The following is a 56,270-nucleotide window of genomic DNA, read 5'->3' as shown; positions in this document are numbered from 1 at the left end:
TTGGCGATATTCGCCTGACACCAGGCAATCATTGGCTGATTGATCGCCAGGCCGCCCGCAACGCCGTCAAACGACAGGAGAAGTTTGGCTGTATCCTTGCTGTTCCCCAGCCAGCGATGGTAAAACGCCATGCGCCTGACCACATCGGCAGGCTCGCCGTCAAATGGCATTGAGCGGCTCCATTCCAGTAACGGTCGGCGACTGTCCGCCGTTGTATAGGCAGCGGTATAGCATTGGATATCCTGCTCGGAAAGCGGGGAAAGCACCGTTGCTCGCAGCGTTTTCTCAATAAACTCATTGCCATCCAGCACAATTTTTTCGCCAAGCCCCGGCGTCTTCAACGCCTTAAAACGTGCCGCAACCTCAGTGGGCAGGCTGTCCCAACTCATCGGCCGAATAACGGCTTCCATAAAGGCAATACCGCGGACGCGTTCAGGGTGATGGGCGGCCCAGTCAAAGGCCAATGCCGCGCCCCAATCGTGGCCGACCAGGATCATGTCTTGCAACCCCATGACGTCGAACCAGGCATTCAGATAACGCGCATGATCTGAAAAATCGTAATTGAGCGGTGGCTTACCCGACTGTCCCATACCAATCAGGTCCGGTGCCAAACAGCGAAACGGCCCCTCGATTGCCGGCAGGATATTACGCCACAAATAGGAGGAGGTCGGATTCCCATGCAGAAACACCAAGGGTGTACCGACACCGTTCTGTTCATAATGTATGATTGAATCCAAAACTGAAATTGCAGGCATGGCAATGTCCTCTTGTGCTAAATAGTCAGTTGCCTGTCCAATATAGACATAGACAGTCACCTGTCAATCAAAAGATGACATGCAGGTGCCGCGTGGAACAAAGGATAAGTCGGAATGCATGACACCCCCGAAACGCCGGCGCTGGGTTTTCTTCTTCGCCAGGCGTACCAGCATTGGACTCAGCAGGTAGATTCAGCCCTTGATAAGGCCGGTTATACCGATATTCGCCCTTCTCACTCCAACGTTTTTGCCTTTACCCCATCAGAGGGGATCACCGTTAGCGCCCTGACGAAATTTGCCAAAGTGCGCAAACAGTCGATAACCCAAGCCGTGGAAGAGTTAGAAAAGCTCGGTTACGTTGAGCGACGCCCCGACCCAACGGACAGGCGCGCACGACTGATCTTTCTTACCGAGCGAGGGCAAGGCGTGCGGCCTATTGCCATCGCAACCGGGCAGCAGGTGCAAGCTCAATGGGCGAAAGCGATGGGCGAACAGGATATCGACGCGCTGACGCTGTTACTGCAGAAACTGGTATCGACGTTGCAAAACTAACGGCGGCTGGGTCTCATCGGTTGCCCAATCGTTGCAACTGGCAATCTATCAATATGCGGCCGGTACGCCGTTGCCGCCCTCACCCTGAGATGCGCAGGCCACCGCCAGCCCGATGGCTGGCGGCCGGCAGGCCTGCAACGCCGAATACTGGCCTGTCAGTTAAGGTATACGCTGTTGACATGATGGTTGACGATATTTTCCCGCAGCAGAAACAGCCCCGAATCATTTTTTACTCCCAGCTTACGCATCGCATTACATTTATGCGCGCTGATGGTTTTGATGCTGCGCTGACGCAGGCGGGCAATTTGCGAAATGGACAAGCCGTTGAACAGGCACATCAGTACGTCATTTTCACGCTGGGTCAACGCTTCCAGCCTGGCCGGCCCATGTCCGTCGGTTTGCTCGAACATCTGGGCAAATTGTGGACTGTAGACCGTTTCGCCGGCCAGCGCGCGTCGAAACAGCGTGGCGGCCTGCGGCAGCGGCTCGTCGCGAGAAATCAGGCTCACCTGCGGGTACTGCCGCAGCGCCTGCATCACTTCACGCGGATGTTGCCGCGCATAGACGATAATCGGCATTGCCGGAAAGTGCTGACAGAGCATTTTTAGCGTATTGACGCCGTGCGTCACGCTCTCCCCCATGCCGCAAATATCGGTGATTAGCACATCCAACGGCTGTAGCTTCAACGAAATAAACACGTCATGCAGTTTGTTACTTTGCAGTTGTATCTCCACTTGTTCGTCAAGCTGTTGGCAAAAATGCGCCAAACCGTACAAATTCAGCGGGTAGGGATCCATTAAAGCGATGGTTTTTCTGGTGGTGTTATTTGCATTCATTATATCTCTCCTGGTCAGGATGCCGTGCTCTCACAGGTATTACGGCGTAACGCCGATCGCTTGTCGCCCTATGTCGAATAACGGCAAGGACAGCCATGCCTGTATTCCCCTGCTGCGATGTTGCCTACAGTGGGGAATGCTAGCTTCTGAAACTAATGATTCTTTTTTTACGCATTAATAAAAAATGTTGAAAAAAAGAAAATAATGACAGCGACAGCAAGCCAAAAATAACGGAAAATGACGTTAACATAGATAGCCCATTGCAATAATCGCAGCACAAACAAAACATTACCCCGTTTGCTGATTACCCATTACTATTAGGCGAAATGCGCGAATAAAAAATAACCGGTTAGTTTTTCTGTCGCTATGAATACCCTGGTAATGCTTGTGCCAAGGCTAATAGCTTCATTACCTCAGCGTGACACGCAGCAACTGCGGCAAGCCACCGACGCCGCTACCTGCAGCGAAAACCTCGCTAACCCATCTCAGAACGTCGCGAGATTGCCTCACGTTTAGCAGGCAACCCAGCAATTTTAATGGGGCAATACCTGCCGACGGAAAATTCTCGGCTCTTTATTATTTTTCAGCCATACCCTCAGGTACAGTGATTTAAATGATGAATAAAATAAATTCAAAAACAGATTTTATATCGTTAGTCACTTCACTCTGAATTATCTATTTTTACTTCTAATTCAGTCTAACGTAATCTAATCACCGCCAGAGGCTGGCAAATACCATCAATCGGTTTTCTGCCATGTGGGCTACTGATTGCCAGAACGGCCGATCGTGCCAACGCCGCTACCGCCGGTGCTTTGACATTATTTACCGGTCTAACCGTTACCCGCGGAGGGCGATTACTGTCAATAATGTGACGTACAGACGGCTGCAGCTGGCCAGTGCGCACAGCGTGCCGAACGCCGTAGCTGGCAATCAGGCGCAATAAATACCAGGCAATGGTTGCCATGCCGGTTAATAACAGCGGTGCCAATAAAGCCAACAGTAATACCTCTGGCGATAGATAGTCGTCTAACTTGCCCAAGATGCGTAATAGAATGGTGCCCATATTTATCAACCATCAGGCGTATGGCCAGTTGTTTACTGATACGTCATGCTCATCAGCACCATGCTGCTGAACTTCCCTGCGCCGACGTTGCCATTGAGGTTATAGAGACGGCCAGCCAGCGGGAAAATAGCGACCCGCTGCGCATTCACTGCCGCAGTCATACTGCTGCCCGGCCCCTGCACTTTGCTGGTATCAGCCTGCTGCGCCACCTGCAATGCAATACCGGTAGCGCCCGTCGCTAACTGGTTGGCGTACAGCGACGCATCAGTTGCAGATCGGCTACCGTCAAAGGTGACGGTCACCTGGCTGGTAGTTGCCGGGCAGCTCACCAGCTTGACGTTAACGTTTTTCCATTCGCTGGCGGCACCGGCGGTTTTTAGCTCCGAGGCACGCAGCTGATCGAACTCCACCGTCTGGCTGACCGAGCCGCTATTAATCTGGCACGGGCTGGCAAATACCCTGCCGGTAATATTGATTTCGCTCGCGATGCTGGCGCAGCTCAGCAGGCTACCGATCACCAGACAGGTCACTGTGGTTAGGTGAGACATAGGGGTTTTCCTTCCCGTCGGAATCTAGTGATAAACGAAGTTGACAAGCGCAACCGCCTTGACGCTACCGGGCGTGGCATTGCCTGTTGTTGCCACCATGCGTGCGCGCATGCCCCAGCTAGCCTGCTGATTTGTGATGCCGCCATTGTCAAAAGAAATGCCGGAGGGTGGAAAAACACGACCACTGCCGTTCGTTAGCTCCACGGCCACTCCGGTGGCTGTACCATTATTGATGTACAAACGAGGTGAGTCCGGATCGGCAGTACCTTTGAACCGAGCGAACACGCTGCGCCCATTAAAACTGACCGGGCAATTGATTACCTTAAGCGCGAACTCTTTTAACGGCCCCGCAGCACCGGCTGACTGCAGAGCGGCGAGCGGAACGTCACCGAGATCGACGTCCAGGCTGGCGGCGTCCACCATGCAGGTATTGGCAACCACCACGCCGCTAATGTTGATTTCGGCAGCCATCGCCGTGCCATAAAGCAGACAGGCATACCCCAGTAACGCCACAATAATTAGGTGAAACATAGCTATCCCTCCCCGATTTATTGGTAGGTGAAGTCAACCTGGATAACGGCTGAAATAGTGCCGGGCCCAACGTTGCCTTTGACGCTATTGGCTTGCACTGCTAATGGGAATTGTGCGGCATGCGTTGTCGCATTGACATTTACCTGCCAAGAGTCGCCATTAGACAACCAGAGCCCCCCTTCCTTCGCCAATTCGATCGCCACGTTGGTGCCCGCGGTTCCCGCATTAGCATATAACTTGGCGTTGGTGGCATCAGGACTCCCTTTAAAACCTGCGGTGACTTTTGTGGTAGAAGCCGGGCAGTCTTTTAAATTCAATTTAAAGGGCTTCCAGCCGCTGCCTGAACCGACCGTAGCCAGTGCCGGGGCAGGGATTTCCCCAAGATCCACCGGAACGCTGCTGGCGCCGTCCACCACGCAAGGCGCGGCTTTAACATTACCGGTAATATTGATAGTGACCGGATCGGCGCCATTGGCAATGCCTATGGCGCCGATACCGGTAATTAAGCAGAGCAAAGAAAAACGCAAACGTCTATTCATGGTTATTTCCTCTATAAAATATCGGCGGATATTAACGCCGCCCCATTCATCCCTGTTCAGGAGAATATTTAACGGTCTCGACCTATTGATACGTCAGGTTCAAGGTTGCCGTAGCATTGGCCTTGCCCGGTTTTACTGCGCTTTTTGTTTGGAAATAGTGAGCATCATTAGGTAACCAATCGTTATATATCCAAATTTTTATTGATAGGTTAGTGTGACTACCACCACCGCCTTTACGGTACCAGGTATAGCATTACCTTTACTTGCGACCATACGCGCTCGCATTGGCCAAGTTGCTGAACGGCTGCCGTCGACATTAACCGTCCAAGTAGCCCCATTAGCCAAATTTAGATTAATATCTCTAGCCAGTGCGATGCTAACTCCGGTAGCTGTTCCGGTGTTTATATATCTATGGGCAGGAGCATCCGGGGCTGGCGTACCGTTAAAAGTTGCCGTTACTTTGGTTGTACCTGCAGGGCAATTTTTCACTGATATTCTGAAAGCCTGCCATAGAGAGGCTGAATCAGCAGTAGCCAGATCAACTGCTGGAACATCTCCCAAATCAACATTAACGCTGTTAGTCCCATCAACCACGCACGGAGCGGCAATGACATTACCGGTAATATTGATAGTGACCGGATCGGCGCCATTGGCAACACCAGTCAGGCTCCCTCCCAGTATCAAACCAGCGAGGGACATGCGAAAATTATGATTCATTATTCTCTCCATAAAATATCGGCGGATATTAACGCCGCCCCATTCATCCCTGTTCAGGAGAATATTTAACGGTCTCGACCTATTGATATGTCAGGTTCAAGGTTGCCGTAGCACTGGCCTTGCCCGGTTTTACTGCGCTTTTGGTTTGGTAATAGCGGGCGCTAAACGGCAAGGTTTCCACGCCGCCGGCGGAGGTTTTTAATAACAGATTGGTATCTCGCTTTAGTGGCGCTCCGTTATATAAAATCTGTACCCCAAGCCCGTCGGCTACCCCCGCCGTTCCGGCATTGGTCAGCGCCAGAATATCGCTATTGGCGATATCACTATTGGCAATGCCGCTTAATGAGACGTTGACCTTGGCATTGACGTCGCAGTTAAGCCCCAGGTTAAATCCCTTGGTTACCGGCGTGGCGCCAACGCCGGTGAACTGTGTCGCCAGCACATCACCCAATGGCACGCTGATATTGCTGCTACTGACGGTACAGGTAACTTGAGTAATGCTTCCGCCACCGGTAAATATTAAATCACCAATAGGCATATTCTTGGTACATCCATTTTCCCAAATCCCCACGGCAGCCAGACTATCACCATTAATAACCGCAGGAGTAATCCTCCCTGTTTTGACCAATTCCATTCCTATATAAGCCGTCAGCAGGCCATTACCCGTCGCAAAATACACATCTGGACTTTTAATGTTACCGCCGTTTAAAGAATAAGAAAACCATCTAACTCCCACCCCAGGAACGTTGGTCATGTATACAGGTATGTTTTTATTCCCGAAAACGCCTAAACTTGGTTTCAATGGCGAAATAGTAACATACAAATTTTCTTTCACATCCCCCGTACAGAAACGCTCTAGTTTTGCCGTGATATAACTCTCACGATAAGCAATAATAGTGCCAATAGGCGCATCTCGTTGCATCGCATAAATGCCGGTAAATGATATCGATGGAAGTGAGCTAGTTACTACTGTGATGCCAGCCCATGCACATTCTGTTAAAGCAAGAGATGAAGCTATAAATATGGCCCATAATTTATTTTTAATAATCATATTAGTTATCCAACCGCCAGCTTGCAGAAACCACAAGAAGAATAAATATGAAAAAAAACAATACTAATATTATTATTCATTGTTATCCCCTCCATAAAACATCAGTGATAACGCCATGCCACCCCATTCATCCCTGTTAGGGAAATAACTGACGGTCTTGCACTATTGATACGTCAGGTTAAAGGTCTTATTGACCTTGCCTAGTTTTACTGCGCTTTTTGTTTGGTAATAGCGGGCGCTAAACGGCAAGGTTTCCACGCCGCCGGCGGAGGTTTTTAATAATAGATTGGTATTTCGCTTTAGTGGCGCTCCGTTATATAAAATCTGTACCCCAAGCCCGTCGACTACCCTCGCCGTTCCGGCATTGGTCAGCGCCAGAATAGCGTTATTAGTGATATCACTTGGCGAGATGGCGACGTTTGTGCCGTAGGCGTTGATCCCAATCAATGCCTCCACAGTGGCAGCACCGCTGCAGCTATATATTTTCTTCGCGGGTAGCGACGCCGAGCCAATACGAGTACCAATAGGAACATCACGTTGCACCACGATAGGCGGTATGGTTATGGTTGAACTTAGGCTGATAGGGCTATAGCTCGCCGCAGTGGCATTATGCCCGCTGATTAGCCCAGCCATTGCCACGCCTCTCTTTATAAATAACGTTACAAGGGTAAATTTCATATTATTCACCTGCACCGCCCATTAACCATCGTTACGCCGCTCTGGGGCTGTGCCTGTGGCAGGCGGTAATCCACCCGGCACTGCTCGCCGGCGTCTTTACCCCACTGCACCTGCAACGAGCCACTGGCGTTGAGGCCGGTCAGATAGACCTGGCCGCCGTCGCCGACGATAAAGCCCTGCGCTGCCGTGGCGGCCGGATCGGTGACCATGGCGCCGAACGGCACCGGCGTATCGCCCTGACGCAGCAGCGTCATCAGCACCCGCTGGCCGACGCTGGCGCTGTAACTGGCCCGCACCACCGCACCGCGCGTTGGTACCACCGTCTGGTTGGTTTGCGCCAGATCCACGTCATCCGGCAGCGTTTCAGTGTTCAAGCCGATGCTGTTTTTACGGTATGGGCTGACGTATGGCACAATGGCGTAACCGCGCCAATCGGTCTTCACCCCGGTCTGATTGCTAACGCCAACGCCGTCGGCGCCCGGTGCCTGCACCAGCGCGATGGTTTCCCCCAGCGGTTGGCCAAAGGTGATGCCGTTGCCATGGGCTATAATGCCGCCCTGCAGGCCGTAGCTCAGGCGTCGACTGTTGCGGTCATAGCCATAACTGGCGGTGACTTCCGCATAGGTGCCTCGGTAATCGGCGTTCATATTTCCGCTGTTGCCAATGCCCTTATTGCCAAAGCCCTGTTGCAGGCTCCAACTGAGGTTGTTGTCCGCCAGCGCCGTACCATTGATGCCAGCGTTATGGGTGGTGCCACCGTGCTTGCTGGTATTGAGGTTGTAACTGGCATAGGTATTACTCAGCCAGCGATCCAGAGGAACGCTGACGTTAAACGCAAACAGCTGGTCTTTGTCATACACTCGGTTGCCGTTGCCACTGCCGGCCGAGTTGCGGTTATAGCTGTAGTTCAGGCCGTAGCTGATCCCGTTCCAGCTGTTGTTGTAGCCGGCGCCAAACGACTGCATCTTGCGATCGCTGTTCCAGTAGTCTTCACTCACCAGGCTCAGGCTGAGTGAACCGGCGCCTTCCCACAGACTCTGGCTAACCGTCATCTCCGCACGGTTGCGGCGCCGTTCCGCCAACGGCGCGTTACGGCCGTCGCGATAGGTGTCCAGCACCTCTTGCAGGCTGTAATAGCCGACGGTGGAATAGCGATAACCGGCAATGGCGAAGTTGGTGCCGCTCTGCACGATGTTTTTGCTGTAGCGCAGGCGCCACGACTGGCCCTGCTCGCTGGGCAGATCCTTTTGAACCGACCACGCCTGGGTGGCATCGGCCGACAACGCACCGTAATCGCCAAGGTTTTTACCCACCCCCAGCGCCAACGACTGATAATGGTCGGCAAACTGGCCGCCGCCGTAAACGGTCATACCATGCGGCAGGCCATAAATCGCCGTCCCCTGGCCAAATGGCGTTTGATCGATGCTGGTGTCATAAGAACGATACTGCCCGCCGGTCAGGCTGTATTTGAAGCGCCCCTCACGTTGCAGCACCGGCAGAGAGGCAAACGGCACCACCATTTTCTGTTCGCTGCCGTCGGCTTCCTTGATGGTGACGTACAGATCGCCGCTGCCGCCGGTCGGGTACATATCAGTGATGGCAAATGCTCCCGGTGCAACGTAACTCTGGTAAATCACATAGCCGTTCTGGCGGATAATCACCTGCGCGTTGCTGCGGGCAATGCCACGTACCACCGGCGCGTAGCCTTTCAGGCTGTCCGGCAACATATCGTCGTCGGAGGCCAGTTGAGCGCCACGGAACGGTACGCTGTCGAACACCTCGGCCGGCGAACTGCTGTCCCCCAGCGTCAACTGGCTGCCCAACGTCGCAATGTTGCGCTGCGCGTAGGTATACACCGTCGACCATTTATCCTGCCCGTCGCCGCTGCGGTTATAGGTGGTGTAGTTACGCAGCCGCCATGCGCCAAGGTTGATACCCGGCCGTAGATTAAGGAACTGACTGTTACTGTTTTTGCCTGCCCCACCGCGGGCATAATTGTTGGCGCCGCTGGCGCTGTAGTTCAGCAATAGCGCCGGGATACCGTCATCCCATTGGGACGGTGGCACATAGCCGCGCGCCATCAGCGCCAGCGCGGCCTGTGGAATGCTCAATAACAGCTGCTGCTTGCTGAAGCGAAACTGTGCGCTGGCCTGAGGGATGGCGGTTAAGTCGGCACATTGGCGACTGTCGTCGCCCAGTGCCGGGAATAGCTCGGTTCTGATGCCCATCTCTGCCAGCGCCGTTACGCTCAGGCAGGGCTGTAGACTGGCTTTACCGTCGGCCCCTTTTTGCAGGGTAAACACCACGTCACGGGTATCGATCGGCTGGTCGTTAATAGCGATATCCACCCGATAGCTGCCCGGCGCCTGGCTTTCGCCATCTTCAAATACCGACAGATCGACGCTGCCCTGCTGTGGATTGTCGAGCTGCAACAACGCCGGATTAAAGTAATCCCGCGCCTGTGCGTTCAACGGCAGTCCGGTCAATGCAAGCTGGGCAGCAATCAGGCAGGCCAGACGCGTGATTGCTAAAGGCGTGCCTCTCCCGCTGCGACTCAATGTGTTTTTCATCCGTACGTATGCTCCGTTACCTGCAAGGCGCCGATCGCGCCTGCCTCCTGCAATGCCACCGCCTGTGGAGTGCGTTGTCTTTAGGGTATGCGGGTGTCAGCTGGCTTAAATTTTGCCGCTATGCACCGGGCCGATGCCGCCGTAGTCATTGATGATCTTCCACTGCACCGCACCAGCGCTAACGCCGGCCGGCAGAGAGAAACTCGCGCTGCTCATTGGCGCAACGTAGGTGGCGTCAGGCACCTCTTTGCCACCCACGGTGACCGACTGCAGGTTCATATAAAATGGCGACGGGTTACTGACCAGCAGCTGGTTGCCGCTACGCTGCCACGTCAACTGCGACGCTAGCGCCTCCGGGTTGCCTTTCAGCCCTTTTGGCCGATAAATCAGCTTGATGCGTGTCTTGACCGCGATTTGCAGGGTGTTTTTGTTTTCGTCCTTGGGTGCAGAGGGAATGGATTTGATGTTCATCCAGAACAGCGATTCGCGATCTTCCGGCAGATTGCCGCCGGCACGGACTACGCGCAGCACGTTCTCCTGGCTGCCATCCAGCCGGAACAGCGGTGGGGTGATGATAAAGGGGGCTTTCTCAACGCCGCCGTTGTGCGGCTCGACCCAGGACTGCAGCAGGTACGGCATACTGTCCGGGTTGCTGACGCTCAGTGAAGCCTCCTTCTTGCCGCCGTCATACACCAGTCGGGTGCCGCCGATAACCACACCAGCCTGCGCTACGTTCGCCGCCGTCAGTAATGCGGCTACCAGCATTTTTGACCAAATATTCATTATTTACCGCTCCGCTGAAGAAATTGGGATTTAAGCAAACGGCCGACGGCATATGCCGCCGGCTCACAACGCAATGCCCCTGCACCAGGCAGGGGACAACGGGCTTAGTTGTAATTAACGGTGAAGTTGGCGACGGCATTGGCCGGCCCGACGGTGACGGTCGCCGCAGTGGCAACGTAGCGCGCAATAAAGTCCAGGCTGTTAACAACATCAGAACCACCGGAGCTGCCAGCGGTGCTTGCGGTCAGTGGGTAAGGCGCGGACTCGGTGAACAGCGGCAATACCTTCTGCGAGGCGTCAGTCAACTGGATGCCAACGCCGGTCGCACCACCGCTCACCTGAGTCAGTGCCAGCACGCTGTTGTCGCTGTCAACTGCGGTGCCGTCAAACTTCACCGTGGCGCTGCTGACGGTGGCAGGGCAGCTCTTCAATTGCAGGGTAAATTTGGTCGGCGCCGCGGTGGAGCCGGCACCGTTGAACGCGGTCTTGGAGACCTTGCCCAAGGTGACATCCAACGGCGCGCTGACGCTATTGACCACCTGGCAGGCGGATTCGATGATTTCACCGGTGAAGTTGATCTGGCCATCGGCGGCAGAAGCAGAAGTCATGCCCAATGCCGCAGTCACTGCCATAGCCATGGCCATCATGTTCTTGTTCATTTATCGCTTTCCTTTTCATTTAGCACGTCATGTGCACGTGAATATTGCGGCAATCATTTGCCGCTTCATTGGGATTAATGCGCTTACGCGTTAATGCATTTAGATACTCTCGCCCGATAACACCCTAATGCGGTCTTACCGAAAGCGTGACGCAGAGTAACAATGGGTTTTTTATTTCGCCATTAAACTAATTTTAGTTAGATATCATGGGATTCTATTGAGTAGCGGCATAAGAAAAATAAGAGGATTAATCTTTTATCATTTATTCTCAATATCTCATCCTGTGCTGTTTTTCCTACTGGCGCCGGTTGCATGCACCGTGCAGCACATCAACGTCAGCGAGCGCTTTCGCAATGCGCGACAGCCGAACAGCCAAGGCACACAGGGCGTTGAAGCCCCGCCAGCGCCACGCCCTCACGCAAGGTTTAACTTTTGAAGTGAATTGAATCAAATCACTGCCCGTGGTGTGTTGCGGATTGTCATCAATTGGCTTGATAGCGCGCGGTTTTACGCGTCCAGGCCACACAGCCTCACGCTAATCATGCTTAATGAATCATTAAGCCAGCGCCAGGCAGAGAATATAAAGTCGCTGATGTTTGCCAGAGTGCCATTCTGACGAAAATACAATAATCATCAGGCAAAGTATTCGTTCAAATACATTCCGCGTTCTAATTAAATCTAAAGCCAAAATGCCGTTTAATAATTATTTAAATAAGCGCGACCACACTGCTGTTTTTACCACAACAAGGAGCTGTTAATTATGAAACACCACGTTACCGCTGGAATCTTTGCCCTCGTCGCCGCGTTCGGTTATTCCTCCGTGGCGTCGGCAGCCGATGCCCTCACCGGCTGCGCCGCCAAACGCGCAGAAATCGAATATCAGATCGGCTATGCCAAAGCGCATAACAACACGCACCAGGTCGCCGGCCTGCAGGCAGCGCTGGACGAAACCGAACGCCACTGCACCGATGACGGGCTGCTGCGCCAACGGCAGGCCAAGGTCGCCGAAAAACAAAGCAAGGTTGCCGAGCGCGAGCATGAATTGCAGAATGCACGCGAAACCGGTAGCCAGAAGAAGATTAAACAAAAAGAGAAGAAACTCGCCTCCGCCAAAGAAGAACTGACCGAAGCACAACAGGCGCTGAGCCGCTAACCCACGCCGAACGCCTTGCTGTATTGCTGGCGTTACTACTCGGTGACAATTCCTTTCCCTCCTCATCCCCGATGGGAGTTGTCACTTTTTGCCGCAACACCCCAGTTACCCAGCCAGCCTTCCGCCCTTCTGCCCAGCTTTGCCTCAGGTCATGACGCAACGGTGATTATCCGATAACCCCAGCGTGGATCGCGATACCCGGTATTCGACCGGCTGCAAAATAGAGTAAAGTTCATGCAGCCATGCCGCCCGCTGCCAGGCTACACTCCGGGCATGAGGCTACACTGAAGACGTGACACCAATGACAATATTGGGCGCCGGCAATCTGCGGCGTCCGCAATGAATAAGGAAGACATATGAGTTGGCCATTCCTTGCGGTATTCTTTTCCGGTTGGCTGTTCGTTGATGCGGCTTACCGTGGCCCACGCTGGCAGCGCTGGGTGTTCAAACCGGTTACCCTGCTGCTATTACTGCTGCTGGCCTGGCAAGCGCCAGTGCTGGGGCCGGCCGGTTATCTGATCGTTCTCGGGTTGCTGGCCACGCTGGTCGGCGACGCACTGCTACTGCTGCCGCGCGAGCGCGTATTGTACGCCATCGGCGCTTTTTTCCTTTCGCAACTGCTTTACGCCCTGAGTTTCGCCAGCCAAATGACCTTCAGCCTGTTCTGGCCATTGCCGCTGACGCTGTTGATCGTTGGCGCACTGTTACTGGCCACCATATGGACACGCCTGGCGGCGCTGAAATGGGCCATCACCGCCTATGTCGCCATGACGTTGCTGATGGTATGGCTGGCGGGGGAACAGTATTTCCTGCGCAGCACCGATTACGGTTTCTCGCTGCTGGCGGGTACCTCGCTACTGCTGCTGGCCAACGTGGTATGGCTACTGAACCGCTATCGCCTGCAGTTCCGCGCTGCCGACGCCGTGGTGGCCCTGTGCTACTTTGGCGGCCACTTCCTGATCGTTCGCTCGCTGTTTTTGTAGACTGCCGACGGGTTCGCGCCAGCGAACCCTGCCGCTCAGCGCAGCGGCTTCAACGTCAGGCCATCGGCGGCGCCAATCGGATGGCGATACACCTCACCGTCGCGCGAAAAGAACGCCAGCGTGCTGCCGTCGGTCTGCAGCAATGCGATACCGTCCGGGGCCGCGCGCCAGCCGATAACCTCGGCGTTGAATATCGCCTTCAGACACTGCTGTCGATCGCGTAATTGATAACCATTGGTCTCGCGTTGCGTATCGGCCAGCAACTCCAGCCGACATTGCCGTTCACCGTTGGCTAACTGCCATTGTCCCGCCAGACTCTGTGCGGAAGGAAGAACCAGACTGCTGGCCATAACCACTCCTGTCATTAAAATGCTGCCCGCCATCATGGCAGCGTAGAAAATGCGTTTTATCATCAACGACTCGCTGGTTAACTGGTAGGAGCCGGCGAACCGGCCCACGGTACACCGCCAATAATCAGACGATAAAGTCGGTAGCAATTTCCGCCTGTCCGACAATTTTCACCAGGAAGTCCGGCGTCTGCTGACCGCTGAGGTTCAATGCCAGATCGCTGACGTTACTGGTTGCATCATAGGTTAACAGCGCTTCGCCCGCTGCACCGCTGAAATGGTCGACGAACTTGATAAAGTCAGCGCCTTCGGCACCCTGATTGAAGAACGACAGGTCAATCTTGTCGATGCCCTTCTGGAAATCGCGGATCCAGTCGGCTGCGCCCGATTTGGAATCGCTGGCAGCGGCGAACACAAAGATATCACTGCCCGCGCCGCCCCACAGCTCATCGGCCCCGCCGCCGCCGAACAGCACGTCGTTACCGGCGCCGCCCTTCAGCAGGTTATTGGCCTGGTTGCCCACCAGCACGTCATTGCCGGAACCGCCAATGGCGTTTTCAATCGTCACGCCCGCAGCAATCGACACGTTGCCTTTCAGCCCACCAACGTCCGAGAACGATTTCTCGTTCAGGTTGATACGCTGATTGGCAGTATAACCGGAGAAGTCGAAGGTATCTTTGCCACCCCCATCCCAGGCGGCAAAAATCACTTTCTGCGCGTTGCTGCTGGTGCTGAGGAAGTCACGACCGGTATTGGAATTGAAGCCATACACCGTGTCTCCGGTACGTGTCGACATATTGGCACCGTACAAATGCTGAATGGCAGAAATGTCATCCAGCAGCGGAGCCGCAGAGTAATGACCGCCATTATCGCCGCCGGTGTTGGTTTCGCTCCAATAGCTCATCAGGCTGAACATGCGCGTATCTTCGGCATAGCTGACGTCCTTGTAGCTCGGGTTGCCTTCGCCGGCATTATAGTCACCCGGGTGGCTCAGCCCCAGCGCGTGGCCGATTTCATGGGTAAACGTCTGGCGACCATAGTCTTCGGAGGCTGGGTGCTGGATGTTGGACTGGTTGATGTTGTACCAACTCTGGCCGGAAACGTTACCCGACCCCGGCAGCCAGGCATAGGCCTGGGTGTCATAGTCGGTGTTACCGTACTGATCCTGGCTGTAGTTGCCAAAGGTGATATTGGCCTTCTGGCTGCCGGAAACCTCGGTAAAGGTAATATTGGCGACGTCAGCCCAGGACTGAAGCGACAGCTTCGCCTGCTGCTGCTGCTCAACGCTGAACTTGCTCAATCCGCGATCGCCACCGGCGTTAGCCGAATTGAATGCGTAGTCCGGGAAAGCGTAAGTCAATTTCACCGGCGTATCAAACACGCCTTTGCCATTCCAGGTCTGATTGGAGCGGGTGATATACAGCCCGGCCTGCTCGGTAGTAAATGAGTCCTTGCCATTAATCTGAATGCCATTGCCTCGCTGATGATAGTGCAGCAGATCATTAACGGCATCGTAGCCGGTAGTGGTCGCAGCGAGGTTGGATTCAGTAATTTCTATTGCCTTTTTTGTCGATTGCATGGGTTCGATTCCACTCATTATTCGATCGTTAACGATCAAACAGATAGAGATAACCTTCCTTTCGGACGCAGAAGACCTGCCGCCACCGATAAGAAAGGGGTTAATCTGCCAGTCACGGCAGTGGTAAATACGGAATTAATGCATAACAATCAGAAAATAAGATCACCATCCCAAATGGTAATCGTTTCCAAGTATAGGCAGGACAATAAAACACCACACAAAATAAATGACTTTTTATTGCTGTAACGAAGGTTATTTAAACTACTTATTTACACTGTTTACACAGATTCGGCAGTTTAATCTGTCTATGTTGGCAATAAGAGCCAATAAAAATGCCGATTACAGCCATAGAGAATCATGCTGGCATTTTTCTGTAAAAACGCGCATGTCACACAAACGGAATAAGTTAATAAATTTTTATTATTAACCTGATGAACTAATTAATATCGCCTGGGGGTTTGCGGCGACGCGGTGAGAATTATTGAGGTGGATAACAACGTCGCTCCATTGGAGGAAAATACCCACAGCTGGCGCTGCACGATGGAACATATCCCTGCGTCTCCCCGACCGGCCAGCCGGAAAAAAGCTCTGCAAATTTGCTGCCGGCACATTTGTCCGGCAACCCACGCCGCTACAGCCTGCTCGCCCTACTGTCAGACTTTGTCGGTAGTCGGAATTATTCTCATCCCGCTGCTTGACTCTGGAGTTGGCTCCAGGGTGTACAGTCGGCAAGGTGAGCATCACTAACTGCCGAAGGGGGCATTATGCAGACACGTCCATCACCACACACACATTCACACAGTCATAACGACAGCGGTTGTGGCTGCGGCCATGACCATGCCAAAGCCCAACATGGCTGTAGCAGCGAACAACCCACGACGGTAGACGCGCAGCAAACGACGCAGCCGCCATCATGCCAAAGCACGCAGTGTTGCAGCAGCGGCGATCCCGCAGATCCGGACGAAGAAAGCGACAGGCTGGCCGCTGTTCCCCCTTCCGGCAGTCAGCGTTTTAGTTGGAAAGTCAACGGCATGGATTGCCCAAGCTGTGCGCAAAAAATAGAAAATGCCGTCACTGCCATCCCCGGTGTGGACAGCGCTCGCGTGCTGTTCGCTACCGAAAAGCTGGTGGTCGACGCGCAGAGCGATATCAGCCAGCGCGTGCAAGACGCGGTCGGCAAGGCTGGCTTTACCCTGCTCGGTATCGGTGAGCAGGCAAAGACGGCGGTCGTCCCATCGCGGCTGGTTGAGTACGGCCCGTTACTGTTGATGGCCGCGCTGATGGTCATCAGTTGGGCGCTGAACGCCGTTAACCCGCAGTTTGGCCGCATCGCATTCATTGCCACCACGCTGGTGGGGCTGGCGCCGATCGCCAGCAAAGCGCTGCGTCTGATCCGTAGCGGTACGCCGTTTGCCATCGAAACGCTGATGAGCGTCGCTGCCATCGGCGCGCTATTTATCGGCGCCACTGCCGAAGCGGCGATGGTACTGCTGCTGTTTATGGTCGGTGAACTGCTGGAATCCTACGCCGCCAGCCGTGCACGTCGTGGCATTAGCGCCCTGATGGCGCTAGTGCCGGAGGATGCTTTGCTGATCCGCGGCGAACAGCGGCAGCGGGTGCCGGTCGCCAGCCTGCGCCCCGGAGATGTGATTGAAATCGCCCCTGGCGCCCGTCTGCCGGCCGACGCCGAGCTGATCAACCCGTTCGCCAGCTTTGATGAAAGCGCGCTGACCGGCGAGTCGGTACCGGTCGAACGCCAACAGGGCGAGAAAGTGGCGGCGGGCAGCCTGTCGGTCGATCAGGCAGCTCAAATGAAAGTGGTTTCCGAACCGGGCAACAATGCCATCGATCGCATCCTGCAACTGATTGAAGAAGCGGAAGAACGCCGCGCGCCCATCGAGCGCTTCCTCGACCGTTTCAGCCGTTATTACACCCCGGCGATCATGCTGCTGGCGGTAGCGGTGATCCTGCTGCCGCCGCTGCTGTTCGCACAGCCATGGGAAACCTGGATTTATCGTGGCCTGACGCTGTTGCTGATTGGCTGTCCGTGCGCGCTGGTCATTTCGACACCGGCGGCGATCACCTCCGGCCTGGCGGCCGCCACGCGGCGTGGCGCATTGATCAAAGGCGGCGCAGCGCTGGAACAGTTGGGCCAGGTGCAGACCATCGCCTTTGATAAAACCGGTACCTTGACCGAGGGCAAACCGACGGTAACTGACGTGCTGCCGATTGGCGATGTCGATCGGCAACGCCTGTTGGCGCTGGCCGCCGCGGTTGAGGCCGGCTCGCACCATCCGCTGGCGCAGGCGATCGTTCGCCACGCCGAAGGCAACGGTGGCCTGCTGCCTTCGGCAGCCAATCGCCGTGCGCTGGTCGGTATGGGGGTAGAAGGCGAGGTAGACGGGCAACGCATACTGATCGGCGCGCCGACCAAGGTCGCCGCCGGCCTGCTTGCTGACCCGTGGCAAAATCGGGTCGAGCAGTTGGAAAACGCCGGAAAAACCGCCGTGGTGGTATTGGCAGACGGCGTACCACTCGGCTTGCTGGCACTGCGCGATACGCTGCGCAGCGATGCAGGTCAGGCGATCGCGGCACTGAGACAGCTGGGTATCAATGGCGTGATGCTGACCGGCGACAACCCGCGCGCCGCAGCGGCTATCGCCGGCGAGTTGGGGTTGGATTACCGCGCCGGACTGTTGCCGGAAGACAAGGTCAGCGCGGTGAATCAACTGAGCCTGTTGCGGCCCACCGCGATGATTGGCGACGGCATCAACGATGCCCCGGCGATGAAGGCAGCCAGTATTGGCATCGCCATGGGCAGTGGTACCGATGTCGCGCTGGAAACCGCCGACGCGGCGCTGACCCACAACCGACTGCTGGGCATCGCGGAAATGGTGCGTATTTCACGCGCGACCCATGCCAATATCCGGCAGAACATCACCATCGCATTAGGGCTGAAAGGCGTGTTTCTGATCACCAGTCTGTTGGGGCTGACCGGCCTGTGGTTGGCGGTGCTGGCCGACTCCGGCGCGACCGCCCTGGTGACGTTGAACGCATTGCGACTATTGAAAAACCGGCAATAATCCGCTGATAACCCCGCCAGGCTGCCGGCAACCGTCAGCCTGGCGTAGCGAATTGGCGAGCGGGAAAACCCCAGGCATTTACCAACAGCGCTGCGTTTTAACCCCGCAGCGCGGCCGTCGCTTAGAGGCCTTTGCGCAGCAGATAGCGGTAGGGTGCGCGTTCGGTTTCCTGCGCCACCAGCGTATGTTCCATAAAGCGACAGAAGCCGGGAATATCGCGGGTAGTGGCCGGATCGTCGGCAATAATCAGCAGCGTTTCGCCGTTATCCATATGACGAACGGTCTTGCGCACCATCATCACCGGCTCCGGGCAGCGCAGGCCAAGCGCGTCGAGGGTTTGGTCAGCCTCGGAAAAAATATCAGTCATGCAGTTTGTCTCGATCAATTCGATCGGCGAACGCTCGCCGGATCGTATAGCGCTATAGTTTACGCCGGTGTTTTTTCTGTGCAAGGGACGTTAACGTTTGCGTGTATTTTAACCGTTTATTTCATTGCATTGGTTGCGCAAACGCGTATCATGCCGCCGCGCGGAAAATTTATCGCGCCACGATTTTTTGGTCATATACTCAACGTAGATTGCAAGCGCAGCAAGCCTGCTTCCGGCTATGGCGAGTATGGGTTCCCTCACCCCATTTTTCAAAAAGGTCAGTTATGTACGCATTTACCGCTCAACAGCGCTTGAACGCGCTGGTATGGCTATCGTTATTCCATATTGTCATCATCACCTCCAGTAACTACCTGGTGCAGTTGCCGATTACCGTTTTCGGCTTCCATACCACCTGGGGCGCATTTACCTTCCCGTTTATCTTCCTGGCGACCGATCTCACCGTGCGCATTTTTGGCGCGCCTCTGGCTCGCAGGATCATTCTTGCGGTGATGGTGCCGGCGCTGTTTATCTCCTATGTGATTTCAACCGTCACCTATCAGGGGGAATGGCAAGGCTTTGCCGCACTGCGCCAATTTAACCTGTTTGTGGCGCGTATCGCCGTGGCCAGTTTTATGGCCTACGTGCTTGGTCAGATCCTCGATGTTCACGTCTTCAACCGCCTGCGTCAGCGCAGCGCCTGGTGGGTGGCTCCCGCCGCCGCGATGTTCCTCGGCAATATCAGCGATACGCTGTCGTTCTTCTTCATTGCCTTCTACAAAAGCAGCGACGCCTTTATGGCCGCTAACTGGGTGGAGATCGCGCTGGTGGACTACAGCTTCAAGGTGCTTATCTGCCTGATATTCTTCCTGCCGATGTACGGCGTACTGCTCAACATGCTGCTCAAGCGTCTGGCGAACCGCAATCCGGACGGTTCGCTGCAACTGAGTTAACCTGCCGATTCGGTTATCATGGCGGCCCACGAGCACACCGAGGCCGCCATGACCCTGATCATCCGTCACGCCACGCTGGAAGAGATTGCCCCGCTGTATCAACGCATCCCCGAATTCGGCGGCTGACGGTAAAACCCGCAATCAGTTTCGCGGCATGCTGATGCTGCTGATCGATAACGGTTATCGGATTGTTGAACTGGAAAAGAAAGGCGAAGTCGCTGATTATCGGTTATTACTGGAGAAAACCCGCTGACAACTTCCAGCTTGCATTTCACGGCGGAATACGTTGCGATCGGACAGAGACACCATACCTGTAAAGGAAGAAGGAAGCCCAATGCGTAAAGTAGCAACATTGATGGGAATCGGCCTGTTAGTTCTCGGCCTTGCGGCCTGCGATGGCGAAACCAAAGACACCTCCGCGCCAGCCGGCGATGCCGCCGCCAGCGCCGCCGCTGGACAACAGGTAAACTTACTGGACGGTAAACTGGCCTTTACCCTGCCCACCGGCATGTCCGATCAGAGCGGCAAGCTGGGCAACCAGGCCAATAATATGCACGTTTACGCCGACACCACCGGCCAGCGTGCGCTGATTGTCATTCTGGGCGATAAAACCGCCGACTCGCTGGAAACCCTGGCACAACGCCTGGAAGAAAAGCAGCGTTCGCGTGATGCCAACCTGCAGGTGGTCACCAACAAGGCGATTGAAATTGACGGCGTGCCGTTGCGCCAGTTGGACAGCATCATTGCCAGCGGCGGCGAGAAAGCCTACTCCTCGATCCTGATCGGTACGCTGGATAACCAGCTGCTGACCATCCAGGTGACGCTGCCGGCGGATAACCAACAGCAGGCACAAACCGAAGCGGAAAGCATCATCAGTACGCTGAAACTGAAACCATAAGTCCAGCGTGCCTCACCGGCACGCTGAAACTAACGCCGTAAACCCGGGGCCGCTACGCTGCCCCGTTCATTCCGCGCCACTCACGCCAGCGCCTGAGCCAACAGGGTGATCGGGTGTTCACAGCGTTTGCCGGTCGACATTTCAATCTGCCATTTGCAGGTTTCGCAATCGGTTACCACCAAATCTACCCCGCTTTGTTCAATCTGGCGGAACAGCGCCGCGCCAATGCCCTGCGAAGTGTCGTAGTTTTCCGATTTAAAGCCATAGGTGCCGGCAATACCGCAACACTGCGACTCCAATACGATCAGTTCCAGTCCGGGGATCTGCCGCAACAGCTCTAGCGTATAGGCGGTCCAGCCCATTTTTTCCATATGACACGGGGTGTGGTAAGCCACCCGCAGCGGCGTAGGGTTCAGCGGCAGCGTTCTCCCCTGGCTGAGCAGGCGATAAAGGTAGCGCGTCGCCAGTTCCACCCGGTCACGCACCGCGGAGGTGTCGACCTCGAGCAAATGGGGATATTCGTCGCGCAGCGTGAAGGTGCAGCTCGACGAGGTTGCCACCACCGGCATGCCCTGTTCCAGTACCGCATGGCGCAGCGCGTCGGCATTGACGTTGGCCTGCCTTTTCGCCTGTTGGATAAAGCCATTGGCGATCAGCGGCACGCCGCAACACTTCTCACGCTTTAACAGCTGAACGCCGATATCCATCGCGTTGAATACCGCGATCAGATCCTTGCCCAGTTGCGGGTGATTGTAGTTGACGAAACAGCCGTGGAAGAACGCCACTTGCTCACGATACCGCGCCTGCTGCTGCGCCTGCGAGCGATACCAACGGCGGAAGGTGCCGAAAGAATACTTCGGCAACGTGCGCCGGTGATCGATTTTCAGCGCCTTGTCCAGCAGTTTGCGCACCGGCTTCAGGCCGGTAGTGGCGTTGACGATCGGCGCAAACGGCGTCGACAGCGAGCCCATGATATCGGTATGACTGAGAATGGCATCGCGCAGCGTCGGCTTGCTTTGGCTCAAACTGGCACGCGCACGCTGGATGATATCGCCGATATTGACCTCCGACGGGCAGGCCACTTCGCAGCGCTTACAGTTGGTGCAATATTTCAGCGCTTCGTCATACAGCGCCGGATCCTTCAGTCGCAGGCGTTCACCGTCCGGCCCGGCCTGTTTTGGCCCGGGGTACAGCGGGTTGACCTTGGCCACCGGACAGTAGGTAGTGCAGACGGTGCATTTGATGCAATTTTCAAAACTGTTGTCTTTTGACAGGCTCATGCCGATCCTCCCTGCGCCACAATCTGTTGCGCGACATATAATGCGCCGAGCAACGACACACCGGCGCCGCAGCCTTGTTGCAGCGGGTCGTAGCCGCCGGCCACCGCACCAATCGCGTACAGATTTTCCAGCGCCTGGCCCTGATGCAAGGCGCGCAACCGAGCGTCAGTCCGGACGCCAAATTGCAGATACGGCTGAGGCGCAAACAGATCGCGCCGGGTCCACTCGGCACGATCTGCTTTGCTGAACACCTCCAGCCCGAACACCGGCTCATATACCCGCTGACGATCGGCCACCAGCCCATTGCTGAAAAAGCTGCCGCTGGCCAGCACCACCTGCCGCGCTCGCAGCGGAATATCACCGTGGTTGCGGGTCATCAGGCCGGTGACCCGGCCGCCAGCGATTTCTGCCCGCAATACCCGGTCTCCCGGCATCACCATACCGCCCAGCTGTTGAAAACGTTGTCGTAGCGCCTGATGCAGGCGCATGCCGAGCACCGATGGCGGCAAGGTCGGCAGCAGGCATACCGGTTTACCCAGCGTCTGTTGCAGCACCGCCAGCGGCCGATCGCTTTCCAGTCCGAGGCAGGCCGGTAGCAAAACAGCCTGCGCGTCGCCGGCCAGGCGTTGGATTTCCTCTGCCAGCGCCGCACCGTGCTGCGGTAAGTCGAGCAGTCGGGCAATATTCACCGCACGAAACTCGCTGGGATTATTGCGTAGCCGATCCAACGCTGGCAGATGCAGATGACCTACCGTGGCATGCACGCCTAACGACTGTGACAGCGAACTGGCGACCATTTGCGGCTGGAAATCGAGAAAACCCTCGATGCCGATCGCCGCGATACTGCGCCAGGGCAGATCGCCATCCAACGGCGTGGTCGGCACCGCCTGCGGGCTGAGCCAGGTGGCGCGGCGCGTGCCGAGCGGCGTAATGCGCAGATGATTACGCCGGCTGTCACCGTACAACCGAAGACCACAGCGTTGCAGCAACCGCTCAGCCTCTCCCGCCAGCGTGGCGACCTGCGCCGCCCCCATCAGGCTGTAAGGATGTTGCGGCGCCTGCTGCGCCAACGCCGGCAGTGCTTCCAGCGGTGCCGCCACCGGCGTACCGTCCGGCAGTTGCGCCAACAGATCCAGCGAACCAGAGGAAAAATACAGCGCGCTCTGACCCGAGCTGACCACCACGCAGCGCTTACCGCTTTCGGCCAGGCCAACGGCACAGCTTAAGCCAGCCAGACCACCACCGATCACAACCACATCAAATTGCATCGTCCGCCTCCTGCTTAGCGTCGCCGCGTGCGTCCAGTCCGCATAATCCCTGATAGACCCAGCCGGTGAACTCGCTTTCACGCAGCGCATCGCCCCAGGCTATGGGTTGCACCCCTTTCCAACGCTCATTGAGGAAATGCGATAACTGGGTGAGCGATTGCTGCGGCGTGGTGACGTTGAAACGCGTCAGTAATCCCGCGGCACGACAGGCGCACAGTTCGCCCTGACAGGTCCCCATACCGACGCGGGTACGGCGGCGCAGATCGACCAGATTGTTCACCGTCAGCGAATCGACCGCATAGCGCACTTCGCCGGCGGTCACCGCTTCGCATTCACAGACCAGACTGTTGGCCAGCCGGTCGCCGGCCGGTACCTGGCTGGCGCGATCGCCATGTCGATAGACAGCCGAGCCGCGAATACTCGCCGGCAGCGCCACCACGCGGCGAACGGTTTCCTCTGCCGACTGGCGCGAGCCGGGCAGCGCATCCTGTGCGGTGGTACAGGGGGGAGCAACGCCCAGTTTTTTGCACACCGCGTCGGTGGCCCACTCCGCCATCAGCCGGTAGGTCATCAGCTTGCCGCCGGTAATGGTAATAAAACCCTCCAGACCGTCGCGGGCGGCATGATCCAGCAGCACGATACCGCGACTGACGTTGCGGCCCGACGGATCGTCGTCGCTGGCCACCAGCGGTCGCACGCCGGCATAGGCGCGTAAAATGCGGGTTTGTGCCAGCGTCGGCGCCAGCAGTGCCCCTTCACGCAGCAGGATGTCCACTTCCTGTGGCGTCACCGCCATGTTGTCTATCTGATCGTAATCGATGTGGGTTGAGGTGGTGCCAATCAGCGAAATGGTATCACCCGGCACCAGGATGTCGGCGTCTGCCGGTTTGCGGCAGCGGTTGATCACCATGTTGTTGATGCGATGGCCCAGGATCAGCAAGGCGCCCTTGGCCGGGAACATGCGCACGCGCAGATCGGCGTACTCGGCAATTTGCTGGCCCCAGATTCCGGCGGCGTTAACCACCACCTCGGCGCGAATTTCATACTGCCGACGATTTTTATGGTCGTAAACGCGCACGCCGTTAACGCGATCGCCCATGCGCAGTAAGCCGATCACCTGATGATAGGTCAGGATCTGTGCGCCATGCTCGCGCGCATCCAGCATATTGGCGGCGGTCAGGCGAAACGGGTCAACGGTGCCATCCGGCACTTTCACCGCGCCGATCAGCGCCGGATTAGCGGCCGGTTCCAGGCGCAGCGCTTCACCAGGGTCAATGGCTTCGGCGTTTATCCCGGCGCGTTGACAGGCGGCGATAAACGTCTGCTGATAGGTCAGCGAATCCTGCGGCAAGGTGATGAACAGACCGTTGCTGGGTTCAATACAGTGGTGGGCGATACGTTTGAGAATGCGGTTTTCCTCGATGCATTCACGCGCCGACTCACCGTCGGTAACCGCGTAGCGCGCCCCGCTGTGCAGCAGTCCATGATTTCGCCCGGTCGCGCCGGTGGCAATATCATGGCGCTCCAGCAATAGGCAGCGCAGGCCGCGGCGCGCGCAGTCGCGAGCGATCCCTGCGCCGGTAGCGCCGCCGCCGATAATGATCACATCCGTTTCGCTCACCGCTGAACTGTTGCTCATCCACCCTTCCCCAGATTGCCGGTTTGGCGCTATTGAGCCACAGTCAGTGCGGTCTTTGTTTGATAAGGAACAATAACGAACCTAAAACGAAAGAAAAATGTCCATAAAAAACCATGATTGTGATCATCATCACGACTTTTTTAGGTTTTTCTATTTCATAACGTTAACGAATCGCTCAAAATCCGCCGCAGTTTCATAAAAGTGTAACAATTGCGCCATGCATCACAGAGCCATCCAGGGGTTTTGACTAGCATGACGTTCGTTATGGAACAAAAAACGACACATTGATATCCGCTCAATCATCCCGCCATCTTTTCTGCCCGGGATGCAATAAACGATAAAGCCATCGGAGGCGTTCATGTTGAGTATTTTCAAGCCAGCTGCACACATTTCCCGTGTGCCGCTCGATAAGGTAGATCCGCTCTACCGCAAATTGCGCTGGCAAATTTTTCTGGGGATCTTCTTCGGCTACGCCGCATACTATCTGGTGCGTAAAAACTTTACCCTGGCGATGCCTTATCTGATCGATCAGGGCTTCAGCCGTGGCGATCTGGGCTTCGCACTGTCCGGTATTTCCATTGCCTACGGTTTTTCCAAGTTCATCATGGGTTCGGTTTCCGACCGCTCCAACCCACGGGTATTCCTGCCGGCCGGCCTGATTCTGGCCGCTGCCGTGATGCTGTTCATGGGCTTCGTGCCCTGGGCGACCTCAAGCATTGCCGTGATGTTCGTGCTGCTGTTCCTCTGTGGCTGGTTCCAGGGCATGGGGTGGCCGCCGTGTGGCCGTACCATGGTGCACTGGTGGTCGCAAAAAGAACGCGGCAGTATCGTTTCGGTGTGGAACTGCGCCCATAACGTTGGCGGGGGCTTGCCACCGTTGCTGTTCCTGCTGGGGATGGCCTGGTTCAACGACTGGCACGCTGCGCTGTACATGCCGGCCTTCGGTGCGATTCTGGTGGCCTTGATCGCCTTTGCGCTGATGCGTGATACGCCGCAGTCCTGTGGGCTGCCGCCGATCGAAGAGTACAAAAACGACTACCCGGACGACTATTCGGAAAAAGCGGAAGAAGAGCTGACCGCCAAGCAAATCTTCATGCAGTATATTTTGCCGAACAAACTGCTGTGGTACATCGCCGTCGCCAACGTGTTCGTGTATCTGCTGCGTTACGGCATTCTGGACTGGTCGCCGACCTACCTGAAGGAAGTGAAGCACTTCGCGCTGGATAAATCGTCCTGGGCCTACTTCCTGTATGAATACGCCGGTATTCCGGGCACGCTGCTGTGCGGCTGGATGTCGGACAAGGTGTTCAAGGGTAATCGCGGCGCTACCGGCGTGTTCTTTATGACGCTGGTGACCATCGCCACCATCATTTACTGGCTCAATCCGGTCGGCAACCCAGGCATCGATATGGCATGCATGATCACCATCGGCTTCCTGATCTATGGCCCGGTGATGCTGATTGGCCTGCACGCGCTGGAGCTGGCACCGAAAAAAGCCGCCGGCACCGCCGCTGGCTTCACTGGACTGTTCGGTTATCTGGGCGGCTCGGTCGCGGCCAGCGCCATCGTCGGCTATACCGTTGACTTCTTCGGTTGGGATGGCGGCTTTATGGTGATGATCGGCGGCAGCATCGGTGCAGTATTACTGCTGCTGCTGACCATGATCAGCGAAAGAAAACACCACGCGGCCATTGCAGCCAAACGCGGTTAACCGTCACAGAAATAACGCATTATATCAAGGCCGCTCTGCGGCCTTTTTACTACCCTGCCCACTCATGGAGAAGATTATGCGGACTCATGTCAAAGCCCTGCTGACAGGGATCATGTTAGCGACGTCGATCGGCGGTATCGCCCAGGCTGCCGACAAGGTGGTGATCGCCCACCGTGGCGCCAGCGGCTACCTGCCAGAGCACAGCCTGCCGGCAAAAGCCATGGCCTATGCCCAGGGCGCCGATTTCCTCGAGCAGGATCTGGTGATGACCAGGGACGACCAACTGGTGGTGCTGCATGACCACTATCTCGATCGGGTCACCGACGTGGCGCAACGCTTCCCGGATCGCGCACGCAAAGACGGTCGTTACTACGCCATCGACTTTACGCTGGCGGAAATCAAGTCGCTGAAGTTCAGCGAAGGCTTTGACATCAAGGACGGTAAGCAGGTACAGAGCTACCCGGGCCGTTTTCCGATGGGCAAGTCGGACTTCCGCGTGCATACCTTCCAGGAAGAAATCGAATTCGTACAGGGACTGAATCACTCCACCGGCAAGAACATCGGCATTTACCCGGAAATCAAGGCGCCGTGGTTCCACCGGCAGGAAGGCAAGGACATTTCCAGCAAGGTGCTGGCGGTATTGAAGCAATACGGTTACACCGGCAAGAACGACAACGTGTATTTGCAATGCTTCGATGCCAACGAGCTCAAACGCATCAAGAACCAGCTGGAACCGAAGATGGGTATGGATCTGAAGCTGGTGCAGCTGATCGCCTATACCGACTGGAACGAGACTTACGAGCAAAAGGCCGATGGCAGCTGGGTCAACTACGATTATGACTGGATGTTCAAGCCGGGGGCAATGAAGCAGATCGCCCAGTACGCCGATGGTATCGGGCCGGACTATCACATGCTGGTAAACGCCGATCTTTCCAAACCTGGCCACGTCGTGCTGACCGACATGGTGAAAGAGGCGCACGCCAGCAAGCTGGCAGTGCATCCGTTTACCATTCGCGCCGACGCGCTGCCGAAATACGTTACCGACGTAAACCAGTTGTACCAGGTGATTTACAACCAGGCCGGCGTTGACGGCGTCTTCACCGACTTCCCGGACAAGGGCGTGCAGTTCCTGCAAAAACAGGGGCAGCATCAATAAAAAAACGGGGCGCTTTGGCGCCCCGGCTATTAGCGCAGAAACATCTCGCGCAGGTAGTGCGGCACCGCGTCGTCAATATTGGAACCGATCACTTCCAACTGCGGCAGCTTGTCTTTCAGGCGCTGATGCGCGTCGCGCATGATGCAGCCTTTGCCTGCCATCGACAGCATTTCCAAATCGTTCATTCCATCGCCAAACGCAATGCACTCCTTCAGCGAATAGCCGATGATCTTAGCCACTTCTTCCAGTGCATGGCCCTTCGACACGCCGCCGGCCATCACTTCCAGACAGGTCGGGAACGAAAAGCTGACGTTGACCCGGTCGCCCCAGCGCGCATTGATGGCATCTTCCAGCGTCAGCAACTTGTCATGATCGTCACAGGTGTAATACACCTTGCATACCCCATCGGTCTCCAGCAGGCCCGGCTCAAACAGCTGGTACTTGAAGACCGATTCGCGGAAGAACTCTTTTTGCTCCGGGCTTTCGCGGTCGATAAACCAGTCGTCGTTGCGATAAACGTTGGTGGTGATATCCGGATCGTTGTACTTCATCCCATACAGATCGCGCGCAATATCACTGTCCAGATTGTGGCTGAAGATCAGTTCACCGGCGGTGTTATGCACCCGCGCGCCGTTGGAGGTGATCATAAAGGCGCTGATCTCAAGGTTGTCGCGGATCTGCGAAACGTCGATGTGATGGCGGCCGGTAGCGAAAACAAAGTGAACGCCTCGCTGGGTCAGCAGCTTCAGGGTCTCTTTGGCGTAAGGCGACAGCGTATGGTCGGGGGATAGCAGCGTGCCATCCAAATCGGAAGCGACGACGTGATACATAGCGTTATGTTCTAACCTCTGATGGAGTTGTCGGCGGTAGGGTTACCACCTAAGTGTTGAGCAAAGAAACGCAGGATTGCGTTCAGTGCTTCGGCGCGCATCGCGTCCCGCTCAAACAGGATCTCATGGCGAGCGCCGTTGATAACCCGCGGTTTCTCCCCCTCGCAAGGGTGCCCCGCGTCTGACAATGCCTGACAAAAAGCCCGATGGGAACGGTTGTCGACCACCCGATCCTCGCTGGCTTGCAATAATAAGAGTGGCGTGGTGATCTGCGCTGCGCCGGCAATCGCCTGTTGCCCGGCCAGTATACTTTCCCGCACCCAGTGGTAGGTCGGCCCACCCAACTGTAGCTCGGGATAATCGGCATAATAGCGTACCGCGCGCCGATAGCGCTCGCGACTGTGGGTCAGCATGTTGACCACGTACGGCAATGGCCGCCACTGGCCGGTACCGACCGCATAGTAATCACGGATGCCGGGGTGTTTTTCCGCCCAGTTGAGGATGCGGCTCGCCATCCAGCCCGGCATCGGTAATATAATACCGAACATCGGCGCACACAGCGCGGCTGCGTCAAACGCCTGCGGCTGGCGAGCCAAAAACTGAGCCAGTATCGCGCCCCCCATCGAATGCGCCAACGCAACCCGTTGCCGATAGCCGAGCGGTGCCACTTCCTGCTGGTAAAAACGGCTGAAATCCTCAACGTAATCGGCAAAGTTTACCACATGACCACGGTGGGGATCCGCCAGTAAACGGCCGGAACGCCCCTGACCACGGTGGTCGAGGATCATCACATCGTAACCGCAGTGAAACAGATCGTAGGCGACTTCCGGATATTTAACGTAGCTTTCAATGCGGCCGGGGCTGATCACCACCACCCGCTGATGACGCGAAGAACTGAAACGCACAAAGCGGATCGGCACGCCGCCCACGCCGCTGAACTCGCCCTCTTGGCGTTGCCGCCAGAAATCCAGCAATGGCCCGGTCGCAAAAGCGGCAAAGTGCGTTTCGCGGGTTAACCATTCATCAGGGCTGAGTATAAACGACGTCATGAAATGCGGTTTCCTTCACTCGCCAAACGCAGCGCATTGTGGCCTATGGCGTAAAAAATCATACTCGCGTATTGTGATGCACATCTTACAAAAAGTGACGCAATACCGGCGTATTGTGGCATAAAACGGCGCTTTGAGGGAGTTTCGCAATGACCGTAGACTGGTGGCTGACCTATCTGGTCACCACGATTATCCTCAGTTTGTCTCCCGGTTCGGGTGCCATCAACACCATGAGCACCGGCATCAGTCACGGTTATCGCGGCGCAGCGGCTTCCATTGCCGGGTTGCAGCTCGGGCTGAGCATCCACATTGTGCTGGTCGGCATCGGGCTCGGCGCGCTGATTTCACAGTCACTACTGGCGTTCGAAATGTTGAAATGGCTTGGCGCCGCTTATCTGGTATGGCTCGGCATCCAGCAGTGGCGCGCCGCCGGTGCGCTGGATCTGCATACGCTGGCCGGCAGCATGCCGCGCCGTCGTTTGTTCCGCCGCGCGGTGCTGGTCAACCTGACCAACCCGAAGAGCATCGTGTTTCTGGCCGCGCTGTTCCCGCAGTTTATCCTGCCCAATCAGCCGCAGGCCGAGCAGTACCTGGTGCTCGGCGTCACCACCGTGGTGGTGGATATCCTGGTCATGATCGGCTATGCCACGCTGGCCACGCGTATCGCCCGCTGGCTGAAGACGCCGCGCCAGATGCAGTTGCTCAACCGCATCTTTGGCTCGCTGTTCATTCTGGTGGCGGGACTGCTGGCGACCGCCAGAAAGGTCTGACAAGGTGACAAACAGGCGAGTGGCCGCGGCGCCAAAGCCCGCACGCCCCGCCCGATAACACGGCCTAGCGGGTAAAGATCAGGTGCAAGCCAAATCCGGTGAACAACACCCCCGCCAGCCCGTCGATCCATTTCGCCAGTCGCTGATAGCCACGGCGCATCGCCGGCAGCGCAAACACCACGGCGACCAGACTGAACCAGACAAAGGTTTCAGCCACAATCAGCAGGAACAGCCCCCAGCGCGCGCCAGCGCCGACGTCGTCGCCGACAAACAGCGAGAACACGCTGCCGAAGTAAATCACCGCCTTCGGGTTGGACAGGTTGGTCAGCAGGCCGCGGATAAAGCTGCGGCCAGGTTTTGGTAACGCCACCTGAACCTCGCTGCTGGCCGTTGGCCCGGCGTTTTGCGCGCGGGCAGAGCGCAGCAGTTGCCAGCCCATCCAGCACAGGTAAATCCCGCCGCCGACCATGATGACCTGATGCAGCCAGGCCATTTCCTGCAGGATCAGGTGCAGCCCCATCAGCGCCACGCCGGCCCAGACCACAATGCCCAGCGAAATACCGAGCACCCCCATCATCGCTTCGCGACGGGAGCGGCTGGCCGCAGTCTGGGAGACAAAAAAGAAATCCGGCCCCGGACTCATCAGCGCAATCAGGTGCACCAGCGCCACCGTCAGAAACAGCATCAGCATTTTCAGTGATTCCTAGTCGTCGTCATTATCGAGATGGTCGCGGATCATCGCCATAAACGGCGAACCAAAGCGCTCCAGTTTGCGTTGTCCTACCCCGTTGACGCTGAGCAGTTCACTGGCCTTGGTCGGCATCTGCTCGGCCATTTCCAGCAGCGTGGTATCGTTGAACACCACGTAGGGCGGAATGTTTTCTTCGTCGGCAATAGATTTGCGCAGCTTGCGCAATTTGGCAAACAGTTTGCGATCGTAGTTGCCGCCGTAGGTTTTCTGACTGCCGCCGCTGCGCGGCTTCAGGCTCTGAATTCGTGGCACCGCCAGTTGCAACGGCACTTCACCGCGCAGCACCGGGCGCGCGGCTTCGGTGAGCTGTAGCGCCGAGTGCAGGGCAATATTTTGCGTAATGAAGCCCAGATGAATCAGTTGGCGCAGTACGCTGGTCCAGTGTTCGGTAGTGTGATCGCGGCCAATGCCGTACACCGGCAATTTGTCGTGGCCGAACTCGCGAATGCGCTGGTTGTTGGAACCACGCAGTACTTCGACCACGTAGCCGATGCCGAACCGCTGTCCAACGCGGCCAATCGCTGATAGCGCCTTGCGCGCATCCTCCAGTCCGTCGTAGCGTTTTGGTGGATCGAGACAAATATCGCAGTTACCGCAGGCCTGCTGCTTGCCTTCGCCAAAGTAGTTCAACAACACCAGACGACGACAGGTTTGCGCCTCGGCAAACGCGCTCATTGCGTTCAGCTTATGCCGTTCAATGTCCAGTTGCTGGCCGGCCGGTTTTTCCTCCAGACAGCGACGCAACCAGGCCATATCGGCCGGGTCGTATAACAGAATGGCTTCCGCCGGTAAGCCGTCGCGCCCGGCGCGGCCGGTTTCCTGATAATAGGATTCGATGTTGCGAGGAATGTCAAAATGCACCACAAAGCGCACGTTGGGCTTGTTGATCCCCATGCCAAAGGCGACGGTGGCTACCACCACCTGCAAATCATCACGCTGGAACGCCTCCTGCACCTGGGCACGGCGCTCGTTGTCCAGCCCGGCATGGTATGCCGCAACGCTCAGACCGCGGCTTTGCAGGCGCGCGGTGGTGTCTTCCACCTTGGCGCGGCTGTTGCAATAAATGATGCCGCTTTTGCCGCGCTGATCCTGCACAAAGCGCCAAAGCTGGTCGAGCGGCTTGAACTTCTCCACCAGCGTGTAGCGGATGTTCGGTCGGTCGAAGCTGCTGACCTGCACCAACGGATCGTGCAGCGCCAGCAGGCGGGTAATGTCGCCGCGTGTCGCCTCGTCGGCGGTGGCGGTCAGGGCAATCACCGGCATCGTGGGGAAGCGCTGCTTCAACTGGCCAAGCGCCCGGTATTCCGGGCGGAAATCGTGCCCCCACTGCGAAATGCAGTGCGCTTCGTCCACCGCCAGCAGTGCCGGTTGGCAATGGTCGAGCAGGTCGAGGAAGCTGTCCATCATCAGCCGTTCGGGGGCGATATACAGCAGCTTCACATCGCCGCGGCGGCAACCGGCCATCACCTCAAGCTGCTGCTCGCGCGTCTGGGTAGAGTTGTAGCAGGCCGCAGACACCCCATAGGCCAGCAATTGGTCGACCTGATCCTTCATCAACGAAATCAACGGGGAAACCACCAGCGTCAGCCCGTCCATCACCAGCGCCGGGATTTGGTAGCATAACGATTTACCGCCGCCGGTCGGCATCACCACCAGGCAGTCCTGCCCGTTGATAGCCGCATTGATAATCGTTTGTTGTCCCGGACGGAATTGCTGATAGCCGAAGGTGTCACGTAACACCTGTTCTGCCAGCAACTCTCTGTTTATCACTGCTGCGGTAGACACACACTTCCCCATTTTTATCGCAGCGGCGCATCAACGCACCGCTTTTATGACTGCCAGATTACATAATATCGTTAAGCATGACACCAACGCCAACCCGTGTCTGCCGGAAGTTGTAGTCGATCAGCGATTCGCCGTAACCGCTGAACACCTGGGTGTAGAAGCGCACGTGCTTGGTGATCGGGTAACTCCAGCCCAGTTCCGCGCCGCCGAAACCGCTGTTCCAGTTATAATGGCCGTCAACGCTGAACACGCTGTCACCCCAGGCATAACCCACCTTCAGGCGGTAATAGCCCATGTACTTGGTGATGTCCGGGTTATCGTCGCTGCTGGCGCTTTCCGAAAAGCGCAGCCACGGTTTAACGTCCACCTGCCAGTTGCCGTTTTGCGCCATCAGGCGCGCATAGGCGCGGTTCCAACTGCGGGAGGTGGGCTCCGAACGGCCGTTGGACTGATGGTTGAGGCCGATTTCCACGTCGCGCAGCGTCCAGCCGGCGAAGCTGTAATCGGTCGCCCAGCCAAGGAACACCTGCGGTTCGTAGTTGGTTTCACGGAACGGCGAAGACTGGCCGCTGTTGGATAACTGCCACCACGAGCGCTGAGTATAGGACGCACCGAGCACCGAGTTTTCACCGGCAATGCCGCGCCACAGCGGGAACGCCAGGCTGAGCTGGAACTTCACCTCGTCCTTGCGCGCTTTATCCGACCAGTTGTAGGTTTCGATGGCTTCTTTGTTGAGATCGCTGGTATCGGTGTACAACACATAGTTGGTATCGTATGGATACAGCGTGAACGGATTATCGTGTGATTGCAGCATGTTGGCGATAATGCTGCCGCGTACTGCCGGTTTATCATGTATTTCTTGTTCTTTGGCTTCTTCGGCCTGCACCAGCGTCGGCGCCAACAGCATCGCCAAAATAACCCCTGACAGAATGCGCATAACTTCATCACTCCAGCAAAATAAAAACATACCCTGAAAGAAAAAACAGGCCATTTTACACACAAAGCGCGCTTTACAGCAGTGCGGAATGCTTTTATTGGATTAGTCTGGAAAGCAACAAAGGTTAAGCATAAAATCAACAAACCATTAACCTGGACTGACCAGTAGCTTATACCGTCAAACCAACAAGAAGAATCAATGCCATGTCGACCACACCTCTTACCCTGGAAGCCGCCCGCCAGAAGATCGGCGAAATTTTTGTTTATCACATGCCGTTCAACCGCGAACTGGGGTTGGAACTGCGGCGTTTTGACGATGACTGCGTGGAGCTGACCTTCACCAATCAGGCCAAACTGGTGGGCAACGCCGCCCAGCGTATCCTGCACGGCGGGGTGATCGCCTCGGTGCTCGACGTCGCCGCCGGACTGGCCTGCGTCGGCAGCGTGCTGATGCGACAGGATCCGCTGATAGAACAAGAGCTGGCCGCACGTCTGGCGCGCATGGGCACCATCGACCTGCGGGTGGACTATCTGCGTCCTGGCCGCGGCGAGCATTTCGTCGCCTCCGCCACGGTATTGCGCAGCGGCAATAAGGTGGCGGTAGCCCGCGTCGAACTGCACAACCACGACGGCCTGCATATCGCCAGCGCCACCGCCACGTATCTGGTGGGATGATTGTGCCCGGTGAGTGACTTCAGTACACTCACCACATCTTCGGTTTTACCTTCAGAGTAACGTCATGGACGCACAACAGACGCGGCAGGGCATCTTCTTTGCTCTGGCCGCCTATTTTATTTGGGGCATCGCCCCGGTGTATTTCAAACTGATCCAGCAGGTGCCGGCCGACGAGATCCTGACCCATCGGGTGATCTGGTCGTTCTTCTTTATGCTGGGGTTGATTTCGCTCGGCCATAACTGGAAGAAGGTGCGCGCCGCCTGCCAAAACCGCAAACGCCTGCTGTTGCTGGCGCTGACCGCGGTGCTGATCGGCGGCAACTGGCTGTTGTATATCTGGGCGGTGAATAACCATCATATGCTGGAAGCCAGCCTCGGCTACTTTATCAACCCGCTGGTCAACGTGCTGCTGGGCATGCTGTTTCTTGGCGAGCGTTTCCGCCGTATGCAATGGGTTGCGGTGGCGCTGGCGTTTACCGGTGTGCTGGTGCAGCTCTGGCAGTTTGGTTCGCTACCGATTATCGGACTGGGGCTGGCGTTCAGCTTTGCGTTCTACGGCCTGCTGCGCAAGAAAATCGCCATCGACGCGCAAACCGGCATGCTGATCGAAACCCTGTGGCTGCTGCCGGTCGCGGCGGTGTATCTGTTCGTTATCGCCGACAGTGCAACCAGCCACCTCGCTGCCAATCCCTGGTCGCTGAACCTGCTGCTGGTCGCGGCTGGCATCATCACCACCGTGCCGTTGCTGTTCTTCACCGCCGCCGCGACCCGGCTACGGCTGTCGACGCTGGGTTTCTTTCAATACCTCGGTCCAACGTTGATGTTCCTGCTGGCGGTGACCTTCTACGACGAAACCATCGGCCAGGACAAACTGGTGACCTTCGGCTTTATCTGGGCGGCGCTGCTGCTGTTCATCCTCGACGCCCTGTATACCCAACGCCGGTTACGTTGATGCCGGCGCGGCGCGGTTGGAGATAAACCGCGCCATCGCCGGGCCGGTCAGCAGAATGGTAAACAACCGCAACGTCTGCATCGCCATCACGAAAGACATATCCACCCGGCTACCCGCCGCAATAATCGCCACCGTGTCCAACCCTCCCGGGCTGGTGGCGAGATAGGCGGTCATGATATCCACCGGCAGGAACCAGGTCAGCATCCACGCCAGCAGGCCGCAAAACAGCATCAATGCCACAATCGACACCACCATTTGCGGCAACGTGCGCAACGCCAGTAAAAAGATCGGCCGGGTAAAACGCAAACCGACGCTCCAGCCAATCAGGGTATAGGCCAGAGCCAGCAGCCATTCGGGGATCTGCAACGCCATCACGCCGCTCGAGTGCAGCGTTGCGCCAACCATCATCGGCAACAGCAGCGCGCCGGAAGGAATACGCAGGCGCGGCCCCAGCCAGGCACCGCCGGCCGCTACCGCCAGCGTTGCGATGAAACGCCAGTCGAGCGGCGGAAACCAGACCAGCGTTGCACTGCCCTGCCCGGCTTCATCCCCCAGCCCGATACGCGCCACCGCCGCCGCCGCGGTGGCGACAAATAGCACCCGCAGGTATTGCATAAACGCCACCAGCCGTACGTCGGCGCCAAAATCGCCGGCCATCGCCACCATTGCCGACGCCCCGCCGGGTGACGCGCCCCAGGCGCCGGTCGAACCGGGCAAATCGCTGAAACGCACCAGACACCAACCGGAAACGCCGCTGGCCAGCAGCGTGGCGATCAACACCAGCAGTACCAGCGGCCAGTCGGCAAACAGCGGCGTGAGAATGGCGGGCGAGAGGCTTTGCGCAATCATGCAGCCCAACACCGCCTGAGCGGCGATAAATAGCGGCGCGGGAATGCGCACTGAGGCACCAAGCAACCCCATCGCTACGCCGACGATCATCGGGCCCAGTAATAAAGCGGCGGGAATATGAAATGTTTGCAGGCCAAAGCCCAGCGCCAGCGACGCCAGCAGCAGGATCAGCCATTGCACTACAGCGGGGAACCTCGCCATGAAAACGTATGCCTTAAATCAGTACGCAGGCAACTATCTTAGCAGGCGAACAATCGCAAATCACTGACAACGCTTTGCCGCCGGCATCAAGCGGGCAGCCCCCGAGCGGAGGCGCCATCGAAAGGTGTGCGCGCCACCGCGGGGCGACCGGTTGGCGTTACGGTTACAGCCAGTTCCTGCGTTTGAAGTACAGATACGGGGCCAGACCGGCCAGGATCATCAGGCCAATCGCCCCCGGATAGCCAAACGACCACTTCAGTTCCGGCATGAATTCGAAGTTCATGCCGTAACTGGACGCCACCAGCGTTGGCGGCAGGAATACCACCGAGACCACCGAGAAAATCTTGATAATGCGGTTCTGTTCGATATTGATAAAGCCCATCGCCGCCTGCATCAGGAAGTTGACCTTCTGGAACAGCGATTCGTTGTGCGGCAGCAAGGATTCGATATCGCGCAGCACTTCACGCGCCTGCTCCAGCTGGCCGGTTGGCAACCGCGCCTTGCGCACCAGGAAGTTCAGCGCGCGCTGGGTATCCATCAGACACAGGCGCACTTTCCAACCGATGTCTTCCAGCTCTGCCAGCGTCGACAGCGCTGCATCATATTCATCACCCTGATGACCTTCCATGATCACCCGGCTAAGCTTTTCCAGATCGCTGTAGATGTTTTCGATCTCGTCTGCCAACTGTTCGATTTTGGTTTCAAACAGATCCAGCAGCAGCTCGTAAGCGTTGCCGTCAACCATCATCTGGTTGCGAGCGCGCATGCGGTACAGGCGAAACGCCGGCAGTTCCCGTTCGCGCAGGGTATATAAACGGCCGTCGCGGATGGTGAAGGCCACGGTGGAGTTGCCGGCATGGTCTTCGGCATCCTCGAAATAGAAGAAGGAGTGAATGTGCAAACCGTCTTCGTCTTCGAAGAAACGCGCAGAGGCTTCGATGTCATCCAGCTCCGGCCGGGTCGCCAGGCTCTGGCCCAGCTCATTCTGCACGCGGTCGCGCTCGCCTTCTTCCGGTTCGACCAAATCCACCCACAGCGAGGTGGTCAGGTCTTCGGCGTCATCCAGTTCCAGACGGGATAAGCGGCTGTTATCTAATTTGAAAGCGCTTAGCATGTGCCAAAACTCCCTTATGATGGGGGGCAGACAACGCGTTGAAGCACAGAAACCGAGGGGGATAATGGCCCGCTCGTTTCAGACCATGTACAGATCTGACTCAGAGCGACACACAAAGGGGGTCGCCGACAACCACGAAGGCCATCAGCAGAATGGGATAGCCTTAGAAGTTGTACCTGTTGAAATCCAGGTCAATGAGCCAGTATCTACTGGGTGTGTCCAAGGCGAATGTCCTCATTATTAATCGTGCGCGCATGTTACGCCGAGAAGAAAAAGCCTGTCAACACGTTAGACAGGATAATCGCGCAACAATTCACCACGATGACAGGGCGGTGAAAACTGTGGTTCAACCGCAGATAAACGCCGGCGGGAAAGCGGCGCTTATCGCTGGCCGCGGCGAGGGAAATTGCTAAAATCAGCGCCACATTTTGCCTGCGGATTGAACCGATGAAACTGATTACCGTTGCTGATTTGAATGCCATGAGCGAGCAGGCGGCGCAATTGCCGCGCCTGCGCAGCCACCGCACGTTGCATGACGCGTTAGCCGATCCGGTACAGCGGCTGGCCATCGCCATGGAGCCGGGCACCTATATCCGCCCGCACCGCCACCCGCATACCTGGGAACTGCTGATGCCGTTGCGCGGTCGCTTCGTGGTGCTACAGTTCGATAACGGCGGCACGGTGACCCGGCGCACGCTGCTGAGCGGCGAAAACAGAGTATTGGAAATGCCTGCTGGCACCTGGCATGCGGTGCTGTCTCTCGACGCGGGCGGCGTGATTTTTGAAGTCAAACAGGGGCCGTATCAACCGCTGTCGGAGGCGGACTGTATGCCATGGGCGCCGCCCGAAGGCGGCGACGGCGTGGATGAGCTAATGCGTTGGTACGCCAGCGCGCAACTGGGTGAGCACTACACACGCTGACGCCGTCGCGGCCGCCGACCGTCAGTCGGTTTCCAGCTTGGCGTAGGCCGCCACCAGCCATTTGATGCCTTCGCCCTGGAAGGCGATCTGCAAGCGGCTGTGTTCGCCGCTGCCTTCCAGGTTGACGATGGTGCCTTCGCCAAATTTGGGATGACGCACGCGCTGACCCAGTTTGTAGCCGGTGTCGTTTTCAGCGATCGGCGTGCCGATCCGTCGATGGCTGACCGGGCGCGATACGCTGGCGCGCAGGCGAACTTCTTCGATGCACTCCTCCGGGATCTCGCCGATAAAACGCGACGGGCGGTGATACACCTCTTTGCCGTACAGACGGCGGGTTTCGGCGTAGGTCAGCGTCAGCTTTTCCATCGCCCGCGTCAGGCCAACATAGGCCAGGCGACGCTCTTCCTCCAGCCGTCCACCTTCGTCCAGCGACATCTGACTCGGGAACATGCCTTCTTCGACGCCAACGATAAATACCTGTTTGAACTCCAGTCCTTTGGCCGAGTGCAGCGTCATCAATTGCACCGCGTCCTGATACGCATCGGCCTGCCCTTCGCCGGCTTCCAGCGCCGCATGCGACAGAAACGCCTGCAACGGCATCAGATCCTGGTCTTCGTCCTGGTAGCTGAACTGGCGCGTCGCCGTCACCAGTTCCTCAAGGTTTTCAATGCGCGCCTGGCCTTTTTCGCCCTTTTCCTGCTCGTACATGATAAACAGGCCCGAATCGCGGATCACCCGATCGGTCTGCACGTGCAGCGGCATATCGGCAGTTTCATGCGCCAGCGCGTCCACCAGTTCGCTAAAACGCTGCAGGGCAGACGCGGCACGGCCAGCCAGCACCTTGTCCTGCAATAGCGCCCGGGTGGCCTGCCACAGCGTCATCTGCCGATCGCGCGCCGTTTGGCGCACCACGTCCAGCGTGCGGTCACCGATGCCGCGCGTCGGGGTGTTCACCACCCGTTCAAACGCCGCGTCGTCATTGCGATTGGCAATCAGCCGCAGATAGGCCAGCGCATCCTTGATTTCCTGGCGTTCGAAGAAGCGCATGCCGCCGTAAATGCGGTACGGCATGGCGGTCTGCAACAGCGCTTCTTCCAGCACGCGCGATTGGGCGTTGCTGCGGTAGAGAATTGCGCAGTCGTTCAGCGCCCCGCCGTTGTCCTGCCAGCTCTTGATACGGTTGACCACAAAGCGCGCTTCGTCCAGCTCGTTGAACGCGCAGTAGAGGGAAATCGGCTCGCCCTCGGCGCCGTCGGTCCACAGGTTTTTCCCCATGCGTCCGTCGTTGTTGGCGATCAGCGTGTTGGCAGCCTTGAGGATATTGCTGGTGGAACGGTAATTCTGCTCCAGACGGACGGTTTCGGCACCGGGGAAATCCTTCAGGAAGCGCTGGATGTTCTCTACCTGCGCACCGCGCCAGCCATAGATTGACTGATCGTCGTCGCCAACGATCATCACATTGGCGCGATCGCCCGCCAGCAGGCGGATCCAGGCGTACTGGATGCGGTTGGTATCCTGGAATTCGTCCACCAGAATATTGGTGAAGCGCTCGCGGTAATGGTTGAGAATGTGCGGCTTGTTCAGCCACAGTTCATGGGCGCGCAGCAGCAGTTCGGCAAAATCCACCAGCCCGGCGCGATCGCAGGCTTCCTGATAGGCCTGATAGATGCGCAGCCAGGTCGCTTCCACCGGATTGCCGTAGCTTTCAATGTGCTGTGGCCGCAGGCCGTCGTCTTTCTTGCCGTTGATGTACCACATCGCCTGACGCGGCGGCCACTGTTTTTCGTCGATATTCAGCGCGCGCACGATGCGTTTGAGCAGGCGTAGCTGGTCTTCGCTGTCGAGTATCTGGAAATCCTGCGGCAGATTGGCGTCCATGTGGTGGGCGCGCAGCAAGCGGTGCGCCAGGCCGTGGAAGGTGCCAATCCACATACCGCCCTGGCTGGTGCCAATCAGCTGCTCGATACGGTGGCGCATTTCCGCCGCCGCCTTATTGGTGAAGGTCACGGCCATGATCGAATACGGCGAACAGTTCTCTACCGATAGCAGCCAGGCAATGCGATGTACCAGCACCCGGGTTTTTCCGCTGCCCGCGCCTGCCAGCACCAACAGGTTGCTGCGTGGCGCCGCCACGGCTTCGCGTTGTTTATCATTCATGCTGTTGAGCAGATCGGAAACGTCCATAGGCACCATTAATTGGTAAGGGATAGCCGGCGTTACGCCGGTTTCCACTGGGAATTTATACAGAGTTCTGGCAGGGATTATAACAATGCTGTCAGCGATGCCAACTGCGAAATCTCAATATGTGGCAATAGGCGACTGTCAGCCGCCTGCATCAGGTTGCGCTGCCGATCGTTGATCCAGCAGGCCTGCAAGCCCGAGCGCAGCGCACCGGCAACGTCGGTGGTCAGGTCATCACCGACGTGCAAAATTGCCGCTGGCGCAACCTTCAGCCGTTCAGCAGCCAGATGGTACATATCCTGATAGGGCTTGGCGCGGCCATCCGGCCCGGAGCGCAGCACGAAGCTAAAGTAACCGTCCAGCCCGCACAGCGCCGGATCGGCATTGCCATTGGTGATAGCCACCAACGGATAGCGTTCAGCGAGCGCTTGCAGCGTCTGGTGGGTCGATGCCGGTACGTCGATGCGGCTACGCCACAACGCGAAGTTCTGCATTGCCGCGTCGGCGCCCAGTGCGGCTTCGGCATCGCGCAGCCCCTGCCGGGTCAGCGCCAGATGGATCGCACGCCAGCGCCATTGAGTAACGTCGTGGTAAATTTCCGGATCCTGCTCGCGCAGTTCCATGCGCAGACGGTGAAAATCCGCCGACTGGAAGTGGCTCAATCCCGGGTGATAGTCCTGCAAAAAGGCCACCGATTGCTGCTCGGTCTGCTTAATCACCGGGCGATTATCGTATAAGGTATCGTCCAGATCGAAGGTCAACGCCGCCAACTGGCGCAGCGGGCGGTAAAAATGCATCAGGATTTCCCCCGTTTGGCGCGTGGATGTGCCGCATCATACACGTTGGCCAGATGTTGAAAGTCGAGGTGGGTATAGATTTGGGTGGTGGTCAGGTTGGCATGGCCCAGCAATTCCTGCACCGCGCGCAGATCGCCGCTCGACTCCAGCATATGGGTGGCAAACGAGTGGCGCAGCTTGTGCGGATGAATATGGCTACTGACGCCCTGCTTGACGCCCCACTCGGCAAAGCGCTTTTGCACGTTGCGCGGTGAAATACGCTTGCCCTGATTGGACAGAAACATGGCATCGTCGCCCGGTGCGAACAGCTCACGCAGCGCCAGCCAGTGTCCCAGCCAGGTCACCGCCGTGCGGCCAATCGGCAGTTTGCGTTCTTTGCTCCCCTTACCCATTACCCAGACTTCGCCGGCGGCCATATCGACGTGGCGACAATCCAGCCCGACCAGTTCGGACAGACGCAGCCCGGCGCCGTACATCACTTCCAACATGGCGCGATCGCGCACCGCCAGCGGATCGTTTAGATCGATCTCCAACAGTTGGCCCATTTCATCAACGTCGATGTTTTTGGGTAAATGACGGCCGCTACGCGGCGTGCGGATGCCCTTGGCCGGGTTGGCGACTATCTGCCCCTGGCTGACCAGCCAGTCGAGGAAGCTGCGCAGCGCGGAAAGCCGTAACGCCAGACTGGAAGATTGCAGGCCGGCGCGTTTGCTGCGCGCCGCCAGTTGACGTACGGTAGCGGCGTCCAACTGACGCCATTCGCTGACGCCCAGTTCGGCTGCCAGCGCCATTAGCGCCTGTAACTGGCGAGAGTAGCTGATTTGCGTCAGCGGACTGAGCTGACGTTCGACCTTGAGATAACGCAGAAAAGCGTCAACCGGCGGTTGCAGGCTGGCCGCTAGCGGCGGAGTCATGCGCGTTCGATCCAGCGTTCCAGTAGTTCCGGCAACATGCGCGCCAGCTGATTGAGCATCACGGTGCCCATGCCGGCTTGATAATGCTGCGTATCGCGACTGCTGAATATCACCATGCCCAGATCGCCGTTGGCGCCCAGTAGCGACAGGGCCACCGAACCCACCTGCTTGGCCTGTGGCAACAGCAGCAGCAGCTCAGGGCCGTTCAGGCTGCCAAGAAAATGATGTTCATCCCCCAGGCGCTGGATACGCAGCGGTTCAAACGCCGAACGCGACAGGCCCAGGTGGGTGAAGTCCGACGGCGCACCGATGTTCCAGCTGTCGTTGAACAGGCGGATATTGGCCCCAGCCAGACCGAAGCCACGCGCCCAGCGTTGCAGGCGGTTGAGCAGGTCTTGCAGACTGTCGGCGGTCGCCAGATTGGCCTGCAGATGCAACAGACTGCCAAACAGGGTTTCATTGGCGCTGGCCTGCTCCATCAGCAGGGTGATTTCTTCTTCCAGCCGATTGATGTGGTTACGCTGACGCGCCAGGTGCCATTCCACCAGCGACACGGTACCGCGCACCGGATGCGGCACGCGCATCTGCTCCACCTGCCGCGCATTGCGGATAAAGAAATCGGGATTTTGCCGCAGGTACTGCATTACGGCGTCGTCATCAAGCTCAATGGCCTCGACGGCCTGGTCCTCAACGCTTTTCATAAATGAATAAATCCGTCATAAACATGGGTTGCCGGACCGGTCATAAACAGCGGCGTACCCGGCCCTTTCCAACGTATATGCAGGCTGCCACCCGGCAGTTCTACATGTACCTCTTCTGACAGCAATTCCTGTTGAATCCCTACTGCCACGGCGGCACAAGCGCCGCTGCCGCAGGCCTGCGTTTCACCGGCACCGCGCTCGTAAACGCGCAGCTTGATGCGATCGCGACTGACCACCTGCATGAAACCGATATTGGCGCGCTCAGGAAAACGTTCGTGGCTTTCCAGCACCGGGCCAAGCAATTCTACTTTGGCGGTTTTTACATCATCTACCTGCAAAACACAATGTGGATTGCCCATCGATACCACGCCGGCCAACACCGTGTGTTCCGCAGCGCGCATGATGTAGGTTTTTTCCGCCTTGGCGGCGCGAAACGGCACCGTCTGGGGATCAAAATTCGGTTCGCCCATGTTGACGCACACCAGATCGTCGTCGGTCACGCTCAATACCATGCGGCCGGTTTGGGTGCTGACGCGAATATCGCGTTTGTTGGTCAGCCCCTTGAGACGCACGAAGCGGGCAAAACAGCGCGCACCGTTGCCGCACTGCGCCACTTCACTGCCGTCGGCATTAAAAATGCGGTAGTGGAAATCGAGCTCCGGATCGTATGGCGGTTCCACCACCAGTAGCTGGTCAAAACCGATGCCTAAATGCCGATCGGCCAGCCGGCGGATCAGCTCAGGTGAGAAATAGACATTCTGTGTTACGGCATCGACCATCATAAAGTCGTTGCCCAGACCGTGCATTTTGGAGAACTGCATATCATACTCCGCTATCTGGACGCGCTCTGCCCATCATACTGCAAGCCGCCTTGCCGCTAGCCTACGCTCCCTGGCCACATGGCCAGCGCCAGCCTTGCTCACGCCGGTCTGCGACCGATTTGCCACCGCGCCACCGCCGCGCTGCAACTTGCCTTCTTTTGGGTATACACTGTGTGCTAGCGCCCGGCACCGCGCATCGCGTTACTCTGCGCTCATCGACGGTTTTTGCTGTGAACCAGAAAGATCCTGCTGGTTCTTCTGTACGTGATCGCCAGTCGTCACCGGCGGCGTGGCCGGTTTTTGCGTTGCCGGATCGGCCGGTGGGAAGTACAGCGGCCCTTTCAGACCGCAACCGGAAAGCCCGGCGAGCGTCACTGCCAGCAGCGCATAGCGTAGTTGTTTTTTCATTTGCATTAATGCCTGTAATCCATGCATCCAAGCTCTCTATAATCGGTAGATGGATCATGAAAAGCAATAGGAATTGAATATGAACGACAGTGAGTTTCACCAGTTGGCTGACCAACTGATGCTTAATATCGAAGAGACGCTGGATGATTTCGATGGCGATGCCGACATCGATTACGAAACCAACGGCGGCGTGATGACGCTAAGTTTCGAAAACGGCACCAAAATCGTCATCAACCGCCAAGAGCCGTTGCACCAGGTCTGGCTGGCGACCAAGGCCGGCGGTTATCACTTTAACTACCGCGACGGCGACTGGATCTGCGATCGCAGCGGCCAGTCGTTTTATGCGTTGCTGAACGAAGCCGCCAGCACGCAGGCCGGGGAGTCGGTGCGCTTCGCCTGATTGCACTGGCCGTGGGGAACAGGGTGGCGTAAATGCTGCCCTGTTCCCGCGGAGTCAATGCAGTTGATACTGCTGTTTTAGCGGCTGCGGCGCACTGCCATCGGGCACCGTGATGCACAGGCTCGACAGGGTGCTGCTGCGGAAAGGGATCACCTGCGTGCGGTCATCGATCTGCACGATCTGATAGAACTGCGGCAGGTTGAAGTTGATAAAGCTGGAACCGTAGGTAAAGCGATCGTGTGAGGACGAATAGAAGCGGCTAACGTCACGCACCAGCTCCTCTTTGCTGCCTTCACAGTGGTGGTAGACCTCAACCCGATTCGACTCATCCAGAATATAGATGTTGAAGCCTTTATCATCGGTGGTGTCTTCGAAGAAGAACTGGATGATGCCTTCGCTGGCGAAGCCATCGACCACCGGCGGCAGATGCACCTGATCGGTTTCAACCTTGATCGACAGGCCGTGCAGCTTGTTGTTGGAAATCGCGCCATAAAATTCCACCGCGTTTTCCAGTTTTTGCACCGATACGCTTAACCGTTCGAAGAACAGCCCCCAGGTCTGACCGGCAACCCGCACCGCCTTGAAGCGCCCTGGCTCCAGGCGGGTGCTGGAAAGCCGCAGCTCGATGCATTCGGTTACCAACTGCTGAATACGGGTGCGGATCAGGCCACGCAAATGCTGGCTGTAACAGAACACCTCCACCGATTCCGGCGGCGCCGCATCCTGATGCATTTTACCCAGAATGGTTTTCAACGCCTCCAGCACCGACTGCTCACCGCTGAAATGCAGCGTACGCACCTCGTTCCATGAATTGCGGTACAGCAGATCGATACTGCCCACCAGACATTGCTGCTGCTGGCCAAAGCTGAATACGTCAAGCTTGCGGAAATCGAAGTGCACCACCTGATTGCGGAACGCGGCGGTCGGATCGTTTTCCAGATTGACGATAATCGCCAAATGGCGAATTTCGCACGGGCTGTACAGCGCCTTTGGCGTCGGTGCCGGCAGGCGCAGCGGGAAGCTGTGCGAGACGTCGGCCACCAGTTCCTGCAGCTTGGCGGTGTCACAGAGATTGCCGCTTTTGATATGCAGTCGGGTGCGGGAAGTCAGTAAGCCATTGAAGTACGCCCAGGCCACCAGCTTGTTCAGGTAGCGGTTATATTCCAATGGCTGATGGCTGACGATCGAATCCATGGCCGGCGCCTGATTGTACAGGTACCAACCGGTGCGGTTGGCACGGCCAATCGGCACATGAATAAAGGTCAAATCGCTTTCCGACAGGTCCGGAGAAATCTGCGGGTTAACCAGCGTCACCTTGCCCGGCAGCGCTTCAAACGCGGCATACAGCTTGCGAGTCAGCACGCCGATATCCTGCGGGCTGGCGCTGACGCTCAGGTTGTTGCGACGCGCGAAACGAATCAGATTGCGATAGCTCTGCATCATCGCATCAAGCAGTTCGTTGTGTGCTTCACGCACCCGTTCGATCTTCCAGTTGGCGCGGTTATCCAGCATTTCCAGACGGGCGTCATCCCAGCCCCATTCGCTGACCAGCTGGCCGAGTATTTCACGCCGCCAACCGACGCTGGTTTTGGCCTGCGACAGCTTTTCACAGACTTTGAGATAGAAACAGCGGCGTACCAGATCGAGGCGGGTGGTATCGTTGATTTGCGTGAGATAATGCGTAACGCGTTCCAGCATCATGCAATAGGAGTCAAGGCCGAAACAGACGATTTCACCTTGATGCAGCCGCTGCTTGATATGCGTTGCCAGCAGTTGCGTATTGGGATATTCCCAGGAGTAGGCTTCCAGCAACAGCGTTTTCAACACCGCCTTGTACGGCGAGTCGATGCTTTTATACAGTTGCCACAGGCTGGCGCCAAAGTATTCTTCCGCCGACAGGGTGCTCAGGCCGCCCAGATCCAGCCATTCGTTCGGCGTTAATGCCCCCTGGGCATACAGCGACAAAACGTATTCATCGTAATGGGCTTCTTCTTCGCACGGCACCATATTCCATAGAATACGCTTGCCGGCCAGGCGCACCGCGGTGCGATAGAATTCGTCGAGCAACAGGATATGCTGGGTAGAACCGCAGTCTTCGCCGCCCAGGTTGCCGCTTTCATTATGGCGGAATCTGTTTTCATCAATCAGGAAGAAGCTGACTTCCACGCCCATCGATGCCGCCCACTTCTCCAGCAGGCTGCATTTTTGCTGGAGCCGGTTACGCTCTTCATTATCGAGCCAGGACTGGTGGCATACCCAGATGTCGAGATCCGAGCTGCAACTCTGGCCGATCGATGAAGTGCTGCCCATCGAATATACGCCGGTGATCGGCAGTTCACCGCTGACAGGCTTGGCAAACGGGCTGCCCCATTTGTCTTCCAGATCGTTGAGATAATGCTGTTGGCTTTCGTCGGGCGTATACAGACAGATGCCGTGGGGAACGTTACCATTCAGGTAGCCCGGCATCAGTGGGTGATGGTGATGCAATAAAGTAGGCAGCAGACCGTAGACCCGTTGAAAAGCAGGTTTCATTGCCGCCAGGGCACGATCGACACGTAGTTGGTTGATCGCATCCAGTCTTTGTTTCAGTGTCTCGATGTAGAGGTACAAGACGTCTCGCCTGATTATCCCGGTGCTTGGAAAAAAACCCGTATTCCATAAGCGTCGTTAGGTTTAGAAGAATATTTGACAACTTATTGCTGGAAACGTGATCAATTTAACACCTTGCTGATTGACCGTAAAGAAGCTAACGCGACACACTTATTGTAGCGCTTTTCTAAACGATTACCCGCAGTGTCAACTGCCCCTAAATTTCATCCACCTCCCTTTGATTCCGTTGTCCTTTCTTCGCCTGTGGCTTCTTACACTGACAGTTTTCATCCTCGGTGGTAGGATGGACGGCGAAATATTAAAACGGTAACAAGCATGTTAGACAAAATTATTCGAATTGCCACCCGACAAAGCCCACTCGCGCTCTGGCAAGCACATTATGTGCAACAGCGCCTGATGGCAAGTCATCCTGATTTGCAGGTCGAGCTGGTGCCGATGGTCACGCGCGGCGACATCATTCTGGATACGCCACTGGCGAAGGTCGGCGGTAAGGGTCTGTTTGTCAAAGAGCTTGAGCTGGCGCTGCTGGAAGGCAGAGCCGACATCGCCGTGCACTCGATGAAAGACGTGCCGGTGGAGTTTCCCGCCGGGCTCGGCCTGGTGACCATTTGTGAGCGCGACGATCCGCGCGATGCATTTGTATCAAACCGTTTCGCTTCCCTCGATCAACTGCCGCAGGGCAGCGTGGTCGGCACATCCAGCCTGCGCCGCCAATGCCAGTTGCGCCAGCGTCGCCCCGATCTGCTGGTGCGCGATCTGCGCGGCAACGTCGGCACCCGCCTGGCCAAACTGGATAACGGCGATTATGACGCCATCATTCTGGCGGTGGCCGGGCTGAAGCGCCTGGGCCTTGAGCAGCGCATTCGCAGCCCGATGAGCCCGGAAGAATCCCTGCCGGCGGTCGGTCAGGGTGCGGTAGGCATTGAATGCCGGCTTGACGACGCGGTGACCCGCGCCCTGCTGGCCCCGTTGAATCATGAACTCACCGCCACCCGAGTGCGGGCGGAACGCGCCATGAACACCCGGCTGGAAGGCGGGTGCCAGGTGCCAATCGGCAGCTATGCCGAGCTGGACGGCGATACGCTGTGGCTACGCGCACTGGTCGGCGCGCCGGACGGCAGTCTGATGGTGCGCGGCGAACGCCGTGGCCCGGCGGCACAGGCCGAACACATGGGCATCGAGCTGGCGGAAGAACTGCTGGCCAAGGGCGCCCGCGATATTCTGCGTGACGTTTATCAAGGGAATCCCCCGGCATGACGATCCTGGTAACCCGCCCTTCCCCGTTTGGCGAACAGTTGGTGAGCCGCCTGCGCGTACTCGGACGGGTTGCCTATCATGCGCCGCTGATTGACTTCGCCCCCGGTGGCGATCTGCCGATTCTGCCGCAGGCGTTGCAGCAACAGCGCGAGGGCGACCTGGTCTTTGTGCTGTCGCAGCACTCGGTGAACTACGCCAATTCGGTGATGGGGCGTGCCGGGTTGCCTTGGCCGACCAAACCACGCTATTACGCCATTGGTCGTAACACCGCGCTGGCCTTGCACCGCATTACCAGCCTGCCGGTAGAATTCCCGCAAGAGCGCCAGATCAGCGAAACGCTGCTATTATTACCGGCCTTGCAAAAGCTCGACGGCAAGCAGGCGATGATTCTGCGCGGCAATGGCGGCCGTGAACTGTTGGGCGATACATTGCGCGAACGCGGCGCCAACGTCAGCTATTATGAATGTTATCAACGCAGCCCGGTGCATTATGACGGCGCCGAGCAAAGCGCTCACTGGCAACGCGCCGGGGTTGATACGCTGGTCGTCACCAGCGGCGAAATGTTACAACAGCTCTATAATCTGGTTCCTGATTACTATCGCGCGTCGTGGCTACTGCGCTGCCGGCTGATAGTAGTGAGCGAACGCCTGGCGACCCAGGCCCGGGATCTGGGCTGGAGCACCATTCGGGTCGCCGAGAATGCCGATAATGACGCGTTGATTCGCGCGCTGTAGCCTAAACAGTTCGAGTAGCATCGCGGCCGCATGGATGCGGCTTGAAGCAACACAGAAGACAACAATAAACCTGACTATGGGATGTGCCACTATGACGGAACAAAATACCCCATCCGCCCCGGTTGAAGAGCCAGCCCGTGCGGTTGAGAGCCCCCAGCAGCCAGAGGCTGATAGCCGCAAGGGCAAAAATAGCGGCCCACTGCTTGGTGCTATCGCCATCGTGCTGGTAATCGCGCTGGGCGCCGGCGGTTATTACCATACGCACCAGCAGGCACAGGCGCTGATCGCCGCCAACCAGACCCTGCAACAACAGCTGAGCGCACTCAAACAGAGCCAGCAGCAGGAAAAAAACGCGTTGGAAGGTCTGTTGCAGCAGCAGGGAAAAACCCTTGATGCTGCCGACCGCGAACAAAACTCGCTGGCGCGCCAGTTGACCGAATTACAGGAAAAAGTCGCGACCATTTCAGGTAGCGACGCCAAAACCTGGCTGTTGGCGCAGGCCGACTTCCTGGTGAAAATGGCCGGCCGCAAACTGTGGAGCGATCAGGATATCACCACCGCCGCCGCGCTGCTAAAGAGCGCCGACGCCAGCCTGGCAGACATGAACGATCCCAGCCTGCTCGAGGTGCGTCGCGCCATCACTGAAGACGTCAGCACGCTGTCTACCGTTTCACAGGTGGATTTCGACGGCATTATTCTGAAGGTCAATCAGTTGTCCAATCAGGTGGATAACCTGCGCCTGGCGGATAACGACAGTGACGAAGCGCCGATGGATGAAGACAGCACCGAGCTGTCCAGCTCATTGAGCGAATGGCGGCAGAATCTGAGCAAAAGCTGGCATAACTTTATGGCCGACTTTATTACCATTCGCCGCCGTGATACCAGCGCCGAGCCACTGCTGGCACCCAACCAGGATATCTACCTGCGTGAAAATATCCGTTCACGCCTGCTGGTGGCCGCCCAGGCGGTGCCGCGCCATCAGAACGAAACCTATAAACAGTCGCTGGAAACCATCTCCACCTGGGTTCGCGCCTACTTCGACACCACCGACCCGGCGACCAAGGCCTTCCTTGAAGAGCTGGACGCGCTGAGTCAGCAACCGGTGTCCATGGACGTACCACAACAGCTGAAGAGCCAGCCGCTGCTGGAAAAACTGATGCAGAGCCGGGTACGTAATCTGTTGGCGCAAGGTGCTGCCACTCACCAGGAGGGATAAGCCATGTTACGCGTGTTATTCCTGTTCCTGGTGTTGATCGCCAGCGTGGTGGTGGGGCCGATGCTGGCCGGCCATCAAGGCTACGTGCTGATCCAGACCGATAATTACAATATTGAAACCAGCGTCACCGGCCTGGCGATCATGGGGATTTTGCTGTTCGTGGTGCTGTTGGTCATCGAATGGATCCTGCGGCGCATTTTCCGTACCGGCGCGCGCACCCGCGGCTGGTTCCTTGGTCGTAAGCGCAGCCGTGCACGCAAGCAAACCAAAGCCGCGTTGATCAAACTGGCAGAGGGAGATTACAAACAGGTTGAAAAACTGCTGACGCGCAATGCCGATCATGCAGAACAGCCGGTAGTAAACTACCTGCTGGCGGCCGAAGCGGCGCAGCAACGCGGTGACGATTTCCGTACCAACCAATACCTGGAGCGCGCGGCCGAAGCGGCGGATACCGACCAACTGCCGGTAGACATCACGCGGGTGCGTATTCAGCTGGCGCAGGGCGAAGCGCATGCCGCACGCCACGGCGTCGATCGCCTGCTGAACCAGGCGCCGCGTCATCCGGAAGTGCTGCGGCTGGCGGAGCAGGCCTACCTGCGTACCGGCGGCTATGCGTCACTGCTGGAAATACTGCCGTCGATGAGCAAAATCAATCTGCATAGCGAAGAACAATTGCAGGCGTTGCAGCAACAGGCTTATATCGGCCTGATGAATCAGGCGATGGCGGATGAAGGCAGCGAAGGCCTGAAGCGTTGGTGGAAAGACCAAAGCCGCAAGACCCGCCACGAGGTGCCGTTGCAGATAGCGATGGTGGAACACCTGATCGAATGCAACGATCATGACATGGCGCAGGAGATCGTCATCGATAGCCTGAAGCGTCAGTATGACGAGCGTTTGGTGCTGCTGATCCCACGCATCAAGTCTGGTAATGCGCAACAGTTGGAAAAGGCGCTGCGTCAGCAGATCAAACAACATGGTGCAACGCCGCTGCTGAACAGCACCCTGGGTCAGCTGTTGATAAAGCATGGCGAATGGCAGCAGGCCAGCGACGCGTTCCGCGAAGCGCTGAAGCAACGGCCGGACGCTTACGATTACGCCTGGCTGGCAGACGTGCTGGAGAAACTCCACCGCTCGGAAGAAGCCGCCCAGATGCGCCGCGAAGGGCTGATGCTCACGCTCAAGCAGAACGGCGAGTAAGCCACAACGGTTGATTCACAAGGCGTGACCTCTGGTCACGCTTTTTTTTCGCCGTGGTCTGGGGCTGCGAATCATTTACCATCGTGATACGTGAGAGACGTAGCCAATAAATAGGCGGCGTGAAGGATGCAGAAAAAAAAACACTTGCCGTAACGACAAGTGTATAAAGAAGCAATCAGGTCTTGGACAACAGGGGTGGTGCCTCACTCAACGTTATGCCCGCAGTGTGATGTCCGCATCGCAAGCGATGTATTCATCGTTCTGGTGGGCAATAGGCACCCTAAATCGGCTCTGCGTCATTCCCAGGGTTTATGAGGCCATGTGGCGAACATAAGAGGTGGAATGAGCATCTACGCTATAGGTATTGCACTTGGCGTGCCAACTTCGCATTATTGCTCCGCCAAGCCGATAAAATCGCCATTAATCGTTTGAATGGAAAAGGATTTTATTCTTCCCTTCCGTTTCCGCCGGCGTTTGACCCGCCTACCCCGCCGTTTCGCCGCCGATGCCAACTGTCGCCTAAAAACGACGACTTAAGGTAAAGTTATTTTATACCTTAATTTTCAGCAGGTTATATGTCTCTTACTGGCGACAATCATCCCGTCGGCTGTCGCAGATTACCGACATCCGACGGCTGTATCACCTGCTGTTGCAACCAGCTGCGCTGTAACTGCTGCAGTTGCTCGCCGAGCAACGACCACAATGCCTGTTCGCAATGGGATAACACCGCCTCCTGGCGCCGTATCAAAGCGATGGTGCGCACCATACGCGGCTCCACCAGCGGCAAGCATACCAATCCCCACTCACCGCACAGCTCAATGGCCAGACGTGGCATCACCACCACGCTTCCGCCACAGCGTAACAACCCCAGGATTGATGATAAATGTTCGACTTCATCGAACCATGGCGCACTGATGCCGCAGGCATGCAGCACTTCGTCAATTTGCCGGCGATTGGCGCTGCTCTGGCGTAACCCCACCAATGGCCAGCCCAATGCCGAAATAAGCGGTAATTCATGCCAGGTCACCTGAGAGCGGCTACGCCAGGGATGTTGCTGCGGCACCATAACGACGTAAGGATCGGCCAGCAGCGCTTCGGCATAGAGATCGTTACTGCGGTGACATAGCGTCGTCAGGCCAAACGCGACGTTGCCCGCCAACACCTGCTGCTGTACCCGCAGGCCAGTGTCATCATGCAATTCGATACGCATATTGGGGTAGCGCTGGCGGAAGAGCCTCAGCGCCTGGGGAAATAAGGCAAACGCGGCGCTGCTGATACACGACACCGCCAGTTTGCCGCCGTATCCCTGCGCTTGCCATGCCACCTGCTGAGTACAGTTATCCAACGCCTGCAACAAGGGCAATGCTTCTTGCTGCAAGCTATGTCCGGCACTGGTCAACAGTACCGAACGGGTGGTACGCGCAAACAGCGGCGCCTCCAGCTCGGCTTCCAGACTGGCAATGCGCCGGCTAAGTGCCGAAGGCGACAACGACAGGCTACACGCCGCCTGTTGGAAACTGCCATATCGCGCGACCTCGAGAAAAGCGCGTAGCTGATGGATATCGTAATTTTTGTGTTTCATGCATCAATGGTGCGAAATTTTGCGATTTTAAACAAAAATAACTCCATCTACATTGGATGCACAACCGTTTATTTTTTATCCAGTGCACAAGGAGTTGCCATGCCTGTCATCACCTTCCATCTTTCGCCAAGCTGGTACCAGCAACACCCCGTCGACAGTCACTCTCGCTTGCAGCAGGCGTGTCGCGACCTGTGCGTTGAGCTGCTCGACGCCGAAACCGACAAGGTACAGATCCAAATGCTGCTCGCTTGCCAACCATTACTCGGCAGTCCGCTGTACGCCGAGGTGAAATACCGTCAGCAACCGCATCGCGACCAGGCGCTGATGGCGACCTTCATGCAGGAACTGGAACGGATCATCGATCGGCATTACCACCTGGCGACTCCGAGAATCCGCTGCTTTCCACTGGCCAATAACGCGCTTTATGCCAAAAACTGATCGGGAGAGAAAAGATGGATCTGAAAGAAATCCGCAGCTTCTTCGTCGGCGGAAACGACATCAGGTTGCGTAACCAACCGCGACGCCGACAACGATTGGCACAAGGTGCCGCCGAGCGTGAAATCGACATGAATGGTGACATCGTCAGCGGCCAAATGTATGTGCAGGCATTTATACAAAACCACCCCTGCTCCAGTATCCCGATTTTGCTATGGCATGGTGGAGGAATGACCGGTGCCAATTGGGAAAGCACGCCAGATGGCCGCCCTGGCTGGCTACAGTGGCTATTGCAACAGGGATGGAACCTGTATCTCTGCGACGCGGTCGAACGCGGCCGCTCCGGCTGGAGCCCAGTGCCAGAAGTCTGGCCGCAGCCGCCGCTGTTCCGTACCAAAAATGAGGCCTGGCAGATGTTCCGCATTGGCCCCAGCGACGGTTATCACCAGGATCCGCAACAGCGCCAGGCATTCGGCGATAGTCGTTTTCCGCTGCACGTCTTTGATTATTTTGCCTGCCAATGGGTACCGCGCTGGAGCGGTCACGAAGCCATTACGCTGTCGGCCTATCATGCCCTGCTGGATAGCATCGGCGGCCCCTGTATCATCATCGGCCACAGTCAAGGCGGTGGTTTTGCACTGCAGATGGCCGTTCAACGCCCGCAGAGCGTGCTGGCGGTGGTGGCATTGGAACCTTCCGGTGCGCCGCAGTGCGCTGACTTGAACCACGCGATTCCCCCGCACCTGGTGCTGTGGGGCGATCATTTCGATCAACATGCCGTGTGGCAAGACTATCGCAGCACGGTGGCGAACCATTTAGCCAAGTTGCGCCGCCGTGGTATTCGGGTTGATGAAATCGACCTGCCACAACGCGGTATCCACGGTAACTCACACTTCCTGATGCTGGACAATAATGCGCAACAACTCCTGACGGAAGTCACAACCTGGCTGCTTACGCTCTAACGCCGCCGGCAGAACCATCGCGAGAATAATAATGATAAGAGGGATTAATCATGATCGGCATCATCGCCGTATGTACCGTACTGCTTTGCGTCATCCTGTTGATGAGCGGGCGTGTTTCACCGGTCGTCACCCTGATCCTGGTGCCGATCATCGCTGCAATGCTCGCCGGTTTTCCCATCGGGCAAATCCAGGGGTTCATTAGCAAGGGGATCGTGACACTGGCACCGGTGGTCGCGCTGTTCATCTGCGCTATCCTGTATTTCAGCATCATGAACGCACAAGGGCTGTTTACCCCGCTGGTGGAGAAGTTACTGCAGTTGGCGGGCAATAGCCCGACACGCATTATGATGATCAACGTTCTGGTCACCGCACTGGCGCATCTGGACGGCGCCGGCGCGACCACCTATCTGATTACCATCACCGCTTTTCTGCCGGTTTACCAACGGCTTGGCCTAAATCTACTGCATTTGACACTGCTGACCGGCTGCACCGCCGGCATCATGAATATGGTGCCGTGGACCGCGCCGGTGCTGCGTGCCGCAAGCGTGGTCAATATCGACCCCATCACACTCTGGCAACCCCTGTGGCCAGTTCAGCTGTTTGGCCTGGGTTGTTGTCTGGTAATGGCATGGATATTGAGCAAAACGCCGCGTGTTAAGCCGGTTGTCACACCGGGACTGACCACAGAAAACGCAGGCGTGCCCAATACCGCGCCACCGCGCTGGCGCTATTGGAGCAATGCGCTGCTGACGCTGGTCATGATTGTTTTACTATTGGCCAGCGGCCTGCCAAGCCTGTTCATTTTCCTGATCGCCCTGGCATTGGCGTTAGCAATCAACTATCCCGATGCGAAAACGCAGCTGCTGAGTATTCGTCAGAATGCCGGTGAAGCATTGTTGCTGGCGACCGTTTTATTTAGCGCAGCGGTGTTTCTTGGTGTGCTGACCCACAGCGGCATGCTCGAACAGGTGACCAATCAGGCAATCGCCCTATTGCCGGAAACGCTGTCCCGCTACCTTTACCTGTTGCTTGGCGTGTTCGCCTTGCCGCTGGGAATGATGTTCGGTGCGGATCCCTGGTATTTCGGTATTCTGCCGGTGGTAATGTCGATCGGCGAGGCGCACGGTATCGATCCCGCCTTTGCCGCCCGAGCCATGATGCTGGGAGAAAACGTCGGTTTCTCCATCAGCCCGATGGTCGGCAGCGCCTGGCTACTGGCCAGTCTAAGCGGCATCGATCTTGGCAGGCATATCCGCCATTCACTGCTGGCTATCTGGTGCGTAGCATTACTGATGTTGGCGATGGCGGTATTGATTGGCGCTGTCGGTCTACCGCAGTGACCCAACGGCCAACGCCGCTACCGGGCTTGGTTCAAGATAAACTACAGACGAAAAAAACCTGCTTTAAAAAGCAGGTTTTTCGAATGATGGTTGGCGAGAGAGGATTACGCGCATCTGCGATGCTTGCCCTACGGGCCGTTGCTAAAGCAACGTGGTCTCGCTGCGCTCGGCTCAAACCTCCTTCGG

Annotated in this window: 55 protein-coding genes, 1 other RNA gene and 1 pseudogene (1 of these 57 running past the window's edge); 21 read left to right on the top strand and 36 right to left on the bottom strand. The window is 57.1% G+C overall.

Annotated features, from left to right (window positions below; translation table 11 throughout):
• Positions 1-815: the 5' portion of a haloalkane dehalogenase gene (locus ACCC84_RS20110; RefSeq protein ID WP_004957498.1), read on the bottom strand. It extends 100 nt beyond the left edge of the window; only the first 815 of its 915 coding nucleotides appear in the window; the start codon lies at positions 813-815; its stop codon lies beyond the left edge, outside the window.
• A 54-nt stretch (positions 816-869) separates the two neighbouring features.
• On the opposite strand from ACCC84_RS20110, the gene ACCC84_RS20105 reads away from it, so the two are divergent.
• Complete coding sequence (locus ACCC84_RS20105) at positions 870-1,307, top strand: MarR family winged helix-turn-helix transcriptional regulator (RefSeq protein WP_371902203.1); 438 nt, start codon at positions 870-872, stop codon at positions 1,305-1,307.
• Positions 1,308-1,462: 155 nt separating this feature from the next.
• Here the strand turns inward: ACCC84_RS20105 and ACCC84_RS20100 are convergent, their stop codons facing one another.
• The 11 genes from ACCC84_RS20100 to ACCC84_RS20050 all read right to left on the bottom strand — a co-directional run bounded on the left by ACCC84_RS20100 (position 1,463) and on the right by ACCC84_RS20050 (position 11,282).
• Positions 1,463-2,143, bottom strand: coding sequence for a LuxR C-terminal-related transcriptional regulator (locus ACCC84_RS20100; protein ID WP_371902202.1), 681 nt, complete (start codon positions 2,141-2,143; stop codon positions 1,463-1,465).
• Between the two features lie 697 nt (positions 2,144-2,840).
• Positions 2,841-3,206, bottom strand: a complete 366-nt coding sequence (locus ACCC84_RS20095; protein WP_004957492.1) for a hypothetical protein — start codon at positions 3,204-3,206, stop codon at positions 2,841-2,843.
• Positions 3,207-3,238: 32 nt separating this feature from the next.
• Positions 3,239-3,754, bottom strand: a complete 516-nt coding sequence (locus ACCC84_RS20090) for a fimbrial protein (protein WP_371902201.1) — start codon at positions 3,752-3,754, stop codon at positions 3,239-3,241.
• Between the two features lie 24 nt (positions 3,755-3,778).
• Positions 3,779-4,285 carry a fimbrial protein gene (locus ACCC84_RS20085; RefSeq protein WP_371902200.1) on the bottom strand — a complete coding sequence of 169 codons (507 nt, stop codon included), beginning with the start codon at positions 4,283-4,285 and terminating at the stop codon, positions 3,779-3,781.
• A gap of 17 nt (positions 4,286-4,302) precedes the next feature.
• Positions 4,303-4,824 (bottom strand): fimbrial protein, encoded by a 522-nt coding sequence (locus ACCC84_RS20080; protein ID WP_004957486.1) that lies wholly within the window; start codon positions 4,822-4,824, stop codon positions 4,303-4,305.
• Between the two features lie 198 nt (positions 4,825-5,022).
• Positions 5,023-5,541: a fimbrial protein gene (locus ACCC84_RS20075; RefSeq protein ID WP_164844291.1), complete on the bottom strand. Its 519-nt coding sequence runs from the start codon at positions 5,539-5,541 to the stop codon at positions 5,023-5,025.
• Between the two features lie 79 nt (positions 5,542-5,620).
• Positions 5,621-6,592: a fimbrial protein gene (locus ACCC84_RS20070; RefSeq protein ID WP_371902199.1), complete on the bottom strand. Its 972-nt coding sequence runs from the start codon at positions 6,590-6,592 to the stop codon at positions 5,621-5,623.
• Positions 6,593-6,754: 162 nt separating this feature from the next.
• Positions 6,755-7,270 (bottom strand): fimbrial protein, encoded by a 516-nt coding sequence (locus ACCC84_RS20065; RefSeq protein WP_371902198.1) that lies wholly within the window; start codon positions 7,268-7,270, stop codon positions 6,755-6,757.
• A gap of 5 nt (positions 7,271-7,275) precedes the next feature.
• Positions 7,276-9,840 carry a fimbria/pilus outer membrane usher protein gene (locus ACCC84_RS20060; RefSeq protein ID WP_371902197.1) on the bottom strand — a complete coding sequence of 855 codons (2,565 nt, stop codon included), beginning with the start codon at positions 9,838-9,840 and terminating at the stop codon, positions 7,276-7,278.
• Between the two features lie 105 nt (positions 9,841-9,945).
• Positions 9,946-10,623, bottom strand: coding sequence for a fimbrial biogenesis chaperone (locus ACCC84_RS20055; protein WP_004957476.1), 678 nt, complete (start codon positions 10,621-10,623; stop codon positions 9,946-9,948).
• 104 nt (positions 10,624-10,727) lie between these two features.
• Entirely contained in the window at positions 10,728-11,282 is a 555-nt protein-coding gene (locus ACCC84_RS20050) for a fimbrial protein (RefSeq protein ID WP_004957473.1), read from the bottom strand.
• Positions 11,283-12,042: 760 nt separating this feature from the next.
• Between ACCC84_RS20050 and ACCC84_RS20045 the strand changes: the two genes are divergently transcribed.
• Together ACCC84_RS20045 and ACCC84_RS20040 are read left to right on the top strand one after the other, a co-directional pair.
• Positions 12,043-12,435 carry a DUF1090 domain-containing protein gene (locus ACCC84_RS20045; RefSeq protein ID WP_004957468.1) on the top strand — a complete coding sequence of 131 codons (393 nt, stop codon included), beginning with the start codon at positions 12,043-12,045 and terminating at the stop codon, positions 12,433-12,435.
• Positions 12,436-12,791: 356 nt separating this feature from the next.
• Positions 12,792-13,418, top strand: coding sequence for a lysoplasmalogenase (locus ACCC84_RS20040; protein WP_004957466.1), 627 nt, complete (start codon positions 12,792-12,794; stop codon positions 13,416-13,418).
• A 35-nt stretch (positions 13,419-13,453) separates the two neighbouring features.
• On the opposite strand, the gene ACCC84_RS20035 is transcribed toward ACCC84_RS20040, so the two are convergent.
• Both ACCC84_RS20035 and ACCC84_RS20030 read right to left on the bottom strand, forming a co-directional pair.
• The gene (locus tag ACCC84_RS20035) at positions 13,454-13,768 is read right to left on the bottom strand and encodes an AprI/Inh family metalloprotease inhibitor (protein ID WP_371902196.1); all 315 of its coding nucleotides are present in this window, start codon (positions 13,766-13,768) and stop codon (positions 13,454-13,456) included.
• A gap of 124 nt (positions 13,769-13,892) precedes the next feature.
• Positions 13,893-15,344 carry a serralysin family metalloprotease gene (locus tag ACCC84_RS20030; RefSeq protein ID WP_039991543.1) on the bottom strand — a complete coding sequence of 484 codons (1,452 nt, stop codon included), beginning with the start codon at positions 15,342-15,344 and terminating at the stop codon, positions 13,893-13,895.
• A 764-nt stretch (positions 15,345-16,108) separates the two neighbouring features.
• Here ACCC84_RS20030 and ACCC84_RS20025 point away from each other — a divergent pair.
• The gene (locus ACCC84_RS20025) at positions 16,109-18,427 is read left to right on the top strand and encodes a zinc/cadmium/mercury/lead-transporting ATPase (protein WP_039991541.1); all 2,319 of its coding nucleotides are present in this window, start codon (positions 16,109-16,111) and stop codon (positions 18,425-18,427) included.
• 121 nt (positions 18,428-18,548) lie between these two features.
• Here the strand turns inward: ACCC84_RS20025 and tusA are convergent, their stop codons facing one another.
• Positions 18,549-18,794, bottom strand: a complete 246-nt coding sequence (gene tusA / locus ACCC84_RS20020) for a sulfurtransferase TusA (RefSeq protein WP_004957449.1) — start codon at positions 18,792-18,794, stop codon at positions 18,549-18,551.
• A 284-nt stretch (positions 18,795-19,078) separates the two neighbouring features.
• Here tusA and ACCC84_RS20015 point away from each other — a divergent pair, with 284 nt between their 5' ends.
• The 3 genes and pseudogenes from ACCC84_RS20015 (at position 19,079) to ACCC84_RS20005 (ending at position 20,642) form a co-directional block, all read left to right on the top strand.
• Positions 19,079-19,744 carry a 7-cyano-7-deazaguanine/7-aminomethyl-7-deazaguanine transporter gene (locus tag ACCC84_RS20015; protein WP_004957447.1) on the top strand — a complete coding sequence of 222 codons (666 nt, stop codon included), beginning with the start codon at positions 19,079-19,081 and terminating at the stop codon, positions 19,742-19,744.
• A gap of 130 nt (positions 19,745-19,874) precedes the next feature.
• Positions 19,875-19,997 (top strand): annotated as a pseudogene (locus ACCC84_RS20010) (GNAT family N-acetyltransferase); the annotation flags it as partial.
• Positions 19,998-20,078: 81 nt separating this feature from the next.
• Positions 20,079-20,642, top strand: coding sequence for a DcrB family lipoprotein (locus ACCC84_RS20005; protein WP_039991537.1), 564 nt, complete (start codon positions 20,079-20,081; stop codon positions 20,640-20,642).
• A gap of 80 nt (positions 20,643-20,722) precedes the next feature.
• On the opposite strand, the gene glpC is transcribed toward ACCC84_RS20005, so the two are convergent.
• From glpC to glpA, 3 genes are read right to left on the bottom strand one after another with little or no spacing between them, the layout of a single operon-like run.
• Entirely contained in the window at positions 20,723-21,922 is a 1,200-nt protein-coding gene (glpC, locus tag ACCC84_RS20000; protein WP_004957439.1) for an anaerobic glycerol-3-phosphate dehydrogenase subunit GlpC, read from the bottom strand.
• Positions 21,919-23,190, bottom strand: a complete 1,272-nt coding sequence (gene glpB / locus ACCC84_RS19995) for a glycerol-3-phosphate dehydrogenase subunit GlpB (RefSeq protein WP_004957437.1) — start codon at positions 23,188-23,190, stop codon at positions 21,919-21,921. Before glpB ends, glpC begins: the two co-directional genes overlap by 4 nt.
• Positions 23,180-24,829 (bottom strand): anaerobic glycerol-3-phosphate dehydrogenase subunit A, encoded by a 1,650-nt coding sequence (glpA, locus tag ACCC84_RS19990; RefSeq protein WP_088499814.1) that lies wholly within the window; start codon positions 24,827-24,829, stop codon positions 23,180-23,182. The genes glpB and glpA overlap by 11 nt, the downstream gene beginning before the upstream one ends.
• 358 nt (positions 24,830-25,187) lie before the next feature.
• Between glpA and glpT the strand changes: the two genes are divergently transcribed.
• Both glpT and glpQ read left to right on the top strand, forming a co-directional pair.
• Positions 25,188-26,540 (top strand): glycerol-3-phosphate transporter, encoded by a 1,353-nt coding sequence (gene glpT, locus ACCC84_RS19985; RefSeq protein ID WP_004957424.1) that lies wholly within the window; start codon positions 25,188-25,190, stop codon positions 26,538-26,540.
• 76 nt (positions 26,541-26,616) lie between these two features.
• Complete coding sequence (glpQ, locus tag ACCC84_RS19980; protein WP_039991535.1) at positions 26,617-27,696, top strand: glycerophosphodiester phosphodiesterase; 1,080 nt, start codon at positions 26,617-26,619, stop codon at positions 27,694-27,696.
• Between the two features lie 29 nt (positions 27,697-27,725).
• On the opposite strand, the gene yigL is transcribed toward glpQ, so the two are convergent.
• Both yigL and pldB read right to left on the bottom strand, forming a co-directional pair.
• Positions 27,726-28,526 (bottom strand): sugar/pyridoxal phosphate phosphatase YigL, encoded by an 801-nt coding sequence (gene yigL / locus ACCC84_RS19975; protein ID WP_004957418.1) that lies wholly within the window; start codon positions 28,524-28,526, stop codon positions 27,726-27,728.
• Between the two features lie 11 nt (positions 28,527-28,537).
• The gene (gene pldB / locus ACCC84_RS19970) at positions 28,538-29,575 is read right to left on the bottom strand and encodes a lysophospholipase L2 (protein ID WP_004957417.1); all 1,038 of its coding nucleotides are present in this window, start codon (positions 29,573-29,575) and stop codon (positions 28,538-28,540) included.
• 149 nt (positions 29,576-29,724) lie between these two features.
• On the opposite strand from pldB, the gene rhtB reads away from it, so the two are divergent.
• On the top strand, positions 29,725-30,345 hold the full coding sequence (gene rhtB, locus ACCC84_RS19965) for a homoserine/homoserine lactone efflux protein (RefSeq protein WP_004957416.1): 621 nt from the start codon (positions 29,725-29,727) through the stop codon (positions 30,343-30,345).
• Between the two features lie 64 nt (positions 30,346-30,409).
• Here rhtB and rhtC read toward each other — a convergent pair whose 3' ends face one another.
• From rhtC to pldA, 3 genes are read right to left on the bottom strand one after another with little or no spacing between them, the layout of a single operon-like run.
• On the bottom strand, positions 30,410-31,036 hold the full coding sequence (gene rhtC / locus ACCC84_RS19960; protein ID WP_371902195.1) for a threonine export protein RhtC: 627 nt from the start codon (positions 31,034-31,036) through the stop codon (positions 30,410-30,412).
• A gap of 12 nt (positions 31,037-31,048) precedes the next feature.
• Positions 31,049-32,881, bottom strand: coding sequence for an ATP-dependent DNA helicase RecQ (gene recQ / locus ACCC84_RS19955; RefSeq protein WP_039991532.1), 1,833 nt, complete (start codon positions 32,879-32,881; stop codon positions 31,049-31,051).
• A 58-nt stretch (positions 32,882-32,939) separates the two neighbouring features.
• On the bottom strand, positions 32,940-33,818 hold the full coding sequence (gene pldA / locus ACCC84_RS19950; RefSeq protein ID WP_039991531.1) for a phospholipase A: 879 nt from the start codon (positions 33,816-33,818) through the stop codon (positions 32,940-32,942).
• A gap of 203 nt (positions 33,819-34,021) precedes the next feature.
• Here pldA and ACCC84_RS19945 point away from each other — a divergent pair, with 203 nt between their 5' ends.
• Complete coding sequence (locus ACCC84_RS19945; protein WP_004957407.1) at positions 34,022-34,492, top strand: thioesterase family protein; 471 nt, start codon at positions 34,022-34,024, stop codon at positions 34,490-34,492.
• Positions 34,493-34,556: 64 nt separating this feature from the next.
• Positions 34,557-35,444, top strand: coding sequence for an EamA family transporter RarD (rarD, locus tag ACCC84_RS19940; RefSeq protein WP_371902194.1), 888 nt, complete (start codon positions 34,557-34,559; stop codon positions 35,442-35,444).
• On the opposite strand, the gene ACCC84_RS19935 is transcribed toward rarD, so the two are convergent.
• From ACCC84_RS19935 to ACCC84_RS19920, 4 genes are all read right to left on the bottom strand, one after another.
• Entirely contained in the window at positions 35,436-36,494 is a 1,059-nt protein-coding gene (locus tag ACCC84_RS19935) for an AbrB family transcriptional regulator (protein ID WP_004957402.1), read from the bottom strand. The two genes, rarD and ACCC84_RS19935, sit on opposite strands and share 9 nt — an antisense overlap.
• A gap of 163 nt (positions 36,495-36,657) precedes the next feature.
• Complete coding sequence (gene corA / locus ACCC84_RS19930; RefSeq protein ID WP_004957399.1) at positions 36,658-37,608, bottom strand: magnesium/cobalt transporter CorA; 951 nt, start codon at positions 37,606-37,608, stop codon at positions 36,658-36,660.
• Between the two features lie 163 nt (positions 37,609-37,771).
• A complete protein-coding gene (gene ysgD / locus ACCC84_RS19925) occupies positions 37,772-37,846 on the bottom strand; it encodes a YsgD/CorL family protein (RefSeq protein ID WP_371902215.1) in 75 nt (24 codons plus the stop codon).
• 19 nt (positions 37,847-37,865) lie between these two features.
• Positions 37,866-38,033, bottom strand: a complete 168-nt coding sequence (locus tag ACCC84_RS19920; RefSeq protein WP_371902193.1) for a hypothetical protein — start codon at positions 38,031-38,033, stop codon at positions 37,866-37,868.
• A 22-nt stretch (positions 38,034-38,055) separates the two neighbouring features.
• Here ACCC84_RS19920 and ACCC84_RS19915 point away from each other — a divergent pair, with 22 nt between their 5' ends.
• A complete protein-coding gene (locus ACCC84_RS19915) occupies positions 38,056-38,529 on the top strand; it encodes a WbuC family cupin fold metalloprotein (protein ID WP_004957393.1) in 474 nt (157 codons plus the stop codon).
• A 21-nt stretch (positions 38,530-38,550) separates the two neighbouring features.
• Here the strand turns inward: ACCC84_RS19915 and uvrD are convergent, their stop codons facing one another.
• The 6 genes from uvrD to lptM all read right to left on the bottom strand — a co-directional run bounded on the left by uvrD (position 38,551) and on the right by lptM (position 44,351).
• Entirely contained in the window at positions 38,551-40,713 is a 2,163-nt protein-coding gene (uvrD, locus tag ACCC84_RS19910; protein ID WP_198773607.1) for a DNA helicase II, read from the bottom strand.
• A gap of 77 nt (positions 40,714-40,790) precedes the next feature.
• Positions 40,791-41,507: a 5-amino-6-(5-phospho-D-ribitylamino)uracil phosphatase YigB gene (yigB, locus tag ACCC84_RS19905; RefSeq protein WP_004957389.1), complete on the bottom strand. Its 717-nt coding sequence runs from the start codon at positions 41,505-41,507 to the stop codon at positions 40,791-40,793.
• Positions 41,507-42,421: a tyrosine recombinase XerC gene (gene xerC / locus ACCC84_RS19900; RefSeq protein ID WP_198773606.1), complete on the bottom strand. Its 915-nt coding sequence runs from the start codon at positions 42,419-42,421 to the stop codon at positions 41,507-41,509. Before xerC ends, yigB begins: the two co-directional genes overlap by 1 nt.
• Entirely contained in the window at positions 42,418-43,122 is a 705-nt protein-coding gene (locus ACCC84_RS19895) for a DUF484 domain-containing protein (protein WP_004957385.1), read from the bottom strand. Before ACCC84_RS19895 ends, xerC begins: the two co-directional genes overlap by 4 nt.
• Positions 43,119-43,943: a diaminopimelate epimerase gene (gene dapF / locus ACCC84_RS19890; RefSeq protein ID WP_004957382.1), complete on the bottom strand. Its 825-nt coding sequence runs from the start codon at positions 43,941-43,943 to the stop codon at positions 43,119-43,121. Before dapF ends, ACCC84_RS19895 begins: the two co-directional genes overlap by 4 nt.
• 201 nt (positions 43,944-44,144) lie before the next feature.
• Positions 44,145-44,351: an LPS translocon maturation chaperone LptM gene (gene lptM / locus ACCC84_RS19885; RefSeq protein ID WP_310648681.1), complete on the bottom strand. Its 207-nt coding sequence runs from the start codon at positions 44,349-44,351 to the stop codon at positions 44,145-44,147.
• A gap of 79 nt (positions 44,352-44,430) precedes the next feature.
• Here lptM and cyaY point away from each other — a divergent pair, with 79 nt between their 5' ends.
• Positions 44,431-44,751: an iron donor protein CyaY gene (gene cyaY / locus ACCC84_RS19880; RefSeq protein ID WP_004957367.1), complete on the top strand. Its 321-nt coding sequence runs from the start codon at positions 44,431-44,433 to the stop codon at positions 44,749-44,751.
• 54 nt (positions 44,752-44,805) lie between these two features.
• Here the strand turns inward: cyaY and ACCC84_RS19875 are convergent, their stop codons facing one another.
• Complete coding sequence (locus ACCC84_RS19875) at positions 44,806-47,361, bottom strand: class I adenylate cyclase (RefSeq protein ID WP_004957365.1); 2,556 nt, start codon at positions 47,359-47,361, stop codon at positions 44,806-44,808.
• A gap of 315 nt (positions 47,362-47,676) precedes the next feature.
• Here ACCC84_RS19875 and hemC point away from each other — a divergent pair, with 315 nt between their 5' ends.
• The 4 genes from hemC (at position 47,677) to hemY (ending at position 51,765) form a co-directional block, all read left to right on the top strand.
• Positions 47,677-48,618 carry a hydroxymethylbilane synthase gene (gene hemC, locus ACCC84_RS19870; protein ID WP_004957362.1) on the top strand — a complete coding sequence of 314 codons (942 nt, stop codon included), beginning with the start codon at positions 47,677-47,679 and terminating at the stop codon, positions 48,616-48,618.
• Positions 48,615-49,352, top strand: coding sequence for a uroporphyrinogen-III synthase (gene hemD / locus ACCC84_RS19865; protein ID WP_004957359.1), 738 nt, complete (start codon positions 48,615-48,617; stop codon positions 49,350-49,352). The genes hemC and hemD overlap by 4 nt, the downstream gene beginning before the upstream one ends.
• A 91-nt stretch (positions 49,353-49,443) precedes the next feature.
• Positions 49,444-50,568 carry a uroporphyrinogen-III C-methyltransferase gene (gene hemX / locus ACCC84_RS19860; protein WP_039991525.1) on the top strand — a complete coding sequence of 375 codons (1,125 nt, stop codon included), beginning with the start codon at positions 49,444-49,446 and terminating at the stop codon, positions 50,566-50,568.
• A 3-nt stretch (positions 50,569-50,571) separates the two neighbouring features.
• Positions 50,572-51,765 carry a protoheme IX biogenesis protein HemY gene (hemY, locus tag ACCC84_RS19855; RefSeq protein WP_004957355.1) on the top strand — a complete coding sequence of 398 codons (1,194 nt, stop codon included), beginning with the start codon at positions 50,572-50,574 and terminating at the stop codon, positions 51,763-51,765.
• Between the two features lie 595 nt (positions 51,766-52,360).
• Here the strand turns inward: hemY and ACCC84_RS19850 are convergent.
• The gene (locus ACCC84_RS19850; protein ID WP_371902192.1) at positions 52,361-53,347 is read right to left on the bottom strand and encodes a LysR family transcriptional regulator; all 987 of its coding nucleotides are present in this window, start codon (positions 53,345-53,347) and stop codon (positions 52,361-52,363) included.
• Between the two features lie 99 nt (positions 53,348-53,446).
• Between ACCC84_RS19850 and ACCC84_RS19845 the strand changes: the two genes are divergently transcribed.
• Genes ACCC84_RS19845 through ACCC84_RS19835 form a run of 3 tightly spaced genes read left to right on the top strand, consistent with a single transcriptional unit; the run spans position 53,447 to position 56,084 of the window.
• Positions 53,447-53,785 carry a hypothetical protein gene (locus ACCC84_RS19845; protein ID WP_039991523.1) on the top strand — a complete coding sequence of 113 codons (339 nt, stop codon included), beginning with the start codon at positions 53,447-53,449 and terminating at the stop codon, positions 53,783-53,785.
• Between the two features lie 14 nt (positions 53,786-53,799).
• The gene (locus tag ACCC84_RS19840; RefSeq protein WP_004957349.1) at positions 53,800-54,744 is read left to right on the top strand and encodes an alpha/beta hydrolase; all 945 of its coding nucleotides are present in this window, start codon (positions 53,800-53,802) and stop codon (positions 54,742-54,744) included.
• Positions 54,745-54,794: 50 nt separating this feature from the next.
• Positions 54,795-56,084 carry a CitMHS family transporter gene (locus tag ACCC84_RS19835; protein ID WP_004957347.1) on the top strand — a complete coding sequence of 430 codons (1,290 nt, stop codon included), beginning with the start codon at positions 54,795-54,797 and terminating at the stop codon, positions 56,082-56,084.
• Positions 56,085-56,171: 87 nt separating this feature from the next.
• On the opposite strand, the gene ACCC84_RS19830 is transcribed toward ACCC84_RS19835, so the two are convergent.
• Positions 56,172-56,270, bottom strand: a non-coding RNA gene (locus ACCC84_RS19830) — RtT sRNA; the annotation flags it as partial.

Source organism: Serratia odorifera (assembly GCF_041448735.1).
Classification (GTDB): Bacteria; Pseudomonadota; Gammaproteobacteria; order Enterobacterales; family Enterobacteriaceae; genus Serratia_F; species Serratia_F odorifera.
Note: the sequence above shows the minus strand (reverse complement) of the source record. Positions and strands in the feature narration are given on the sequence as shown.

Bases quoted from the DNA above. Each gene is read 5' to 3' on its own strand.
- ACCC84_RS20105 (WP_371902203.1), top strand. From the start codon at position 870: ATGCATGACACCCCCGAAACGCCGGCGCTGGGTTTTCTTCTTCGCCAG.
- ACCC84_RS20100 (WP_371902202.1), bottom strand. From the start codon at position 2,143: ATGAATGCAAATAACACCACCAGAAAAACCATCGCTTTAATGGATCCC.
- ACCC84_RS20095 (WP_004957492.1), bottom strand. From the start codon at position 3,206: ATGGGCACCATTCTATTACGCATCTTGGGCAAGTTAGACGACTATCTA.
- ACCC84_RS20090 (WP_371902201.1), bottom strand. From the start codon at position 3,754: ATGTCTCACCTAACCACAGTGACCTGTCTGGTGATCGGTAGCCTGCTG.
- ACCC84_RS20085 (WP_371902200.1), bottom strand. From the start codon at position 4,285: ATGTTTCACCTAATTATTGTGGCGTTACTGGGGTATGCCTGTCTGCTT.
- ACCC84_RS20080 (WP_004957486.1), bottom strand. From the start codon at position 4,824: ATGAATAGACGTTTGCGTTTTTCTTTGCTCTGCTTAATTACCGGTATC.
- ACCC84_RS20075 (WP_164844291.1), bottom strand. From the start codon at position 5,541: ATGAATCATAATTTTCGCATGTCCCTCGCTGGTTTGATACTGGGAGGG.
- ACCC84_RS20070 (WP_371902199.1), bottom strand. From the start codon at position 6,592: ATGATTATTAAAAATAAATTATGGGCCATATTTATAGCTTCATCTCTT.
- ACCC84_RS20065 (WP_371902198.1), bottom strand. From the start codon at position 7,270: ATGAAATTTACCCTTGTAACGTTATTTATAAAGAGAGGCGTGGCAATG.
- ACCC84_RS20060 (WP_371902197.1), bottom strand. From the start codon at position 9,840: ATGAAAAACACATTGAGTCGCAGCGGGAGAGGCACGCCTTTAGCAATC.
- ACCC84_RS20055 (WP_004957476.1), bottom strand. From the start codon at position 10,623: ATGAATATTTGGTCAAAAATGCTGGTAGCCGCATTACTGACGGCGGCG.
- ACCC84_RS20050 (WP_004957473.1), bottom strand. From the start codon at position 11,282: ATGAACAAGAACATGATGGCCATGGCTATGGCAGTGACTGCGGCATTG.
- ACCC84_RS20045 (WP_004957468.1), top strand. From the start codon at position 12,043: ATGAAACACCACGTTACCGCTGGAATCTTTGCCCTCGTCGCCGCGTTC.
- ACCC84_RS20040 (WP_004957466.1), top strand. From the start codon at position 12,792: ATGAGTTGGCCATTCCTTGCGGTATTCTTTTCCGGTTGGCTGTTCGTT.
- ACCC84_RS20035 (WP_371902196.1), bottom strand. From the start codon at position 13,768: ATGGCCAGCAGTCTGGTTCTTCCTTCCGCACAGAGTCTGGCGGGACAA.
- ACCC84_RS20030 (WP_039991543.1), bottom strand. From the start codon at position 15,344: ATGCAATCGACAAAAAAGGCAATAGAAATTACTGAATCCAACCTCGCT.
- ACCC84_RS20025 (WP_039991541.1), top strand. From the start codon at position 16,109: ATGCAGACACGTCCATCACCACACACACATTCACACAGTCATAACGAC.
- tusA (WP_004957449.1), bottom strand. From the start codon at position 18,794: ATGACTGATATTTTTTCCGAGGCTGACCAAACCCTCGACGCGCTTGGC.
- ACCC84_RS20015 (WP_004957447.1), top strand. From the start codon at position 19,079: ATGTACGCATTTACCGCTCAACAGCGCTTGAACGCGCTGGTATGGCTA.
- ACCC84_RS20005 (WP_039991537.1), top strand. From the start codon at position 20,079: ATGCGTAAAGTAGCAACATTGATGGGAATCGGCCTGTTAGTTCTCGGC.
- glpC (WP_004957439.1), bottom strand. From the start codon at position 21,922: ATGAGCCTGTCAAAAGACAACAGTTTTGAAAATTGCATCAAATGCACC.
- glpB (WP_004957437.1), bottom strand. From the start codon at position 23,190: ATGCAATTTGATGTGGTTGTGATCGGTGGTGGTCTGGCTGGCTTAAGC.
- glpA (WP_088499814.1), bottom strand. From the start codon at position 24,829: ATGAGCAACAGTTCAGCGGTGAGCGAAACGGATGTGATCATTATCGGC.
- glpT (WP_004957424.1), top strand. From the start codon at position 25,188: ATGTTGAGTATTTTCAAGCCAGCTGCACACATTTCCCGTGTGCCGCTC.
- glpQ (WP_039991535.1), top strand. From the start codon at position 26,617: ATGCGGACTCATGTCAAAGCCCTGCTGACAGGGATCATGTTAGCGACG.
- yigL (WP_004957418.1), bottom strand. From the start codon at position 28,526: ATGTATCACGTCGTCGCTTCCGATTTGGATGGCACGCTGCTATCCCCC.
- pldB (WP_004957417.1), bottom strand. From the start codon at position 29,575: ATGACGTCGTTTATACTCAGCCCTGATGAATGGTTAACCCGCGAAACG.
- rhtB (WP_004957416.1), top strand. From the start codon at position 29,725: ATGACCGTAGACTGGTGGCTGACCTATCTGGTCACCACGATTATCCTC.
- rhtC (WP_371902195.1), bottom strand. From the start codon at position 31,036: ATGCTGATGCTGTTTCTGACGGTGGCGCTGGTGCACCTGATTGCGCTG.
- pldA (WP_039991531.1), bottom strand. From the start codon at position 33,818: ATGCGCATTCTGTCAGGGGTTATTTTGGCGATGCTGTTGGCGCCGACG.
- ACCC84_RS19945 (WP_004957407.1), top strand. From the start codon at position 34,022: ATGTCGACCACACCTCTTACCCTGGAAGCCGCCCGCCAGAAGATCGGC.
- rarD (WP_371902194.1), top strand. From the start codon at position 34,557: ATGGACGCACAACAGACGCGGCAGGGCATCTTCTTTGCTCTGGCCGCC.
- ACCC84_RS19935 (WP_004957402.1), bottom strand. From the start codon at position 36,494: ATGGCGAGGTTCCCCGCTGTAGTGCAATGGCTGATCCTGCTGCTGGCG.
- corA (WP_004957399.1), bottom strand. From the start codon at position 37,608: ATGCTAAGCGCTTTCAAATTAGATAACAGCCGCTTATCCCGTCTGGAA.
- ACCC84_RS19915 (WP_004957393.1), top strand. From the start codon at position 38,056: ATGAAACTGATTACCGTTGCTGATTTGAATGCCATGAGCGAGCAGGCG.
- uvrD (WP_198773607.1), bottom strand. From the start codon at position 40,713: ATGGACGTTTCCGATCTGCTCAACAGCATGAATGATAAACAACGCGAA.
- yigB (WP_004957389.1), bottom strand. From the start codon at position 41,507: ATGCATTTTTACCGCCCGCTGCGCCAGTTGGCGGCGTTGACCTTCGAT.
- xerC (WP_198773606.1), bottom strand. From the start codon at position 42,421: ATGACTCCGCCGCTAGCGGCCAGCCTGCAACCGCCGGTTGACGCTTTT.
- ACCC84_RS19895 (WP_004957385.1), bottom strand. From the start codon at position 43,122: ATGAAAAGCGTTGAGGACCAGGCCGTCGAGGCCATTGAGCTTGATGAC.
- dapF (WP_004957382.1), bottom strand. From the start codon at position 43,943: ATGCAGTTCTCCAAAATGCACGGTCTGGGCAACGACTTTATGATGGTC.
- lptM (WP_310648681.1), bottom strand. From the start codon at position 44,351: ATGAAAAAACAACTACGCTATGCGCTGCTGGCAGTGACGCTCGCCGGG.
- cyaY (WP_004957367.1), top strand. From the start codon at position 44,431: ATGAACGACAGTGAGTTTCACCAGTTGGCTGACCAACTGATGCTTAAT.
- hemC (WP_004957362.1), top strand. From the start codon at position 47,677: ATGTTAGACAAAATTATTCGAATTGCCACCCGACAAAGCCCACTCGCG.
- hemD (WP_004957359.1), top strand. From the start codon at position 48,615: ATGACGATCCTGGTAACCCGCCCTTCCCCGTTTGGCGAACAGTTGGTG.
- hemX (WP_039991525.1), top strand. From the start codon at position 49,444: ATGACGGAACAAAATACCCCATCCGCCCCGGTTGAAGAGCCAGCCCGT.
- hemY (WP_004957355.1), top strand. From the start codon at position 50,572: ATGTTACGCGTGTTATTCCTGTTCCTGGTGTTGATCGCCAGCGTGGTG.
- ACCC84_RS19850 (WP_371902192.1), bottom strand. From the start codon at position 53,347: ATGAAACACAAAAATTACGATATCCATCAGCTACGCGCTTTTCTCGAG.
- ACCC84_RS19845 (WP_039991523.1), top strand. From the start codon at position 53,447: ATGCCTGTCATCACCTTCCATCTTTCGCCAAGCTGGTACCAGCAACAC.
- ACCC84_RS19840 (WP_004957349.1), top strand. From the start codon at position 53,800: ATGGATCTGAAAGAAATCCGCAGCTTCTTCGTCGGCGGAAACGACATC.
- ACCC84_RS19835 (WP_004957347.1), top strand. From the start codon at position 54,795: ATGATCGGCATCATCGCCGTATGTACCGTACTGCTTTGCGTCATCCTG.